The sequence below is a fragment of the Pseudomonas umsongensis genome, from assembly GCF_012647205.1.
GTDB classification, from domain to species: Bacteria; Pseudomonadota; Gammaproteobacteria; order Pseudomonadales; family Pseudomonadaceae; genus Aquipseudomonas; species Aquipseudomonas umsongensis.
This window is the reverse complement of sequence record NZ_CP051487.1, coordinates 957,843-1,015,513: the sequence shown is the minus strand read 5'-3', so window position 1 is coordinate 1,015,513 and position 57,671 is coordinate 957,843. Positions and strand designations below refer to the sequence as shown.

At 59.9% G+C, this 57,671-nt stretch carries 48 protein-coding genes (1 of these 48 only partly in view); 25 read left to right on the top strand and 23 right to left on the bottom strand.

The window, feature by feature from the left end; all coding sequences use genetic code 11:
* The 6 genes from HGP31_RS04425 to mreB form a co-directional block, all read right to left on the bottom strand.
* Positions 1-53, bottom strand: the 5' end (the start) of a protein-coding gene (locus tag HGP31_RS04425; protein ID WP_168757237.1) for a YhdP family protein. 3,751 nt of this gene lie to the left of the window's left edge; only the first 53 of its 3,804 coding nucleotides appear in the window; its start codon is at positions 51-53; its stop codon lies off the left edge, out of view.
* Between the two features lie 75 nt (positions 54-128).
* Positions 129-1,586: a ribonuclease G gene (rng, locus tag HGP31_RS04420; RefSeq protein ID WP_020796631.1), complete on the bottom strand. Its 1,458-nt coding sequence runs from the start codon at positions 1,584-1,586 to the stop codon at positions 129-131.
* A 48-nt stretch (positions 1,587-1,634) separates the two neighbouring features.
* The gene (locus HGP31_RS04415; protein WP_033040138.1) at positions 1,635-2,231 is read right to left on the bottom strand and encodes a Maf family protein; all 597 of its coding nucleotides are present in this window, start codon (positions 2,229-2,231) and stop codon (positions 1,635-1,637) included.
* A 32-nt stretch (positions 2,232-2,263) separates the two neighbouring features.
* Positions 2,264-2,755: a rod shape-determining protein MreD gene (gene mreD / locus HGP31_RS04410; protein ID WP_008054347.1), complete on the bottom strand. Its 492-nt coding sequence runs from the start codon at positions 2,753-2,755 to the stop codon at positions 2,264-2,266.
* Positions 2,755-3,888, bottom strand: coding sequence for a rod shape-determining protein MreC (gene mreC / locus HGP31_RS04405; protein WP_080725290.1), 1,134 nt, complete (start codon positions 3,886-3,888; stop codon positions 2,755-2,757). Before mreC ends, mreD begins: the two co-directional genes overlap by 1 nt.
* 141 nt (positions 3,889-4,029) lie before the next feature.
* Positions 4,030-5,067 carry a rod shape-determining protein MreB gene (gene mreB / locus HGP31_RS04400; protein WP_002555108.1) on the bottom strand — a complete coding sequence of 346 codons (1,038 nt, stop codon included), beginning with the start codon at positions 5,065-5,067 and terminating at the stop codon, positions 4,030-4,032.
* Positions 5,068-5,278: 211 nt separating this feature from the next.
* On the opposite strand from mreB, the gene gatC reads away from it, so the two are divergent.
* The 7 genes from gatC to HGP31_RS04365 all read left to right on the top strand — a co-directional run bounded on the left by gatC (position 5,279) and on the right by HGP31_RS04365 (position 12,242).
* Positions 5,279-5,566, top strand: a complete 288-nt coding sequence (gene gatC / locus HGP31_RS04395; protein ID WP_008054345.1) for an Asp-tRNA(Asn)/Glu-tRNA(Gln) amidotransferase subunit GatC — start codon at positions 5,279-5,281, stop codon at positions 5,564-5,566.
* Between the two features lie 16 nt (positions 5,567-5,582).
* Entirely contained in the window at positions 5,583-7,034 is a 1,452-nt protein-coding gene (gatA, locus tag HGP31_RS04390; protein WP_020796627.1) for an Asp-tRNA(Asn)/Glu-tRNA(Gln) amidotransferase subunit GatA, read from the top strand.
* A gap of 10 nt (positions 7,035-7,044) precedes the next feature.
* Entirely contained in the window at positions 7,045-8,490 is a 1,446-nt protein-coding gene (gatB, locus tag HGP31_RS04385; protein WP_020796626.1) for an Asp-tRNA(Asn)/Glu-tRNA(Gln) amidotransferase subunit GatB, read from the top strand.
* A gap of 165 nt (positions 8,491-8,655) precedes the next feature.
* On the top strand, positions 8,656-9,027 hold the full coding sequence (locus HGP31_RS04380) for a septal ring lytic transglycosylase RlpA family protein (RefSeq protein ID WP_020796625.1): 372 nt from the start codon (positions 8,656-8,658) through the stop codon (positions 9,025-9,027).
* Between the two features lie 50 nt (positions 9,028-9,077).
* Positions 9,078-10,139 carry a calcium/sodium antiporter gene (locus HGP31_RS04375; protein ID WP_020796624.1) on the top strand — a complete coding sequence of 354 codons (1,062 nt, stop codon included), beginning with the start codon at positions 9,078-9,080 and terminating at the stop codon, positions 10,137-10,139.
* Entirely contained in the window at positions 10,136-10,507 is a 372-nt protein-coding gene (locus HGP31_RS04370; protein WP_020796623.1) for a carboxymuconolactone decarboxylase family protein, read from the top strand. The genes HGP31_RS04375 and HGP31_RS04370 overlap by 4 nt, the downstream gene beginning before the upstream one ends.
* Before the next feature lie 247 nt (positions 10,508-10,754).
* Positions 10,755-12,242 carry a PhoPQ-activated pathogenicity-related family protein gene (locus tag HGP31_RS04365; RefSeq protein WP_240963520.1) on the top strand — a complete coding sequence of 496 codons (1,488 nt, stop codon included), beginning with the start codon at positions 10,755-10,757 and terminating at the stop codon, positions 12,240-12,242.
* Here HGP31_RS04365 and HGP31_RS04360 read toward each other — a convergent pair.
* The 5 genes from HGP31_RS04360 to kdgD all read right to left on the bottom strand — a co-directional run bounded on the left by HGP31_RS04360 (position 12,239) and on the right by kdgD (position 18,862).
* The gene (locus tag HGP31_RS04360) at positions 12,239-13,180 is read right to left on the bottom strand and encodes an AEC family transporter (RefSeq protein WP_020796621.1); all 942 of its coding nucleotides are present in this window, start codon (positions 13,178-13,180) and stop codon (positions 12,239-12,241) included. The genes HGP31_RS04365 and HGP31_RS04360 overlap by 4 nt on opposite strands.
* A 170-nt stretch (positions 13,181-13,350) precedes the next feature.
* On the bottom strand, positions 13,351-14,904 hold the full coding sequence (gene garD / locus HGP31_RS04355) for a galactarate dehydratase (RefSeq protein ID WP_168757236.1): 1,554 nt from the start codon (positions 14,902-14,904) through the stop codon (positions 13,351-13,353).
* Between the two features lie 11 nt (positions 14,905-14,915).
* A complete protein-coding gene (locus HGP31_RS04350; RefSeq protein WP_168757235.1) occupies positions 14,916-16,286 on the bottom strand; it encodes an MFS transporter in 1,371 nt (456 codons plus the stop codon).
* A 165-nt stretch (positions 16,287-16,451) separates the two neighbouring features.
* Positions 16,452-17,891 (bottom strand): aldehyde dehydrogenase family protein, encoded by a 1,440-nt coding sequence (locus HGP31_RS04345; RefSeq protein ID WP_168757234.1) that lies wholly within the window; start codon positions 17,889-17,891, stop codon positions 16,452-16,454.
* Positions 17,892-17,950: 59 nt separating this feature from the next.
* Positions 17,951-18,862, bottom strand: coding sequence for a 5-dehydro-4-deoxyglucarate dehydratase (gene kdgD, locus HGP31_RS04340; RefSeq protein ID WP_083348222.1), 912 nt, complete (start codon positions 18,860-18,862; stop codon positions 17,951-17,953).
* Positions 18,863-19,269: 407 nt separating this feature from the next.
* Here kdgD and HGP31_RS04335 point away from each other — a divergent pair, with 407 nt between their 5' ends.
* A complete protein-coding gene (locus tag HGP31_RS04335) occupies positions 19,270-19,629 on the top strand; it encodes a hypothetical protein (RefSeq protein ID WP_042955293.1) in 360 nt (119 codons plus the stop codon).
* A gap of 15 nt (positions 19,630-19,644) precedes the next feature.
* Here the strand turns inward: HGP31_RS04335 and HGP31_RS04330 are convergent, their stop codons facing one another.
* The 4 genes from HGP31_RS04330 to HGP31_RS04315 form a co-directional block, all read right to left on the bottom strand.
* The gene (locus tag HGP31_RS04330; protein ID WP_042955306.1) at positions 19,645-20,394 is read right to left on the bottom strand and encodes a FadR/GntR family transcriptional regulator; all 750 of its coding nucleotides are present in this window, start codon (positions 20,392-20,394) and stop codon (positions 19,645-19,647) included.
* 87 nt (positions 20,395-20,481) lie between these two features.
* Positions 20,482-22,209: an ABC transporter ATP-binding protein/permease gene (locus tag HGP31_RS04325; RefSeq protein WP_033040125.1), complete on the bottom strand. Its 1,728-nt coding sequence runs from the start codon at positions 22,207-22,209 to the stop codon at positions 20,482-20,484.
* Between the two features lie 97 nt (positions 22,210-22,306).
* A complete protein-coding gene (locus tag HGP31_RS04320; protein ID WP_008057484.1) occupies positions 22,307-22,867 on the bottom strand; it encodes a response regulator transcription factor in 561 nt (186 codons plus the stop codon).
* Entirely contained in the window at positions 22,860-24,122 is a 1,263-nt protein-coding gene (locus tag HGP31_RS04315; protein WP_020796613.1) for an ATP-binding protein, read from the bottom strand. The genes HGP31_RS04320 and HGP31_RS04315 overlap by 8 nt, the downstream gene beginning before the upstream one ends.
* A 300-nt stretch (positions 24,123-24,422) precedes the next feature.
* On the opposite strand from HGP31_RS04315, the gene HGP31_RS04310 reads away from it, so the two are divergent.
* The 9 genes from HGP31_RS04310 (at position 24,423) to HGP31_RS04270 (ending at position 36,497) form a co-directional block, all read left to right on the top strand.
* The gene (locus tag HGP31_RS04310; protein ID WP_020796612.1) at positions 24,423-25,139 is read left to right on the top strand and encodes an SIMPL domain-containing protein; all 717 of its coding nucleotides are present in this window, start codon (positions 24,423-24,425) and stop codon (positions 25,137-25,139) included.
* Positions 25,140-25,703: 564 nt separating this feature from the next.
* The gene (locus HGP31_RS04305) at positions 25,704-27,329 is read left to right on the top strand and encodes an ABC transporter substrate-binding protein (protein ID WP_033040118.1); all 1,626 of its coding nucleotides are present in this window, start codon (positions 25,704-25,706) and stop codon (positions 27,327-27,329) included.
* Positions 27,330-27,634: 305 nt separating this feature from the next.
* On the top strand, positions 27,635-29,236 hold the full coding sequence (locus HGP31_RS04300; RefSeq protein WP_020796610.1) for an ABC transporter substrate-binding protein: 1,602 nt from the start codon (positions 27,635-27,637) through the stop codon (positions 29,234-29,236).
* A gap of 174 nt (positions 29,237-29,410) precedes the next feature.
* Positions 29,411-30,844 (top strand): OprD family porin, encoded by a 1,434-nt coding sequence (locus tag HGP31_RS04295; protein WP_020796609.1) that lies wholly within the window; start codon positions 29,411-29,413, stop codon positions 30,842-30,844.
* Between the two features lie 77 nt (positions 30,845-30,921).
* A complete protein-coding gene (locus HGP31_RS04290) occupies positions 30,922-32,517 on the top strand; it encodes an ABC transporter substrate-binding protein (RefSeq protein WP_020796608.1) in 1,596 nt (531 codons plus the stop codon).
* Between the two features lie 72 nt (positions 32,518-32,589).
* Entirely contained in the window at positions 32,590-33,600 is a 1,011-nt protein-coding gene (locus tag HGP31_RS04285; RefSeq protein ID WP_020796606.1) for an ABC transporter permease subunit, read from the top strand.
* Positions 33,601-33,611: 11 nt separating this feature from the next.
* Positions 33,612-34,538, top strand: a complete 927-nt coding sequence (locus tag HGP31_RS04280) for an ABC transporter permease subunit (protein WP_020796605.1) — start codon at positions 33,612-33,614, stop codon at positions 34,536-34,538.
* 10 nt (positions 34,539-34,548) lie between these two features.
* Positions 34,549-35,517, top strand: coding sequence for an ABC transporter ATP-binding protein (locus HGP31_RS04275; RefSeq protein ID WP_020796604.1), 969 nt, complete (start codon positions 34,549-34,551; stop codon positions 35,515-35,517).
* Positions 35,517-36,497 carry a peptide ABC transporter ATP-binding protein gene (locus tag HGP31_RS04270; protein ID WP_168757233.1) on the top strand — a complete coding sequence of 327 codons (981 nt, stop codon included), beginning with the start codon at positions 35,517-35,519 and terminating at the stop codon, positions 36,495-36,497. The genes HGP31_RS04275 and HGP31_RS04270 overlap by 1 nt, the downstream gene beginning before the upstream one ends.
* A gap of 174 nt (positions 36,498-36,671) precedes the next feature.
* Here the strand turns inward: HGP31_RS04270 and HGP31_RS04265 are convergent, their stop codons facing one another.
* Positions 36,672-36,926 carry a hypothetical protein gene (locus HGP31_RS04265; RefSeq protein WP_033040114.1) on the bottom strand — a complete coding sequence of 85 codons (255 nt, stop codon included), beginning with the start codon at positions 36,924-36,926 and terminating at the stop codon, positions 36,672-36,674.
* 271 nt (positions 36,927-37,197) lie between these two features.
* Positions 37,198-38,781, bottom strand: a complete 1,584-nt coding sequence (locus HGP31_RS04260; protein WP_033040112.1) for a peptide chain release factor 3 — start codon at positions 38,779-38,781, stop codon at positions 37,198-37,200.
* Between the two features lie 439 nt (positions 38,782-39,220).
* Between HGP31_RS04260 and HGP31_RS04255 the strand changes: the two genes are divergently transcribed.
* The 5 genes from HGP31_RS04255 (at position 39,221) to HGP31_RS04235 (ending at position 43,267) form a co-directional block, all read left to right on the top strand.
* Positions 39,221-39,937, top strand: coding sequence for an ABC transporter permease (locus HGP31_RS04255; RefSeq protein WP_033040109.1), 717 nt, complete (start codon positions 39,221-39,223; stop codon positions 39,935-39,937).
* A 20-nt stretch (positions 39,938-39,957) separates the two neighbouring features.
* A complete protein-coding gene (locus tag HGP31_RS04250; protein WP_020796559.1) occupies positions 39,958-40,851 on the top strand; it encodes a glycine betaine ABC transporter substrate-binding protein in 894 nt (297 codons plus the stop codon).
* A 12-nt stretch (positions 40,852-40,863) separates the two neighbouring features.
* Positions 40,864-41,517 carry an ABC transporter permease gene (locus HGP31_RS04245; protein ID WP_168757232.1) on the top strand — a complete coding sequence of 218 codons (654 nt, stop codon included), beginning with the start codon at positions 40,864-40,866 and terminating at the stop codon, positions 41,515-41,517.
* Positions 41,514-42,671: an osmoprotectant ABC transporter ATP-binding protein OsmV gene (locus HGP31_RS04240; RefSeq protein ID WP_168757231.1), complete on the top strand. Its 1,158-nt coding sequence runs from the start codon at positions 41,514-41,516 to the stop codon at positions 42,669-42,671. The genes HGP31_RS04245 and HGP31_RS04240 overlap by 4 nt, the downstream gene beginning before the upstream one ends.
* Positions 42,672-42,931: 260 nt before the next feature.
* On the top strand, positions 42,932-43,267 hold the full coding sequence (locus tag HGP31_RS04235) for a hypothetical protein (RefSeq protein ID WP_168757230.1): 336 nt from the start codon (positions 42,932-42,934) through the stop codon (positions 43,265-43,267).
* Here the strand turns inward: HGP31_RS04235 and HGP31_RS04230 are convergent.
* On the bottom strand, positions 43,264-43,443 hold the full coding sequence (locus HGP31_RS04230) for a hypothetical protein (protein WP_168757229.1): 180 nt from the start codon (positions 43,441-43,443) through the stop codon (positions 43,264-43,266). The genes HGP31_RS04235 and HGP31_RS04230 overlap by 4 nt on opposite strands.
* Positions 43,444-43,755: 312 nt before the next feature.
* Between HGP31_RS04230 and HGP31_RS04225 the strand changes: the two genes are divergently transcribed.
* Positions 43,756-44,919: a type III PLP-dependent enzyme gene (locus HGP31_RS04225; protein ID WP_020796555.1), complete on the top strand. Its 1,164-nt coding sequence runs from the start codon at positions 43,756-43,758 to the stop codon at positions 44,917-44,919.
* Positions 44,920-45,036: 117 nt separating this feature from the next.
* Here HGP31_RS04225 and HGP31_RS04220 read toward each other — a convergent pair whose 3' ends face one another.
* Both HGP31_RS04220 and HGP31_RS04215 read right to left on the bottom strand, forming a co-directional pair.
* On the bottom strand, positions 45,037-45,783 hold the full coding sequence (locus HGP31_RS04220; RefSeq protein WP_020796554.1) for a tetratricopeptide repeat protein: 747 nt from the start codon (positions 45,781-45,783) through the stop codon (positions 45,037-45,039).
* Positions 45,780-46,460 (bottom strand): Fe2+-dependent dioxygenase, encoded by a 681-nt coding sequence (locus HGP31_RS04215; protein ID WP_168757228.1) that lies wholly within the window; start codon positions 46,458-46,460, stop codon positions 45,780-45,782. Before HGP31_RS04215 ends, HGP31_RS04220 begins: the two co-directional genes overlap by 4 nt.
* A gap of 207 nt (positions 46,461-46,667) precedes the next feature.
* Here HGP31_RS04215 and HGP31_RS04210 point away from each other — a divergent pair, with 207 nt between their 5' ends.
* Together HGP31_RS04210 and HGP31_RS04205 are read left to right on the top strand one after the other, a co-directional pair.
* Entirely contained in the window at positions 46,668-49,004 is a 2,337-nt protein-coding gene (locus tag HGP31_RS04210; protein WP_168757227.1) for a TonB-dependent receptor, read from the top strand.
* Between the two features lie 241 nt (positions 49,005-49,245).
* Positions 49,246-51,774 (top strand): PepSY domain-containing protein, encoded by a 2,529-nt coding sequence (locus tag HGP31_RS04205; protein WP_168757226.1) that lies wholly within the window; start codon positions 49,246-49,248, stop codon positions 51,772-51,774.
* Positions 51,775-51,942: 168 nt separating this feature from the next.
* Here the strand turns inward: HGP31_RS04205 and HGP31_RS04200 are convergent, their stop codons facing one another.
* The 3 genes from HGP31_RS04200 to ptsP are packed head-to-tail and all read right to left on the bottom strand — an operon-like array spanning position 51,943 to position 57,496.
* Positions 51,943-53,682, bottom strand: a complete 1,740-nt coding sequence (locus HGP31_RS04200; protein ID WP_020796551.1) for a PTS fructose-like transporter subunit IIB — start codon at positions 53,680-53,682, stop codon at positions 51,943-51,945.
* Positions 53,683-53,693: 11 nt separating this feature from the next.
* Positions 53,694-54,635 (bottom strand): 1-phosphofructokinase, encoded by a 942-nt coding sequence (pfkB, locus tag HGP31_RS04195; protein ID WP_020796550.1) that lies wholly within the window; start codon positions 54,633-54,635, stop codon positions 53,694-53,696.
* Positions 54,635-57,496, bottom strand: a complete 2,862-nt coding sequence (gene ptsP / locus HGP31_RS04190) for a phosphoenolpyruvate--protein phosphotransferase (RefSeq protein ID WP_020796549.1) — start codon at positions 57,494-57,496, stop codon at positions 54,635-54,637. Before ptsP ends, pfkB begins: the two co-directional genes overlap by 1 nt.
* Positions 57,497-57,671 lie beyond the last annotated feature (175 nt).

Below are 57,671 nucleotides of genomic sequence, written 5' to 3'. Positions count from 1 at the left end.
AGGCCCAGACCCCAGCGGGTCAGTGCGGCCAATATGCGTGTCAGACGCTCCATGTCAGGTGGCTCCCATGGCAAAAGTTCTGCAGAAAGCTGAGGCCAGCCATTCAGGAAAATTCAGGACGAAGCAGTTCAGAGCAGCACGACGTCGTATTGTTCCTGGGAATACATGGTTTCGACCTGGAATCGGATGGTGCGCCCGATAAATACTTCAAGTTCGGCGACGTTACCCGACTCCTCATCGAGCAGACGATCGACAACCCGCTGGTTCGCCAATACACGATAGCCTTCCGCCTGATAGGCGCGAGCCTCACGCAGGATTTCGCGGAAGATTTCATAGCAAATGGTTTCCGGGGTTTTCAGCTTGCCGCGCCCCTGGCAACTGGTGCACGGCTCGCACAGGACCTGTTCGAGGCTTTCGCGGGTGCGCTTGCGAGTCATCTGCACCAGGCCCAACTCGGTGATGCCGATGATGTTGGTCTTGGCGTGGTCGCGCTCCAGTTGCTTCTCGAGCGTGCGCAGGACCTGGCGCTGGTGTTCTTCATCCTCCATGTCGATGAAGTCGATGATGATGATCCCGCCCAGGTTGCGCAGCCTCAATTGTCGGGCAATGGCGGTCGCCGCTTCGAGGTTGGTCTTGAAGATGGTTTCTTCAAGATTGCGATGCCCGACGAACGCACCGGTGTTGACGTCGATGGTGCTCATGGCTTCCGCCGGGTCGACCACCAGATAACCGCCGGACTTCAACGGGACTTTGCGCTCAAGGGCCTTCTGGATTTCATCTTCGACACCGTACAGGTCGAAAATCGGTCGCTCGCCCGGATAGTGCTCCAGACGATCTGCGATCTCTGGCATCAATTCGGCGACGAACTGCGTGGTTTTCTGGAAAGTTTCCCGGGAGTCGATGCGAATCTTCTCGATCTTCGGGCTCACCAGGTCGCGCAGCGTGCGCAGCGCCAAGCCGAGGTCCTCATAGATCACACTCGGCGCGCTGATGGTCTTGATCTGCTCGCTGATCTGGTCCCATAGCCTGCGCAGGTAGCGGATGTCCATGAGGATTTCATCGGCACCGGCCCCTTCGGCGGCCGTGCGCAGGATGAACCCGCCCGCTTCCTTGATGCCTTCCTTGGCCACGCAATCGGTGACCACTTGCTTGAGGCGATCGCGCTCGGCCTCGTCTTCGATTTTCAGCGAAATACCGACGTGGGCGGTGCGCGGCATGTACACCAGGTAACGAGAAGGAATCGACAGCTGCGTGGTCAGGCGCGCACCTTTGGAGCCGATGGGGTCCTTGGTGACTTGCACCACCAGGCTCTGGCCTTCGTGCACCAACGCGCTGATGCTCTCGACGGCCGGACCTTCACGCAAGGAGATTTCGGATGCATGAATGAACGCGGCGCGGTCCAGGCCGATATCGACGAACGCCGCCTGCATGCCGGGCAATACCCGCACGACCTTGCCTTTGTAGATGTTGCCGACGATCCCGCGCTTTTGCGTGCGCTCGACATGAACTTCTTGCAGGACACCGTTTTCGACCACCGCCACGCGCGATTCCATCGGCGTGATGTTGATCAGGATCTCTTCACTCATGGCAGGGTCTCGTTCAGGCATGTTCACAATAATGGCCGGGTACGACGCTTAGCGTGCGTTATTGGGTTGCCAACAGGGTATGCCGAAATGGCCGAGCAGTTGCGCGGTTTCGCACAGCGGCAGTCCAACCACCGCCGAGTAACTCCCAGTGAGCCCGGCGACAAACACTGCGCCCAGCCCTTGAATGCCGTAGCCACCGGCCTTGTCCCGAGGTTCACCGCTGGCCCAGTAGGCCGCCGCTTCATCTGGGCTGATTTCACGAAAACGTACGTGACTGGTGACCACCAACGACTCGCAACGATCAAAATCGAGCAGCGCTATCGCGGTCAGGACCTGATGCTCGCGCCCGGACAACATCTTCAGCATGGCGCACGCGTCGCCTTCATCAACCGGTTTGCCAAGAATTTTTCCATCAAGCACCACGGCGGTATCTGCACCGAGCACGCAGCAGGACGCATCAGACGCGACTGCGCCGCGTCCGGCCTCGGCCTTGCCACGCGCCAGGCGCTCGACATAGGCCGACGGGGATTCATGATTCAAAGGGGTTTCATCGATATCCGCGCTGATGGCGGTGAACGGCACGCCGATCTGCGTGAGCAGTTCACGCCGACGCGGTGAGCCAGAGGCGAGGTACAACCGTTTCATCAAGACCTCTCCCTGTCTAATGCCCGAACGAATTAATTGATTTTGTAGCGTCGACGCAATCCGCGCAAACCGAAGCTGACCCAGGGCCAGAGCAACGCGCTGACCAGTGCCGGCAATACCAGGGCCAGGGTTGGCTGACGATTGCCAGTCAAGGCGCTGAGCCATAGTTGCACCAGCTGGGCGAGGCCGAAGATCACCAGGATCACCAGGCTCTGCTGCCACATCGGGAACATTCGCAGGCGTTGTTGCAGCGCCAGCACCAGGTAGGTGATGAGCGTCAGGATCAATGCATTCTGGCCCAGCAGCGTGCCGTACAGCACGTCCTCGGCCAAGCCCAGGCACCAGGCGGTGACCATCCCGACTTTCTGCGGCAGCGCCAGTGCCCAGAACGCCAGCAGCAAGGCCAGCCACAGGGGGCGCAGGATCTCCATGAATTGCGGCAGCGGCGATACGCTGAGCAACATGCCGACGGCAAATGTCAGCCAGACGATCCAGCCGTTTCGAGAAGCTGTGACACCGACCATTATTCTCGTCCCCCAGTGGTAGCCGGTGCGGAGACAGGCGGTTTGGCAGCAGGCTTGACAGCAACGGGCTTGACGACAGCGGGTTGTGTCGCCGGTGGCTTGGCGGGTGCAGTCGTGGTGGGTTTGGCGGCAGGCTTGGCCGGGGTCGTGACCGCCGGAGTAGCCGCTGGCGTCGCCGGAACAGCCGGAGCCGCGACTGCTGCCGGTACAACCGCCGGTCTCGGCACGGTCGCCGGAATGATCGGCCCCCCACCCTGCGCATCCAGGCTTTCCTGGGCCTGGGCAGCGTCGTTGGCGCGCTCCTCGGCAGTGCGAGTGTCGCTGAACACCAGCAGCAAATAACGGCTGCGGTTCAAGGCGGCGGTCGGTACGGCGCGAACAATGGCGAACGGCTGGCCGGAGTCATGGATCACTTCCTTGACCGTCGCCACCGGGTAACCTGCCGGGAAACGCTGGCCCAGGCCGGAGCTGACCAACAGGTCGCCTTCCTTGATATCGGCGGTATCGGCCACGTGGCGCAATTCGAGGCGTTCCGGGTTGCCGGTGCCGCTGGCAATGGCGCGCAGGCCGTTGCGGTTGACCTGCACCGGAATGCTGTGGGTGGAATCGGTCAGCAGCAGGACCCGGGAGGTGTAGGGCATCAACTCGACCACCTGGCCCATCAGGCCACGGGCATCGAGCACCGGCTGCCCGAGCACCACGCCGTCGCGTTCACCCTTGTTGATGATGATGCGATGGGTGAATGGGTTGGGGTCCATGCCGATCAACTCAGCCACTTCGACCTTTTCGTTCACCAGTGCCGAAGAGTTGAGCAACTCGCGCAGCCGAACGTTCTGCTCGGTAAGGGAGGCAAGCTTTTGCATGCGCCCCTGCAACAGCAGGTTTTCGCTCTTGAGCTTTTCGTTTTCGGCGATCAGTTCGGTGCGGCTGCCAAACTGGCTGGCCACACCCTGCCATAGCCGCTGCGGCAGGTCGGTGATCCAGTAAGACTGCATCAACACCAGCGACATCTGGCTACGCACTGGCTTGAGCAGTGTGAAGCGGGCATCGACCACCATCAGCGCGACCGACAGCACGACCAGCACCAACAAGCGCACGCCCAGTGAGGGACCCTTGGTGAAAAGCGGTTTAATAAGCCGCTCCTCCCAGGCAAATGTTCTCTTTATTCATACGGCATCAAACCGGCCTGGATGCAGACGACAGAAGATAAACGCGAACAGGCAGCACTGCAAAGTGCCGCCTGCGCGCTCACAGCATAGAGGCGATCCGGCGACTTATTCGCTGGAGAGCAGGTCCATGGTGTGTTTATCCATCATTTCCAATGCACGGCCACCGCCGCGAGCAACGCAGGTCAACGGGTCTTCGGCAACGATCACCGGCAGGCCGGTTTCCTGTGCCAGCAGCTTGTCGAGGTCACGCAGCAAGGCGCCACCACCGGTCAACACCAGGCCACGCTCGGCGATGTCGGAAGCCAGCTCCGGCGGCGACTGCTCCAGCGCGCTCTTCACGGCCTGAACGATGGTCGCCAGCGACTCTTGCAGCGCTTCGAGCACTTCGTTGGAGTTCAGGGTGAATGCGCGTGGAACGCCTTCGGCCAGGTTGCGGCCACGAACGTCGACTTCGCGAACTTCGCCACCCGGGTAAGCGGTACCGATTTCCTGCTTGATGCGCTCGGCAGTGGACTCACCGATCAGGCTGCCGTAGTTGCGACGCACATACGTGATGATCGCTTCGTCGAAACGGTCGCCACCTACCCGTACGGATTCGGCATAGACCACGCCATTCAGCGAGATCAGCGCGATTTCGGTGGTACCGCCACCGATATCCACGACCATCGAACCGCGGGCTTCTTCAACCGGCAAACCGGCACCGATCGCAGCAGCCATCGGCTCTTCGATCAGGAACACTTCACGGGCACCGGCACCGAGCGCCGATTCACGGATGGCGCGACGTTCAACCTGGGTGGACTTGCATGGGACGCAGATCAGCACTCGAGGGCTAGGCTGCAGGAAGCTGTTTTCATGAACCTTGTTGATAAAATACTGCAGCATCTTCTCGCAGACGCTGAAGTCGGCGATCACGCCGTCTTTCATCGGACGAATGGCAGCAATATTGCCCGGCGTACGGCCCAACATGCGCTTCGCTTCGGTGCCGACAGCAACGACACTTTTCTGGTTACCGTGTGTCCGAATGGCCACAACCGATGGCTCATTCAGGACGATACCGCGCTCACGCACGTAAATAAGGGTGTTGGCAGTGCCCAGGTCAATGGAAAGATCGCTGGAAAACATGCCACGCAGTTTCTTGAACATGGGAAAGGGACCCTAGGCAACGCGTGGGTAAAAAAGTGCGGCAAACTCTAACAACGACAGGGATTTTGGGCAAGGCGCCAATATGTTAAATTGGCCGTTTTTCTGTGCACCAAACCCCACAATCGCGGCCATATGACCGTAGAAGTGCGGTAGTGTTCCGACAATCTAACACACGGACGCCGTCCGTCTTGTTTTCCACTGGAGAATCCCAATGGCGCTTGAACGCTCCGACGTGGAAAAAATCGCTCATCTGGCCTGCCTTGGCCTCAATGATGCCGATCTTCCACACATCACTTCGGCCCTCAACAGCATTCTCGGGTTGGTCGACGAAATGCAGGCGGTGAATACCGATGGTATCGAGCCGCTCGCCCACCCACTGGAAGCCAGCCAGCGCCTGCGTGCAGACGTCGTGACCGAAAGCAACAATCGCGAGGCCTACCAGTCCATCGCACCAGCGGTCGAAAACGGCCTGTACCTGGTTCCGAAAGTCATCGACTAAAGGGAAAGAGCCTGCAATGCATCAATTGACTCTGGCCGAGATCGCCCGCGGACTCGCCGATAAAAAGTTTTCCTCCGAAGAGCTGACCAAAGTCCTGCTGGCGCGCATCGCCCAGCTCGACCCGCAGCTCAACAGCTTCATCAGCCTCACCGAAGACCTGGCGCTGACGCAGGCGAAAGCCGCTGATGCCCGCCGGGCCAATGGTGAGAGCGGCGCCCTGCTGGGTGCGCCGATCGCCCACAAGGACCTGTTCTGCACCCAGGGCATCCGCACCAGTTGCGGCTCGAAGATGCTCGACAACTTCAAGGCACCGTACGACGCCACCGTCGTCGCCAAGCTGGCCGCTGCCGGGGCCGTGACCCTGGGCAAGACCAACATGGACGAATTCGCCATGGGCTCGGCCAACGAGTCGAGCTACTACGGCGCGGTGAAAAACCCGTGGAACCTGGAATACGTGCCGGGCGGTTCCTCCGGCGGCTCCGCGGCTGCAGTGGCCGCTCGCCTGTTGCCTGCCGCCACTGGCACCGATACCGGCGGTTCGATCCGCCAGCCAGCGGCGCTGACCAACCTCACAGGCCTGAAACCGACGTACGGTCGCGTATCGCGTTGGGGCATGATCGCCTACGCGTCCAGCCTCGATCAGGGCGGTCCGTTGGCGCGCACTGCCGAAGACTGCGCAATATTGTTGCAAGGTATGGCCGGCTTCGATCCGAACGACTCGACCAGCATCGATGAACCCGTGCCGGACTACAGCGCCAGCCTCAACGGTTCGCTGCAAGGGCTGCGCATCGGCGTGCCGAAAGAGTATTTCAGCGCCGGTCTCGACCCGCGCATCGCCGACCTGGTGATGGCCAGCGTCGAAGAGCTGAAAAAGCTCGGTGCCGTGATCAAGGAAATCAGCCTGCCAAACATGCAGCACGCGATTCCTGCGTACTACGTGATCGCCCCGGCGGAAGCCTCTTCCAACCTGTCGCGTTTCGATGGCGTGCGCTTCGGCTATCGCTGCGAAGACCCGAAAAACCTGGAAGACCTGTACAAGCGCTCCCGTGGCGAAGGTTTCGGCACAGAAGTGCAGCGCCGCATCATGGTCGGCGCCTACGCCCTGTCCGCCGGCTACTACGACGCCTACTACCTGAAGGCGCAGAAGATTCGTCGCTTGATCAAGAACGACTTCATGGCGGCCTTCAACGAGGTCGACATCATTCTCGGCCCAACCACGCCAAACCCGGCCTGGAAGCTCGGCGCCAAGAACAGCGACCCGGTCGCTGCCTACCTGGAAGACGTCTACACCATCACCGCCAACCTCGCCGGCCTGCCAGGCCTGTCGATGCCGGCCGGTTTTGTCGATGGTTTGCCAGTAGGCGTGCAGCTGCTCGCTCCGTATTTCCAGGAAGGCCGCTTGCTCAACGTTGCGCACCAGTACCAGTTGAACACTGACTGGCACACCCGCACCCCAACCGGCTTCTGAGGAGACACACATGCAATGGGAAGTCGTGATCGGGCTGGAGATTCACACCCAGCTCACCACCCGGTCGAAAATCTTTTCCGGTAGTTCCACCACCTTCGGTTCCGAGCCGAACACCCAGGCCAGCCTCGTAGACCTGGGCATGCCCGGCGTACTGCCGGTGCTGAACCAGGAAGCGGTGCGCATGGCGGTGATGTTCGGCCTGGCGATTGACGCCGAGATCGGCCAGCACAACGTGTTCGCACGCAAGAACTACTTCTACCCGGACCTGCCCAAGGGCTACCAGATCAGCCAGATGGAATTGCCGATCGTCGGCAAGGGCCACCTGGACATCGCCCTGGAAGACGGTACGGTCAAACGTGTCGGCATCACCCGCGCGCACCTGGAAGAAGACGCCGGCAAGAGCCTGCACGAAGAGTTCAACGGTGCCACCGGCATCGACCTGAACCGCGCGGGCACGCCACTGCTGGAGATCGTTTCCGAGCCAGACATGCGCAGCGCCAAGGAAGCCGTGGCTTACGTCAAGGCGATCCACGCACTGGTGCGATACCTGGGCATCTGCGACGGCAACATGGCCGAAGGTTCGCTGCGTTGCGACTGCAACGTATCGATCCGTCCAAAGGGCCAGGTCGAGTTCGGTACGCGCTGCGAGATCAAGAACGTCAACTCGTTCCGCTTCATCGAGAAGGCGATCAACAGCGAAATCCAGCGTCAGATCGAGCTGATCGAAGACGGCGGCAAGGTGATCCAGCAGACCCGCCTGTACGATCCGAACAAGGACGAAACCCGTCCGATGCGCAGCAAGGAGGAAGCCAACGACTACCGTTACTTCCCCGATCCGGACCTGCTGCCTGTCGTGATCGAAAACTCGTTCCTCGACGACGTGCGCGCCACCCTGCCCGAATTGCCACCGCAGAAACGCGAGCGTTTCCAGGAGCAATTCGGTCTGTCGGTCTATGACGCCAGCGTGCTGGCCACCAGCCGCGAACAAGCCGACTACTTCGAGAAGGTCGCGAGCATCGGCGGCGACGCCAAGCTGGCGGCCAACTGGGTCATGGTTGAACTGGGCAGCCTGCTCAACAAGCAAGGCCTGGATATCGAGCAGTCGCCGGTTTCGGCCGAGCAACTGGGCGGCATGCTGCTGCGCATCAAGGACAACACCATCTCCGGCAAGATCGCCAAGGTGGTGTTCGAAGCCATGGCCAACGGCGAAGGCAGCGCAGACGAGATCATCGAAAAGCGCGGCCTCAAGCAAGTGACCGACACCGGCGCGATCTCGGCGGTGCTGGACGAAATGCTCGCGGCCAATGCCGAGCAGGTCGAGCAATACCGCGCGGCAGACGAAGCCAAGCGCGGCAAGATGTTCGGCTTCTTCGTCGGCCAAGCCATGAAGGCATCGAAAGGCAAGGCCAACCCGCAACAGGTCAACGAACTGCTGAAAAGCAAGCTCGAAGGCTGACCGGAATGGAGCCAGCTCTAAAATCTGGCTCCATTTTACTGTGGGAGCGAGCCTGCTCGCGAATGGGGTTTGGCACTCAACACAAAATTGACTGTCAGATTGGCATTCGCGAGCAGGTCGGATCGCCGCACCGTCGCTCTCACTTTTTGTTTCGGGAAAACTTCTATGAAGCGCCTACTTGGACTTTGCGCCCTGCTCTCCCTGCTCGCCGGTTGCGCCAGCACCGACACCGTCGACCCGCACGGCTATGACAAAACCGGCGTTGCCTCCTATTACGGCGCCAAACACCAAGGCAAACGCACCGCCAGTGGCGAGCGTTTCGACAAGAATTCCCTGACCGCCGCCCATCGCCAGCTACCCTTCGGTACACGGGTGAAGGTCACCAACCTGAAAAACGACAGATCCTGCGTAGTGCGCATCAATGATCGTGGCCCGCACACCCGTGGCCGCCTGATTGATTTGTCCCATGAAGCCGCCGAACGACTGGGCATGCTCAAGAGCGGCACCGCGCGGGTTCGCGTGCAAGCCCTCGACTGACCGACGGAGCCCCGACCATTTTCGGACTAGCCGATTTACCCCTGATCAGCGTGATTGAATTGCTCAGCGGGCTGGCGTTGCTGATCGCCGGCGCCGAACTGATGGTGCGCGCTGCCGTGCGCCTGGCAGCACGCCTGCATGTACGCCCACTGATCATCGGCCTGACCATCGTCGCCCTCGGCAGCAGCGCACCGCAGATGGCGGTCAGCTTGCAAGCCACCTTGGCGCACAACGCCGACATTGCCGTCGGCAGTGTGATCGGCAGCAGCATTTTCAACATCCTCGTCACCCTCGGATTGTCGGCGCTGATCATCCCGTTGCGGGTGTCACGCCAACTGGTGCGCCTGGATATTCCCCTGATGATCGGCGCCAGCCTGCTGGTATTCGTACTCGCCTGGAATGAAGAACTGACCCGTGCCGACGGCGTGATGCTGTTGATGGCACTGGCGATTTACCTGGGCTTGTTGCTGCGCCAGTCACGGCATTCGGCGCGCCCGGTTTCGAGCCATGAGCACAACGGCCAGGCGCCATGGCTGAGCAGCCTGCTGATGATTATCGCCGGGCTGGCGATGCTGGTGTACGCCGGGCACCTGCTGTTGGGGGCTGCCGTTGCGGTCGCCACCGATCTTGGGCTGTCGGAGCGGATCATCGGCCTGACCATCGTCGCTGTCAGCACATCACTGCCTGAGCTCGCCACTTCGTTGATCGCCGCGATGCGCGGCGAGCGTGATATTGCCGTGGGCAACGTGATTGGCAGCAATTTGTTCAACCTCCTGGGTGTGCTGGGCCTGACCGCGTTAGTCGCGCCAGCGCCGCTGTCGGTATCGCCAAACGCCCTGGATTTCGACCTGCCGGTAATGCTTGGCGTCGCGGTGCTATGCCTGCCGGTGTTCTATTCCGGTTACCGCGTGACCCGCGCCGAAGGCCTGCTGTTCCTGGGCTTGTACCTGGCTTACGGACTGCACGTGGTGTCGTTCACCACCGGCATGCCGCTGGCCGGCAAGCTTGAACACCTGATGCTGTTTTTCGTCCTGCCAGCGCTCGTGGCGTTCTTGTTGTTCACGTCATTGCGCGCCTGGCGTCGCCAACACCATAAGAGGGAATTGCCATGACCGAGAACAAGAAAACCGGCGTTGAAGTACGTCGCCAAGTGATGGGCGACACCTTTGTCGACCGCGCACTGGGCAACGCTACGGAGTTCACCCAGCCGCTGCAGGATTTCGTCAACGAACATGCCTGGGGCGGAGTCTGGAATCGCGAAGGCCTGCCCTTGAAAACCCGCAGCCTGATCACGCTCGCAGCGCTGACGGCGCTGAAGTGCCCGCAGGAATTGAAAGGCCACGTGCGCGGCGCGCTGAACAACGGCTGCACCGTGGAAGAGATACGCGAAGCGCTACTGCATTGCGCGGTGTATGCCGGTGTCCCAGCGGCGATTGATGCGTTTCGGGCGGCGCAGGAAGTTATCGAGCAATATCAGTAACCCTCCTCGTTTAAAACTTCGTTCGACGGGAACGTAATTGACTGCGGCGCCCCGTCGAATGTTTTCGACTGCCTGAAATCCGACGGATGCATATTTGCACCGATACTTTCCAAATATAAATATCTCGAAAAATAACACGCCCGAAAAACCTTTCCATATCGATAATACAAAGACAATCTTCTCCCATCGCAAAAAAAAAAATCGTCACAGCAATTCCTAAACAACTTGAAACAAGCGAGAAGATTCAATGCGACCCGCCTTTTTTGCCACGGTCCAGAACATACTGATAACCCTTGCACTGGCAAGCCCCGCTGCACATGCCGAAACCTTAGTAGACAGGTGCTCAGTACCAATCCAAGATTTCAGCGAAGTGCTAAATTGCTACAAAAACCAGGAAGCGTCAAAGCCATTACTCTACGCTGCAAAAGGCATTCAACTCTTTCCGGGCGTAGAAAGGCGCAGCTTTGAGCTTTCGGCTCAGCAGTGGTCACCCGAAGGGCTAGTCAGTCCGAAACAATGGAAACATAGTGTCGATATTTATATCCCGCATAATGCCAACCTTGAGCAAGCAATATTGGTAGCGAATAACGGCACCAATATTCCCGCTGGAAACAAGGTCGAAACTGAACCTACGGATTTCACTCAATCCATGGCCCTGGAAGTTGCACGTAGAACTCGGACAATCGTCATCTCTCTCAGTAATATCCCCAATCAATATCTCACTTACGCCGACGACGGGATTGCCCGTACAGAAGACTCAAGCGTCGCCCATAGCTGGAAGTTATTTCTCGAAAATCCCGAAGCGCGCCCCTACATGTCCGTTCATTTGCCGATGATGGCTTCCATGGTCAAGGCGATGGACCTTGCCCAGAAAGAACTCAAACCTTGGAAAGTCGAACGATTCATCGCCAGTGGCTTGTCGAAACGCGCTTGGGTGGCCTGGCTCACCGCTATTGCGGATGAGCGCGTCAACGCGGTCGTACCCTTTGTCATTGATATTCTCGGCTCAGACAAAGTGTTCGAACATACCTTTCAAACCTTTGGAAAAAACTGGCCGCTGGCATTCTATGACTATCACCGTGAAGAGGTGATCCAGAGGCGGCACAGCGAAAACTTCCAGAAACTGATGACCATCGAGGACCCCTTGGCTTATCTGGACAGCGCCTATGCCGAGCGGCTGTCAATTGCGAAGTACATCGTCAACGCCAGTAGTGATGACTTTTTCGTTCCAGATAACACAGACTTCTATTTCGACCGTCTGCCCGGGCCGAAAAGCCTACGGGTCGCTCCCAATTCCAGCCACGGCGGGATTCGGCAATTCGTTGAAAGCTCGCTTATTACCGTAGTCAACCGATGGCAGCAAAATCGCCCGCTACCCTCCATGACGACTAGCACAACAACCCACGGCACCGGCAAATCCGTTTCGTTGCAGTTCAGCGAGCCGCCTGCCCAGGTGACTCAGTGGACCGCCGTGAATCCGACGGCGCGAGACTTCCGGGATGCTTGCGCAATTCGCTATCAGCCCCTGCATATCACCCCTTCCACCCCGTTGCAGGCACAGGTGCATATGGAAATACCCGAGCAGGGCTGGGCTGCGACATTTCTAGAGGCGACCTTCGCCGATGGTTTTGTCGTCACCACACCGGTGCAAATCATGCCTGAGCACTACCCGACCGCTGCCCCTCCAGAGAACGGGCCCACGTGTAAAACCCTACCCGACCTGGCCAAGCGCTAAATCCAGCCCCCCCACTGCAACAAAAAGATCCCGACATTGGTGGTCACCGCCGCCATCAGCGTGGTGAGCACAATGATCGCCGCCGCCAGTTCATGATTGCCATTCGCTGCCCGGGCCATGACGAAACTGGCGGCGGCGGTCGGGCTGCCGAAGTACAGGAACAGAATCCCCAGCTCCGCACCGCGAAAGCCCCAGAGCCACGCGCCCAGGGTCGCCAGGATTGGCAGGCCGAGCATCTTCAACAGACTTGAACTGAGCGCCATCGAGCCACTTTTGCGCATCGCCGCCAGTGACAGCGTGCCGCCGATGCAAATCAACGCCAACGGCAAGGTGGTTTGCGCCAGATACTGGCCGGACGTCTCCAGCCATCCCGGCAAGCTGATCTTGAAGTAAGCAAAGGGCGCGGCCGCAATCACGCTGATGATCAGCGGGTTACTGATCACGCTTTTGCAGATGCTCCATGGATCGGACTTGATTACCGGGCTGTACACCGCCAGCACAATGGTCGAGAGGGTGTTGTAGAACAGAATCACCAGCGCCGCCAGGATCGCCCCGAGGGATATCCCGTAGTCGCCGTACATGCTCGCGGCCAGTGCCAGGCCGATCACCCCGTTGTTACCGCGAAAAGCGCCCTGGGTGTAGATCCCCCGGTCTTCACGCGGGCACCTGAAGATCGCCCAGCCCCAGGCGATGGCAAAGCACACCAGGGTCGCGAGGGAGAAGTAGATCAGCAGGGCCGGTTGCAATGCGGCGTGCAAGTCGGCGTGCAGGATGCCCAGAAACAGCAGTGCCGGCATGGTGACGTTGAACACCAGGGACGAGGCGGTGTGAATGAAGTTGTCGTTGATCCAGTCGATGCGCTTGAGCAACACCCCCAGAAACAGCATGGCGAACACCGGTGCGGTGATGTTCAGGGTTTCGAGGAAAATTGCCAGCATGCCGGGGAGGACCTTGAGGTGGGCGTCGTTAGGAGGCTAATGATAAGCCACTTTCACCCGGATCGTTCCCACGCCCTGCGTGGGAATGCCTCTTGTGACGCTCCGCGTCACGCTTTGGGACGCAGAGCGTCCCTGACTGCATTCCCACGCGGAGCATGGGAACGATCTTATTACGTAATCGGCGCCGGGTTGAACAACGTGATGTCGTTATGCAGCTTGTGCTTTTCAGCCCACGTCTGCTGCTTGCCACTGGCTACATCCAGGTAGTAGTGGAACAACTCCCAGCCAAGTTCCTCGATGGATGCGCGCCCGGTGGCAATACGCCCGGCGTCGATGTCGATCAGATCCGGCCAGCGCTGCGCCAGTTCGGTCCGGGTCGATACCTTCACCACCGGCGCCATGGCCAACCCGTAAGGCGTGCCGCGGCCCGTGGTAAACACGTGCAGGTTCATGCCCGCCGCCAACTGCAACGTGCCGCAGACAAAGTCACTGGCCGGGGTCGCGCAGAAAATCAGGCCTTTTTCCTTGAACCGTTCGCCTGGGCCGAGCACACCCGTGATGGCGCTGCTACCGGACTTGACGATCGAACCCAGGGACTTCTCGACAATGTTCGACAAACCGCCCTTCTTGTTGCCCGGCGTGGTGTTGGCGCTACGGTCCGCTTCGCCCTTGGCCAGGTAACGGTCGTACCAGTCCATTTCCCGTACCAGCTCCTGGGCAACTTCTTTGGTTTGCGCACGGGAGGTCAGCAGGTAGATCGCATCGCGCACTTCGGTGACTTCGGAAAACATCACCGTCGCACCCGCACGCAACAACAGGTCCGAGGCATAGCCCAGCGCCGGGTTGGCGGTAATCCCGGAAAACGCGTCGCTGCCGCCACACTGCATGCCCAGGATCAGCTCGGACGCGGGCACGGTTTCCCGGCGACGTTGATCGAGCTTCTTCAAACGGGTTTCAGCCAGCTCCATGATCTGCTCGATCATCTCGGTAAAACCGTGACTGGAATCCTGCAGGCGATACAACCACGGCTCGCTCAGATCCACCGAGGCATCGCCCTCGTGCATCACCTGCCCGGCCTGCAATTTTTCACAACCCAGGCTGATCACCAGCGCTTCGCCACCCAGGTTCGGGTTGCGCGCCAGGTTACGCACAGTGCGAATCGGGATGTCGGCGTCGGTGGCGGTGATCGCCACGCCACAGCCATAGCTGTGGGTCAGCGCCACCACGTCATCGACGTGCGGGTACTTGGGCAGAAGCTCTTCCTTGATGCGCTTGACCGCGTGATCCAGCACGCCGGTGACGCATTGCACCGTAGTGGTGATACCCAGAATGTTGCGCGTGCCGACGGTGCCGTCGGCGTTGCGATAACCCTCGAAGGTGAAGCCTTCAAGCGGTGCCTGCGCGGCCGGCACCTCGGTGGACAGCGGCAGGCTGTCCAGCGGCGGCGCGGTCGGCATGCGCAATTGATCTTCCTTGACCCAACTGCCACGGGGAATCGGCTGCAGGGCGTAGCCGATGACCTGCCCGTAACGAATCACCTGGCCACCCTCGGGAATGTCCTCCAGGGTGACCTTGTGGCTCTGTGGCACGAAGTCGACGGTGACCAGGCCATCGGAAAACTCGGTGCCGGCCGGCACCCCCTGGTCATTGACCACGATCACCACGTTGTCTCGCTCGTGCAGGCGGATGTAGCGCGGCGAATCGGAATGTTCAATCAACTGCATGACGCCGCTCCTCAGGAATGCGCTTGAGACAATTTACCGGATGCTTCAGGACCGTTGACCGGCGGTTCCTTGAGCACCACACGCTTGATCGGACCGACGATCACCAGGTAGCTGAACACCGCGACCAGTGCGTTGCAACCGACAAACACCAGCGCCCATTTGAACGAACCAGTGGAACTGATGATGTAGCCAATGACGATCGGCGTGGTGATGGACGCCAGGTTGCCGAAGGTGTTGAACAGGCCACCGCTAAGACCGGCGATCTGCTTCGGTGAAGTATCGGACACCACCGCCCAACCCAAGGCACCCACGCCTTTGCCGAAGAATGCCAGCGCCATGAAGCCCACGACCATCCACTCAACGTCCACGTAGTTGCACGCGACGATGCTGCTGGAGACCAGCAGGCCGGCGATGATCGGCGCCTTGCGGGCGAAGGTCAGGGAATGGCCTTTGCGCAGCAGGTAATCGGAAATCACCCCGCCGAGCACACCGCCGATGAAGCCGCAGATCGCCGGCAACGAGGCGATGAAACCGGCCTTGAGGATGGTCATGCCGCGCTCTTGAACCAGGTACACCGGGAACCAGGTCAGGAAGAAGTAAGTGATGCCGTTGATGCAGTATTGGCCGAGGTATACGCCCAACATCATGCGATTGGTCAGCAACTGGCGGATGTAGTCCCACTTCGGACCGTCGCCCTTCTTGCCCTTGCCTTTGTCCTGGTCCATGTCAACCATGCCGCCGTTGTCGGCGATGTGCTTGAACTCGGCGTCGTTGATCATCGGGTGCTGGCGCGGGCTGTGGATAACCTTCAGCCAGATGCCCGAGAAAATGATGCCGATCACGCCCATGACGATGAACACGTGCTGCCAGCCGAAGCTGTAGACGATCCAGCCCATCAGCGGTGCGAACAACACCGTGGCAAAGTATTGCGCCGAGTTGAAGATCGCTGAAGCGGTGCCACGTTCAGCGGTCGGGAACCAGGCCGCGACGATTCGTGCGTTGCCGGGGAAGGATGGCGCTTCGGCCAGACCGACGAGAAAGCGAAGCATGAACAGCGCAACCACCGCCGTGGACATGCCGAACTCGCCGACATAACCCTGTAACACGGTGAACAGCGACCAGGTGAAGATGCTCAGTGCATAGATTTTTTTCGAACCGAAACGGTCCAGCAGCCAGCCACCGGGAATTTGCCCGGCCACGTAGGCCCAACCGAATGCGGAGAAGATATAGCCGAGGGTGACTGCGTCAATGCCCAGGTCTTTTTGCAGGCTGGAGCCGGCGATGGCAATGGTGGCACGGTCGGCGTAGTTGATCGTGGTCACCAGAAACAGCATGAGCAGGATCAAATAGCGGACGTGAGTCGGCTTCTTGGTCGATTGCATGTAGATGTACTCCCACTGATTATTTTTATGCGGGTAATAACGTTACTGCCTGTAGGAACGGCCGGTCGACGCTCGATTGCTGGCGATCGCGTCGCCGCGGTGTAAATGACACCCCGCGGTGCCTGCATCGCCAGCAAGCCGGCTCCTACAAGGTATTGCGCTGTATCAGGAGCCGACGTAGGCCGTTTTTACGACCGTGTAGAACTCTTGGGCATAGCGACCTTGCTCACGTGATCCATAGGATGAACCTTTACGCCCGCCGAACGGAACGTGGTAATCCACGCCAGCGGTCGGCAGGTTGACCATCACCATCCCGGCCTGGGAGTGGCGCTTGAAGTGGTTGGCATACTTCAAGGAAGTGGTGGCGATGCCCGCCGACAGACCGAACTCGGTGTCGTTGGCCATGGCCAGTGCGGCTTCGTAATCGGCTACGCGAACGATGTTGGCCACCGGGCCGAAGATCTCTTCGCGGCTGATGCGCATCGAGGCTTGGCTGTCGGCAAACAGTGTTGGCGCGAGAAAGTAGCCTTCGGTGTCGCAGGTCACCAGGCCACCGCCACTGACCAGGCGCGCACCTTCGGACTGGCCGATGTCGATGTATTTCATGTCCTGTTCAAGCTGCGCTTGCGACACCACCGGACCGATGTCGATGCCGGATTTCAATGCGTGACCCACCTTGATCGATTTCATGCGCTCGGCCATGGCTTCGACGAACTGGTCGTGGATCCCGGCGGTGACGATGAAGCGACTCGACGCCGTGCAACGCTGGCCGGTGGAGTAGAACGCGCTCTGTACCGACAGCTCGACCGCTTGCTTGAGGTCGGCGTCGTCGAGAATGATCTGCGGGTTCTTGCCACCCATTTCCAGCTGCACCTTGGCCTGGCGCGACACGCAATTCACGGCGATCTGACGACCGACACCCACGGAACCGGTGAAGCTGATGCCGTCGACTTTCGGGCTGTTGACCAGTGCATCGCCAACCACACGACCGCTGCCCATCACCAGGTTGAAGACACCGGACGGGAAGCCTGCGCGGGAGATGATTTCCGCAAGCGCCCAGGCGCAGCCCGGCACCAGATCAGCCGGTTTCAACACCACGCAGTTGCCGTAGGCCAGGGCCGGAGCGATTTTCCAGGCGGGGATCGCTATCGGGAAATTCCACGGTGTGATCAGGCCGACCACACCCAGGGCTTCGCGGGTGACTTCAACATTGACGCCCGGACGCACCGACGGCAGGTAGTCGCCGGACAGGCGCAGGCATTCACCGGCGAAGAACTTGAATATGTTGCCGGCGCGGGTCACTTCGCCGATGGCTTCGGGCAGGGTCTTGCCCTCTTCCCTGGCCAGCAGGGTGCCGAGTTCTTCGCGGCGGGCGAGGATCTCGTTACCGACTTTATCCAGGGAATCGTGACGGGCCTGAATGCCCGAAACCGACCACGCCGGGAATGCGGCACGGGCGGCGTCGATGGCGGCGTGGACCTGAGCCAGATCAGCCTTGGCGTAATCGCCGATGGCGTCGCTCAGTTCGGACGGGTTGATGTTGACCGAGTAATCGGCACCGGCGACCCATTCACCGTTGATGTAGTTGTCGTAGCGCTTTGTCACGAGTCGTTCTCCTCACGCAAAAAGCCGCTGATCGCTCAGCGGCTTCGGTTTGATCATTGTTATTGCGCGCCCTGCTTGTCGATCAGCGCGGCGAGCATTTCGTACTCTTCGCCGGTCAGATCGGTCAGCGGCGCACGCACTGGGCCCGCGTCATAACCGGCAATCTTGGCCCCGGCCTTGACGATGCTCACCGCGTAACCGGCTTTGCGGTTACGGATGTCCAGGTACGGCAGGAAGAAGTCGTCGATGATCTTGCCGACGGTGGCGTGATCTTCAAGGGCGATGGCGTGGTAGAAATCCATCGCGGTTTTCGGGATGAAGTTGAACACCGCCGAGGAGTACACCGGTACGCCCAGCGCCTTATAGGCTGCGGCGTAGACTTCGGCGGTCGGCAGACCACCCAGGTAGCTGAAACGATCACCGAGGCGGCGACGGATCGACACCATCAACTCGATATCACCGAGGCCATCCTTGTAGCCGATCAGGTTCGGGCAACGCTCGGCCAGACGTTCCAACAGCGGCGCGTTCAGGCGGCAGACGTTACGGTTGTAGACCACCACGCCAATATTGACCGACTTGCACACGGCTTCAACGTGAGCGGCAACGCCGTCCTGGCTGGCTTCGGTCAGATAGTGCGGCAGCAGCAGCAGGCCTTTGGCCCCCAGACGCTCGGCTTCCTGGGCGTATTCGATGGCCTGGCGGGTCGAACCGCCGACACCGGCGAGGATCGGCACGCTGGTGGCGCAGGTGTCGACGGCCGTCTTGATGATTTCCGAGTATTCGCTGGCCGCCAGGGAGAAGAACTCACCGGTGCCGCCCGCGGCGAACAAAGCCGAGGCGCCGTACGGGGCCAGCCACTCCAGGCGCTTGATATAGCCAGCGCGGTTGAAATCGCCCTGGGCATTGAAATCGGTGACCGGGAAAGACAGCAGACCGGAAGAGAGGATGGACTTCAGTTCTTGTGGATTCATTATTCGAACACCCTGGGTAGCGACGTTGTGTGAAAAACCGTTCAGCCTGCGCTGAAGTTGTAGGTCATCGTACAACTTAAAATACAATCGTCAACTGCATTTCATCGCCAGTGCAAATCCTGTGGGCAAGGGAACCACTGTACGCCACTGAAAACACCTTGAATCACGGGGCTTTCAAGCGCTTTAAGAAAAAATGGATGTGGATTATTTATAAGCCGCTCGTGTGGCACGAGGTCATACGTTGTCGTAATCCCTCTCTCGACAACTGAAAGAATCGAGGAAGCTGTGGTACGGACGCCATTCGTCGTGACTGATATTTCTAACAGTTACGGTCGAAGCGGCCATGGGAGATAAAACGCTCCACGGCCATCAACCTGTGGCCAGACTCGACCAGAAAGAGGCTCGCCATGACGCATCCAGTCCCCGGTCTTAAAGATCTCGCCACCAATGTCGTACTGCTGTCGAAGCTGAAAGGCGCACTGGCAATCAGCATCCCGAATTCGGCTGATATACAACTGGAGCACAATGTCCGTGCCATTTTGGGGGATGATGCCGAGGAACCGGACTGGACCGGTCCCTACGCCCAGTTCGCACGATGGAATGAGGAGTCCGGAGAGGTGGAAAGAGCGCAGGATTTTAGTACGGACGTATCCAAGGATGCGTTAGGGAAATGGGTGAACAAGTTCGTACAGCTACGCTACCAAAGCTGCAACGAGTCAGGTGATGTGACCAGCTCCTACCCTCTCGAGCTACGCATAGAGCCGTAACTCAAGCCGCCGGTTTCAACCGCGCTGCGCCTCAGCCTCTTCATGGGCATGACGCAACCGCTCGCGGCTGTTGGTCAGGTGCAAGCGCATGGCCGCACGCGCCGCATCGGAGTCCTGGCGGGCGATCGCGTCGTAGATCTCTTCGTGCTCGCGGCTCAGGCGATTCATGTAGTGCTGCTGGTCGTCATGGGCCAGTCGCGCGGAGTTGAGGCGAGTGCGCGGGATAATGCTGGTGCCCAGGTGAGTCATGATGTCGGTGAAGTAGCGGTTGCCGGTCGCCAGGGCAATCTGCAGGTGGAACTGGAAGTCCGAGGCCACGGCATCGCTGGCGTGGGAAACACTTTCATTGAGGGCATCCAGCGCCGCGCGCATCAGCGCCAACTGCTCGGGGCTGCGACGTTGCGCGGCCAGGCCGGCGGACTCCACTTCGAGGCTGATGCGCAGTTCCAGGATGGCCAGCACATCACGCAGGGTGACGACGGTCGCCGGGTCGATGCGAAAACCACTCGGGCTCGGGGTATCAAGCACGAAGGTGCCGATGCCGTGACGGGTTTCCACCTGACCGGCCGCCTGCAAACGGGAAATCGCCTCGCGCACCACCGTGCGGCTGACGCCATGGGCATCCATGATCGCCGACTCTGTGGGCAACTTGTCGCCACGCTTGAGGTGACCATCGCGGATCTGCTCGGACAGCACCGTCACCAGTTCCTGAGCGAGGCTGCGGCGCTTGCGAGGGAGGCGTGGTGAGGCGTTCGGGTTTTCCATGGTGAACATCTGTCTCGACAAATTCGGCTGCTGAAACCGCATCATAGCGCAACGCGGTTGTACGATCACCTACAGGGGGCGCGGTGCTTATGCGGTCACGGTCTGATCCACCAGATGGCCGTTCTCGATACGAACATGCCGTGGGTGGAACCGCTTGAGGCTGCTGCGATGCCCGACGCTGACGATACTAAGCCCTGGCAACTCATCGATCAGAGCCTGATACAGCGACGCTTCGTCTTCTTCATCCATCGCTGAAGTCGCTTCGTCCATGTACAGCCATTGCGGGGCGTAAAGCAGCGCACGGGCAAAGGCCAGGCGTTGCTGTTCACCCGGCGACAACATGCGCTGCCAGTGATTGGCTTCGTCGAGGCGCGCCACCAGGTGCGGCAGGCGGCAGGTTTCCAGGACGTGCACGTAGCGCTCATTCGGATAGGTATCGCCGGCCTGTGGATAACTCAGCGCCTCACGCAGTGTGCCGATCGGCAAGTAAGGTTTTTGCGGCAGGAACAGATAGCGCGCCGCTGGCAGGCGAATACTGCCGTGCCCCGCAGGCCACAGGTGCCCCATCGCCCGCAGCAAGGTCGACTTGCCGCTGCCTGAACGACCGCTGAGCATTACGCGCTCACCCTCTTGCACGGTCATGTCGCCATTGGTCAACAGGTGGCGACCGTCAGCCAGGTCGAGGCCGAGGTTGTGCACCTTCAAGGCTGATCCCGAGTTCTGCACGTCGATGGCCGGGGCGCGTTGCTCGTTGTCCGTCATCGCCTGACGGAAGCTGAGCAGACGATCGCAGGTGGCGCGCCATGAGGCGAGGCTCTGGTAGGCGGTAATAAACCAGCTGAAGCTGTCCTGGACATTGCCGAACGCCGAACTGATCTGCATCAGCTCGCCCAGTTCGATCTTGCCCGACAAGTAACGCGGCGCGGCAACCATGAAGGGAAAGATGATGGCCGCCTGCTCGTAACCGGACGTGAAGAAGGTCAGGCGCTTGGACACCTTCATGATGTCCCAGAAATTGTGCCAGACCATCGAGAAGCGATGGGTCAAGCGGCGGTTCTCGTTGGGCTCGCCGTTGTACAACGCGATGCTTTCAGCGTTCTCGCGAACCCGTACCATGGAAAAACGCAGGTCGGCTTCGAAGCGTTGCTGGCGGTTATTCAGGCCGATCAACCGGCGACCGATCAAATGCGTCAGCCAGCTACCTACCACCGCGTAGACCAGTACGCACCAGAACATATAGCCGGGAATGGTCACACCGAACACTTCGATGCTCCCCGAAACACCCCAGAGGATGATCGAGAACGACACCAGGCTGACGATATTGCGCAGCAGCCCAACGCCCAGGCTCAAGGTGTCGGAGGTAAAATTGTTGAGGTCTTCGGAAATGCGCTGGTCCGGGTTATCGGTGTAACCGCCCTGCTCCAGTTGGTAATAGTTCTTGTTGCTCAGCCAACGAGCGAAATGTTTTTCGGTGAGCCACGCCCGCCAGCGAATCGTCAGCATCTGTGTCAGGTAGAGCCGGTACACCGCACCGATAATCGCCACCGCGGCAATCGCGCAGAAATACAGGATCAGCCGCCAGAATGCCGCCTCGTCCTTTTGCTGCAAGGCATTGTAGAAATCCTTGTACCAGGTGTTGAACCACACCGAGATCCCCACCCCCATCAACGACAGCGCAATCACTGCGATCAGCAACGTCCAGGCCTTGACCTTTTCTTCACTGCGCCAGTAAGGCGTGATCATCGCCCAGACTTTTCGGAAAAACTGCCCGCGCACAACATCATTGACCGCGGAGTACTCAGCGTTCTGATTCATGGATAAGGCTCGATAAGAAAAAGTACATGCACGAACCGATCATAGATGATCGGTTCGGTTTGTCGCGAGGAGCGGCCCGCATTCGTTCAGCGCTGGTTCAGCGACGAACCGGGCGCTTCTGCAGTTTGCGCTGCAGCGTGCGGCGGTGCATGCCCAGGGCGCGGGCGGTGGCGGAGATGTTGCCTTCGTGCTCGGTCAACACGCGTTGGATGTGTTCCCACTGCAGGCGGTCCACGGACATCGGGTTTTCCGGCACCAGGCTGTCGAGGTCGGCGTGTTCGGACAACAGCGCGGCCAGCACGTCGTCGGCGTCGGCCGGTTTGCACAGGTAGTTGCAGGCGCCACGCTTGATCGCCTCCACGGCGGTGGCGATGCTCGAATAACCGGTGAGGATCACCACGCGCATTTCCGGGTCCATTTCCAGCAGCTTGGGCAGCAATACCAAACCGGAATCGCCATCCATTTTCAGGTCCAGGGCGGCATAGTCCGGCAGGTCGGCCTGGGCGATGGTCAGCCCCTCTTCAGCGGAACCGGCAGTGCTGACGCGGAAGCCACGGCGGGCCATGGCGCGGGCCATCACCCGGGTAAAGGTCGCGTCGTCGTCGACCAGCAGCAAATGCGGCAGTTCTTCGCCTTCGACTTGGATTTCGTCACTCATGTTGGTCTCCTCGGGCGCCGTGGGGCAGGCGCAGCTCGGTGAGCGTGCCGCCTTCCTCATGACTGTAGAGTTTCACTGAGCCGCCGGCGCGTGTCACGCTGGCCTTGCTCAAAAACAGGCCCAGGCCGAAACCTTTGCCCTTGGTGGTAAAAAATGGCTTGCCGATCTGCTCGGCGATGGCCAGCGGCACACCGGCACCGTGGTCGCGGATGCTGATGGTCAAATCCTCTGCATTCCAGTCCAGGGTAACTTGCAGCCCCTCGGGACAGGCATCCGCCGCGTTGTTGAGCAAATTGAGCAACGCCTGGGTCAGGTCCGGCGGCGGCGCCATGCGCGGCACCGTGCCCTGGCCAAGGCGCTGGAAGCGATAACTGGCTTCCGGGCGCATCAGGTGCCAGCGATTGAGCGCTTCGTCGAGCCAGTCGGTGACGTCCTGCATCTCCACCGCCAGCCGGCGATTGGCTTCCGCCGCTCGAACAAGCTGCTGCAAGGTCTCTTTGCACAACTTGACCTGGTCCTGCAGCACCTTCAGGTCATCCTGCAGCATCGGGTCAGGATGGTCCTGTTGCATCTCCTTGAGCAACACGCTCATGGTTGCCAGCGGTGTACCCAGCTCATGGGCAGCGCCCGCCGCCTGGGTGGCGACTGCCAGCAGTTGCTGGTCGCGCAGGCCTTCTTCCCGGCGGATGGCCCGCAACTCTTCCTGGCGACGCAGCTCTTCGGCCATGCGCGCGGCGAAGAACGTGATGACTGCCGCCGCCAGGGCGAAGCTCAACCACATCCCGTACACCTGCAGGTTTTCCCGGGCGATCGGGAAGGTTTGCAGCGGATAGAAGCGTGCGAGCAGCAAGGTATACAGGGTCAAGGCGATGCCCGACAGAATCACCGAGTAACGCCATGGCAAGGTCACTGCCGCGATGGTCAGCGGCACCAGGTAATAAGAGACGAAGGGGTTGGTCGACCCCCCCGAGAAATACAGTAATGCGCTGTGGATAAACAGATCGCAGGCCAGTTGCACCGCGTATTCGAGCTCGGTGACCGGCCAAGTGGTGCGCAGCCGAATGGCCGTGAAAGCACACAGCAGCATCGAACAGCCGAGCGTCGCGGCCAGTTGGAACCAGGGCAGTGGCAGCAGTTCGAGCCAGTAGGCCAGGCCTACGGAACCGGCTTGAGCGGCCAGGACCAAGGTGCGGATAAACGTCAACCGCCAGAGATTCTGGCGCGTGGCGGAAGTAATTTGGACGGGGGCGAGCATGAGCTCTCCTGATGAGCGCTCCAGGCGGATCGACGGGAGTATAACCAAGCGCGGGGGCTGACAGGCGAAAGTGCGGCAAACGGCCACATGCAGGAGCGAGCACGCTCGCGATGATCGTCAACGATAACGCTGGGAATCTGGCACCCCGCGGTGCTCTCGGGTTCATCGCGAGCATGTTCGCTCCTACAGGGGGTGATGTACACCTGTATAGAAGTTGTAACTGTGCGAACCAGATCATCAACGCTAGAGTCTGATGGGTTCACGCAGGGACACAACCTGCGCACCCACTTAGGAGCCTTCATGCACACATTCCGCCGTAGCGCCGCCCTCCTCGCCCTGAGTGCCGGCACTCTCGCCGCCCTTCCGGCCCTGGCCGCCGACGAGCTTCATTACAACCAGATTTCCCTGCGCGCCGAAGTCAGCCAGGAAGTGGCTCGCGACCTGATGATCGTGACCCTCTACACCGAAGAGCAGAATACCGACCCGGCCAAACTTGCCGCGGACGTCAGCACCACCATGAACAAGGCCCTGGCTCAGGCCAAGCAGGTCAAGGACATCACCCTGCGTCAGGGCAGCCGCAACAGCTACCCGATCTACGACACCAAGGGTCAGAAGATCACTGGCTGGCGCGAACGCGCTGAACTGCGCCTGGAAAGCTCGGACTTCGCCGCACTGTCGAAGCTGACCGGCGAACTCCTCACCGACCTGAAAATGGGCGGCATGGACTTCGCCATCGCCACGCCAACCCGCAAAGCCAGCGAAGACGCCCTGCTCAAGGACGCCGTTAGCGCCTTCAAGGCCCGTGCCCAATTGGCCACCGACGCCCTGGGTGGCAAGGGCTACAAAATCGTCAACCTGAACCTCAACAGCAACGGTTATCCACAACCGTATATGCGCGGGCCGATGATGATGAAAGCCGCCAGCATGGATGCCGCTCCAGTGACGCCGGAAGTGGAAGCCGGCACCAGCCAGGTCAGCATGACGGCCGATGGCTCGATTGAAGTGCTGATGCCTTGATTCGATGACATGAATTACAAAAACGGCGATCACTCAACTGATCGCCGTTTTTTTTGCGCCCCCTGCAGGAACTGACGCAGTCTCGGGCGCGTTCGGGCGATCTTTTGATCTTGTTCTATGCTCTCAAGGACATTTCAGTGGCGACCGAAAGATCGCAGCCTGCGGCATCTCCTACAGAGATGTCGTACAAGCCGAAATGAAAAGTTGCACCTTGTACAACTCGCACCTTGCGATCAGTACCCGTGCAACGATAACCACTTCGATTAACCGCCACACACCCCTCAAGGACGGGGTATAAATAGGTAACACCTTGCCCCACCCACGGGCACCCCAAGGCTTCAACGCACCAAAAAAGTGCGCCAGTTGCACTACAAAAAGGCCGCGCAAACGATCAAATGCGTCGAGTTTTATACAATTGCGACATTAAGGTACGTTCGTGCCACTGTTTAAGGCTTGTAGTCGCTCTGGATCTTGCATTGGGTATGGCCCCTGCATAAGTATCCGCAGGCACGACTCACGAGGTCGTCCTCAAAATCAAAAATGACAACAAATCATGAGGCCACCATGCTTAAACACGCGGTCATTCCGTTTTTAGTCGGCGCCAGCCTTTTGGCTAGTGCGCCGTTCGCTCAAGCTGCGACTAACCTGGTGTTCTGCTCCGAAGGGAGCCCGGCCGGTTTCGATCCAGGTCAATACACCACCGGAACCGACTTCGACGCCTCTGCCGAAACCATGTTCAACCGCCTGACCCAGTTCGAGCGCGGCGGCACCGCCGTAATTCCTGGCCTGGCGACCAGCTGGGACGTCTCCGATGACGGCCTGACGTACACCTTCCACCTGCGTGACGGTGTCAAGTTCCACACCACCCCGTATTTCAAGCCGACCCGCGAATTCAACGCCGACGACGTGCTGTTCACCTTTAATCGCATGATTAGCAAGGATGACCCGTTCCGCAAAGCGTACCCCACCGAATTCCCGTACTTCACCGACATGGGGATGGACACCAACATCACCAAGATCGATAAAGTCGACGACAAGACAGTCAAGTTCACCCTCAAGGACGTCGATGCCGCGTTCATCCAGAACATGGCCATGAGCTTCGCCTCGATCCAGTCCGCCGAATACGCCGCCCAGCTACTGAAAGATGGCAAGGCCGCCGACATCAACCAGAAGCCGGTCGGCACTGGTCCGTTCGTGTTCAAGAGCTACCAGAAAGATTCCAACATCCGCTACACCGGGAACAAGGACTACTGGAAGCCGGACGACGTCAAGATCGACAACCTGATCTTCGCCATCACCACCGACCCGTCGGTACGTATCCAGAAACTGAAGAAAAACGAATGCCAGGTCACCCTGTTCCCTCGTCCAGCCGACCTGAAAGCGCTGCGCGAAGACAAGACCCTGAAGCTGCCTGACCAGGCTGGTTTCAACCTGGGCTACATCGCCTACAACGTGATGGACAAGGTCAAGGGCAGCAATGAGCCAAACCCGTTGGCCCAATTGAAAGTGCGCCAGGCACTGGACATGGCAGTCAACAAGCAACAGATCATCGACTCGGTGTACCAGGGCGCTGGCCAACTGGCCGTCAACGCCATGCCTCCGACCCAGTGGTCCTACGACACCACCATCAAGGATGCGCCGTACAATCCTGAGAAAGCCAAAGAGCTGCTCAAGGAAGCCGGCGTCAAGGACGGCACCGAAATCGTTCTCTGGGCCATGCCGGTACAGCGTCCGTATAACCCGAACGCCAAGCTGATGGCAGAAATGCTGCAGTCCGACTGGGCGAAGATCGGCCTCAAGGTCAAGATCCAGAGCTACGAATGGGGCGAGTACATCAAGCGCTCCAAAGGCGGCGAGAACCAGGCGATGCTGATTGGCTGGAGCGGTGACAATGGTGATCCGGACAACTGGCTGAACGTGCTGTTCGGTTGCGACTCGCTGGAAGGCAACAACTTCTCGAAATGGTGCTACAAGCCGTTTGACGACATCGTCAAGCAAGCCAAGCGCACTTCGGATCAAGGCAAGCGCACCGAACTGTACAAGCAGGCGCAACACATCCTTAAAGACCAGACGCCGATGACACCTATCGCTCACTCGACGGTGTTCCAACCCATGCGCGCCAATGTGCAGGACTTCAAGATCAGCCCGTTTGGCTTGAACTCCTTCTACGGCGTCAGCGTCAGCAAATAAGGTTTGGTAACGGCGACGTCCATGACGTCGCCGTTACTTTGCCGACCGAGAAAGCAGGAAATTACCTACATCCAAATCGCCCACTGACTACAGGCGGGTGCTAGGACGCGTCGTCTTTTCCCACAAGTCTTTCGGACTTTTCGTATTTACTGCCGGACCCACGGTGCCTACCGTCGGGATCTGACCAGCGAATGCGTGGGCCCTCGGTTTTCTTGCTGCACGCCATGACTGGAACCAGTGACCCTCCCCGTCTGCGCACGGGACGAAGGCTCATTGACACAACACTGAACAAGAGAGAGAGCGTCATGCGTCATACCTTGGTTTTATCCGCATTGCTGGGCACTGGCCTGTTGGCCGCCACGTCCATGAGTCAGGCTGCCTCCAACAGCCTGGTGTTCTGTTCCGAAGGCAGTCCCGCCGGTTTCGACACTGCGCAGTACACCACCGCGACCGACAACGACGCCGCCGAACCGCTGTACAACCGCCTGGCAGAGTTTGAAAAAGGCTCAACCAACGTCGTACCCGGCCTGGCCACCAGTTGGGATATTTCCGAAGACGGTCTCACGTACACCTTTCACCTGCGCCCAGAGGTGAAGTTTCATACAACCAAGTACTTCACACCGACCCGCGACTTCAACGCCGATGACGTGCTGTTCACGTTCAATCGCATGCTCGACCCGCAGCAACCTTTCCGTAAGGCTTACCCGACCGAATTCCCCTATTTCAACGGGATGAGCCTGAACAAAAACATCGCCAAGGTCGAAAAGACCGGGCCGCTGACCGTGGTCATGACGCTCAACAGCGTGGACGCCGCGTTCATCCAGAACATCGCCATGAGCTTCGCCGCGATCCTCTCCGCCGAGTACGCCGACAAGCTGCTCGCCGAAGGCAAGCCGAGCGACATCAACCAGAAGCCGATCGGCACCGGGCCGTTCGTGTTCAAGAGTTACCAGAAAGACTCGAACATCCGCTACACCGGTAACAAGCATTACTGGGACCCGAGCCGGGTCAAGCTCGATAACCTGATTTTCGCCATCAACACCGACGCTTCGGTGCGCGTGCAGAAACTCAAGGCCAATGAGTGCCAGATTACCCTGCACCCACGCCCTGCCGACGTCACCGCGCTGAAAAACGACCCCAAGCTGCAATTGATCGAAAAGCCCGGTTTCAACCTCGGCTACATCGCCTACAACGTCCGTCACAAGCCATTCGACCAGCTCGAAGTGCGCCAGGCGCTGGACATGGCGGTGAACAAGCAAGGCATTCTCAATGCCGTTTACCAAGGTGCAGGGCAACTGGCGGTCAACGCCATGCCGCCGACCCAATGGTCCTACGATGAGACGATCAAGGACGCTGCCTATAACCCGGAAAAAGCCAAGGAACTGCTCAAAGCTGCCGGCGTGAAGGAAGGTACCGAAATCACCCTGTGGGCCATGCCCGTACAGCGCCCCTACAACCCCAACGCCAAGCTGATGGCCGAAATGCTCCAGGCTGACTGGGCGAAGATCGGCCTCAAGGTCAAGATTGTCAGCTACGAATGGGGCGAGTACATCAAGCGCACCAAGAATGGCGAGCACGACATCAGCCTGATCGGCTGGACCGGTGACAACGGTGACCCGGACAATTGGCTCGGCACGCTGTACAGCTGCGATGCCATCGGCGGCAACAACTACTCCATGTGGTGTGATCCGGCTTACGACAAGCTGATCAAGCAGGCCAAGGTCGTGACTGACCGCGACCAACGCACCCTGCTCTACAAACAGGCGCAGCAGTACCTCAAGCAGCAGGTACCGATCACGCCGGTCGCCCACTCGACGGTCAATCAGCCGTTGAGCGCCAAAATCGAAGGGTTCAAGGTCAGCCCTTTCGGTCGCAACGTTTTCTCGGGTGTCAGCATCGAAAAATAAAACCGTGTAGCTGAAAACGCTTGGGGGCGCATTGCGCCCTCCCGCAAGCGTATTGCCGTAATTCGCCAATTTGGCACCAGGCAAACGTTTGCAACGCGTCAATGAGTTCAAAAGCAAATAGCCGAACCACCAAAAAAGGCCGGCATTAATAATAGAAACCAAGGAGCTTCACCCATGAAACTGAGCAGCACCGCGCTACTGGCCCTGGCCATCAGCAGCATTACCGCCACGGCATACGCTGAAACCCAGAGCCAGGCGTACACCCCGGTGACCGTGAATGAGAAAAGTGCCCAGAGCGAAGCCACCGGCTTTCTCGAAGGCCAGTCGATCACCGGCACCACTCGCAACTGGTACGCCAACGAACAACTGAAGCGGGGCGCCAATTTCGCTTACAAGAAAAATGGTGTTTCAACGCCAACTGACCGCCGTATCAACTGGGTCCAGGGCACGATCCTCAAGTACAACTCGGGCTTCACCGAAGGCACCGTTGGCGTCAGCACTGAAGTGGCGGCCTACAACGCCATCGCCCTGGACCAGGACCGCAAGGACCTGGCGTCCAACAACGGCGGCGCACCGGGCACTCGCCCAGGCGCAGGCAACAACCGTACCCTGACCGAAGAAGGCGGCGACGCCGTTGGCCAGTGGAGCAAGTTGGGCCTGGCGAACGTCAAGGCACGTATTTCCAACACCACCCTGACCGCCGGTCGTCAGAACTTCAGCAGCCCGATGGTCGACGTCATCGGCAACCGTGCGCTGCCTTCGAGCTTCCAGGGTGTGGCGATCCACAGCGAAGAGCTGAACAACCTGGCGTTCGACCTGGCCACCTTCGATCGCAATTCACCGCGTACCGAACAAAGCCAGCGCAAATTCCGCACCGAATACGCCAATGGCATCGTTGAAACCGACCACGTCTACACCGGCGGTATCACCTACACCCCGTTCGCCAGCCTGACCACCAGCCTCTGGGCCACCCAGGCCGAAGACATCTGGAACCAGTACTATTTCGGCGCCACCCACGTACTGGGCGACAGCCAGGTACTGAGCCTGACCACCGGCCTGAACTACTACAAGACCCAGGAAGAAGGTAAGGCGCTGATCGGCGACATCGACAACGACACCTATTCCCTGTCGTTCGGCCTGACCCACCAGGCTCACAGCCTGACCTTCTCGTACCAGGAAGTGAACGGTAACGAGTACTTCGACTACCTGCACGAAACGAACGGCATCTACCTGGCCAACTCCCTGCTGTCGGACTTCAACGGCCCGAACGAGAAGTCGTTCCAGGTTGCCTACGGCTTGAACATGGCCGAATACGGCGTACCAGGCCTGAAGTTCAACATCTACCAGGCGCGCGGCTGGGGCATCGACGGCACCCACTACACCGGCAACAAAGGTGTGGCCGACAAAGGCTACGACGGCATCCAGTCGCAAGACGGCGAACACCATTACGAATACGGCATCGGTGCCACCTACGCTGTACAGAGCGGCCCGTTCAAGGCCACCACTATTCGTGGTACCTACACCGCGCACCGCGCCAGTGAAAACCAGGCTGATGGCAGCATCAACGAGTTCCGTCTGGTGACCACGGTTCCGTTCAACATTCTGTAAATACGCCAACCCGACGGCCGGCTCGTGACCAGTCGGCCGCCAGGTTTTCCAAACCAACCGATTGCAGAGGGTTCTTGATGAAAATGCTTCCCCTACGAGCGGCCATCGCGGCCGCGTTACTGAGTGTCGCTGTTGGCGTATCGGCCAAACCCCTGGTGGTTTGTACCGAAAACAGCCCCGAAGGCTTCGACATGGTCCAGTACACGACTGCAGTCACAGCCGATGCGGTGGCCGAGACCATCTTCAATCGCCTGGCGGACTTCAAGCCTGGCACCACTGATGTGATTCCGGCACTGGCCGAATCCTGGGACATCAGCGAAGACGGCCTGACCTACACCTTCCACCTGCGCCAAGGCGTCAAGTTTCACACCACCGAATACTTCAAGCCCACCCGCGACATGAATGCCGACGACGTGGTCTGGAGCTTCCAGCGTCAGCTGGACCCGAACCACCCGTGGCACAAACTGTCGAGCGTAGGCTTCCCGTACTTTGAAAGCATGGGCTTCAAGGAACTGCTGAAAAACGTCGAGAAGGTCGACGACAACACGGTCAAATTCACCCTGACCCGCCGCGAAGCACCGTTCCTGGCCGACATCGCCATGGCGTTCTCCTCGATCTACTCCGCCGAGTATGCCGACCAACTGCTCAAGGCCGGCAAGACCGGTGAACTGAACAACAAGCCGATCGGCACCGGCCCGTTCGTCTTCCAGCGCTACAACAAGGACGCCCAGGTTCGCTTCAAGGCCAACCCGGACTACTTCCGTGGCAAGGCGCCGGCCGACTCGTTGATCTTCGCCATCGCCACCGACAACAACGTGCGCCTGCAAAAGCTCAAGGCCAACGAATGCCAGGTTGCGCTGTATCCAAAGCCGGATGACATTCCGAGCATCAAGAAAGACGCCAAGCTGAAGGTTGACGAACTGAATGCGATGACCGTCGCGTACATCGCCATCAACACCCAGCACAAATACCTGAGTGACGTGCGCGTACGTAAAGCCATCGACATCGCCTTCGACAAGGAAGCGGCCGTCAACGCGCTGTTCGGCAAAGGCAATGCGACCGCGGCAGTCAACCCGTTTCCGGACACCCTGCTGGGCTACAACCACGACATGAAGAACCCTGTCCGTGACCTGGACAAGGCCCGCGCCCTGCTCAAGGAAGCCGGCGTACCGGAAGGCACCACCTTCACCCTGTTCACCCGCAACGGCGGTGGTGCGACCAACCCCAACCCCATGCTCGGCGCGCAGATGATGCAAGCTGACCTGGCCAAGATCGGGATCAAGATCGACATCCGCGTCATGGAGTGGGGCGAAATGCTCAAGCGCGCGAAAAACGGCGAGCACGATATGGTTTCCGCCGGATGGGCGGGCGATAACGGCGACCCGGATAACTTCCTGACGCCTATGCTCAGTTGCGAGGCGGCGAAGAACGGCGAAAACTACGCACGCTGGTGCAATGAAAAATTCCAGGCCCTGATCGACCAGGCCCGTGAAAAAACCGACCCGGCCGAACGTGCAGCACTGTACGAACAGGCTCAGGTTATCTTTAACCAGGACCAGCCATGGATCAGCCTGGCGCACACTAGAATGTTTACCGCAATGCGCAACAACGTAGAGGGCTACCACATTAGCCCCCTCACCACGAATAACTTCGCCACCACCCAGGTGAAGTAGATAAGAAACTCCCGGCATTCCTGACCCAGGCATGCCGGGCACGCCTAACCGGCTGATGAGGTACACCTTACGATGTTTAGTTTTATTGCCCGCCGACTGGGGTTACTGATCCCCACGTTCTTCGGCATCACCCTGCTGACTTTCGCGTTGATTCGCATGATCCCTGGCGACCCTGTGGAAGTCATGATGGGCGAACGCAGAGTCGACCCGGAAATGCACGCTCAGGCAATGGAACGCCTAGGTCTGAACAAACCCCTGTATGCCCAGTACCTGGATTACATCGGCAAACTGGCCCACGGCGATCTCGGGGAATCCCTGCGTACCCGTGAAAGCGTCTGGAACGAGTTCACCTCCCTATTCCCCGCGACCCTGGAACTGTCCATGGCCGCCCTGTTGTTCGCCGGTATCCTGGGCCTGCTGGCCGGGGTGATCGCGGCACTCAAGCGAGGGTCCCTGTTCGACCATGGGGTGATGGGTGTCTCCCTGGCGGGATACTCGATGCCGATCTTCTGGTGGGGCCTGATCCTGATCATGTTCTTCTCGGTCTCCCTGGGCTGGACCCCGGTGTCCGGGCGGATCGACCTGCTCTATGACATCGAGCCGCGAACCGGCTTCATGCTGATCGACACGCTGCTGGCCGATGACGTCGGCGCGTTCTTCGATGCCCTGCACCACCTGATCCTGCCGGCCATCGTGCTCGGCACCATCCCGCTGGCTGTCATCGCGCGGATGACCCGTTCGTCGATGCTCGAAGTGCTGCGTGAAGACTACATCCGTACCGCCAAGGCCAAGGGCCTGTCGCCGTCGCGCGTGGTGTTCGTGCACGGCCTGCGTAACGCGCTGATCCCGGTGCTGACCGTGGTCGGCCTGCAAGTCGGCACCCTGCTGGCCGGTGCGGTCCTGACCGAAACCATCTTCTCCTGGCCGGGCATCGGCAAGTGGCTGATCGAAGCCATTGGCGCCCGGGACTACCCGGTCGTGCAAAACGGCATCCTGTTAATCGCCTGCCTGGTGATTCTGGTCAACTTCGTAGTGGACATCCTCTACGGCTTTGCCAACCCACGCATCCGTCATCAGCGCTGAGGTCAAACCCCATGAGCACTCCAACATCCTCAGTAGCCACCACCACGTCCGCCGTGGATCAAAGCCTGCTGTATCCGTCGCCGTACAAAGAATTCTGGCAAGCGTTTTCCAAGAACAAAGGTGCCGTCGCCGGCCTGATGTTCATGCTGCTGGTGATTTTCTGCGCCATCTTCGCCCCGTGGGTTGCACCCCATGACCCGAGCGAGCAGTACCGCGACTTCCTGCTCACCCCGCCAGCCTGGCTGGAAGGTGGGCAGATCCAGTTCTTGCTGGGTACCGATGAACTGGGCCGCGACCTGCTGTCGCGCCTGATCCAGGGTTCGCGCCTGTCGCTGCTGATCGGTTTGTCGTCAGTGGTGATGTCGCTGATCCCGGGGATCCTGCTGGGCCTGTTTGCCGGCTTTTTCCCCAAAGCGGTCGGCCCGACCATCATGCGCCTGATGGACATCATGCTGGCCCTGCCGTCCCTGCTGCTGGCCGTGGCGATCGTCGCCATCCTCGGCCCTGGCCTGATCAACACCGTGATCGCCATCGCCGTGGTGTCCCTGCCGTCCTATGTTCGCCTGACCCGCGCCGCGGTCATGGGCGAGTTGAACCGCGACTACGTGACCGCCGCGCGCCTGGCCGGTGCCGGCCTGCCGCGCCTGATGTTCGTCACCGTGCTGCCCAACTGCATGGCGCCGCTGATCGTTCAGGCGACCTTGAGTTTTTCGTCTGCGATTCTCGATGCCGCCGCCCTGGGCTTCCTCGGCCTTGGCGTACAACCGCCAACCCCTGAGTGGGGCACCATGCTGGCCTCGGCCCGCGACTACATCGAACGCGCCTGGTGGGTCGTCAGCCTGCCTGGCTTGACCATTTTGCTCAGCGTGCTGGCAATCAACTTGATGGGTGACGGCCTGCGCGATGCGCTGGACCCGAAACTCAAGAACGCCGCCTGAGGAGATTCCAATGTCACTGCTAGAAATCAAGAATCTCAACGTTCGCTTCGGCGACAAGAACGCTACGCCCGTGGTCGATGGCCTCGACTTGAAAGTCGACAAGGGCGAAGTGCTGGCCATTGTTGGCGAGTCGGGTTCGGGCAAGTCCGTGACCATGATGGCGCTGATGGGCCTGATCGAGCATCCAGGTATCGTCACCGCTGACTCGCTGAGCTTTGACGGCAAAGACATGCTCAAGCTCAACAATCGCCAGCGTCGGCAGATCGTCGGTAAAGACCTGTCCATGGTCTTCCAGGACCCGATGACCGCGCTGAACCCGAGCTACACCGTCGGTTTCCAGATCGAAGAAGTGCTGCGCCTGCACCTGAAAATGTCCGGCAAGCAAGCGCGCAAACGCGCCATCGAACTGCTGGAAAAAGTCGAAATCCCGGGCGCCGCCAGCCGTATGGACGCCTACCCGCATCAACTGTCGGGTGGCATGAGCCAGCGCGTTGCGATCGCCATGGCGATTGCCGGCGAACCGAAACTGCTGATCGCCGACGAACCGACCACCGCACTGGACGTGACAATCCAGGCGCAGATCATGGACCTGCTGCTGGCGTTGCAGAAAGAGCAGAACATGGGCCTGGTGCTGATCACCCACGACCTCGCGGTCGTGGCTGAAACCGCCCAGCGCGTGTGCGTGATGTACGCCGGCCAAGCGGTCGAAGTCGGCCAGGTGCCGCAACTGTTCGACATCCCGGCCCACCCGTACAGCGAAGCGCTGCTCAAGGCGATCCCAGAACACAGTCTGGGCGCCTCGCGCCTGTCGACCCTGCCGGGCATCGTCCCGGGTCGCTACGACCGTCCGCAAGGCTGCCTGCTCTCGCCGCGCTGCCCGTACGTGCAGGACAACTGCCGCGTGCAGCGTCCAGCCCTTGACCCGAAAAGCAACAGCCTCGCCCGCTGCTTCTACCCGCTGAACCAGGAGGTGGCGTAATGGCCGTCGTTCTTACCGCCCGCGACCTGACCCGTCACTACGAAGTGTCCCGTGGCCTGTTCAAGGGTCACGCCACCGTACGCGCCCTCAACGGTGTGTCGTTCGAGCTGGAAGCCGGCAAGACCCTCGCCGTCGTGGGTGAGTCGGGCTGCGGCAAATCCACCCTGGCCCGGGCCCTGACCCTGATCGAGGAACCGTCCTCCGGGTCCCTGAAAATCGCCGGCCAGGAAGTCGCCGGCGCCGACAAGGCCCAGCGCAAGCAACTGCGCAAAGACGTGCAGATGGTGTTCCAGAGCCCCTACGCGTCGCTGAACCCTCGGCAGAAAATCGGTGATCAACTGGCCGAGCCTTTGCTGATCAACACCAACCTGTCGGCCACCGAACGTCGCGAGAAAGTCCAGGCGATGATGAAACAGGTGGGCTTGCGCCCTGAGCATTACCAGCGTTATCCGCACATGTTCTCCGGCGGTCAGCGCCAGCGGATCGCCCTGGCTCGCGCCATGATGCTGCAACCGAAAGTGCTGGTGGCGGACGAACCGACCTCGGCGCTGGACGTGTCGATCCAGGCGCAGGTGCTGAACCTGTTCATGGATTTGCAGCAAGAGTTCAACACTGCCTACGTGTTCATCTCCCACAACCTGGCGGTGGTGCAACACGTCGCCGATGACGTGATGGTGATGTACCTCGGTCGCCCGGTAGAAATCGGTCCGAAAAACGACATCTACGCGCGTCCCCTGCACCCGTACACCCAGGCGTTGCTGTCGGCCACCCCAACCATTCACCCGGACCCCAGCAAGCCTAAGATCAAGATCGTCGGCGAGTTGCCCAACCCGTTGAACCCGCCGCCCGGCTGCGCCTTCCACAAGCGCTGCCCGTATGCGACTGAGCGTTGCAAAACCGAAGAGCCAGCCCTGCGCCCTCTCGATAATCGTCAGGTGGCTTGCCACTACGCCGAGCAGTTCGTGCACGGCGCGGCATAAAAATGTGGGAGCGGGCTTGCTCGCGAAAGCGGTCTATCAGTCGACAAAGATAGCGACTGACACGCTGCCTTCGCGAGCAAGCCCGCTCCCACAGGGATTTTGCTCGTTCATCCAACCCCTTCTATTTCGATTGCGCATTAATCGGGAGAGACGGGGTTTTCTTTTGTCTGCGATTTACGTCTGGCTGTCACCTTCTTCATCATCGGAGTCCGGCTCATCGGTGGTCGAGTCATCATCGTTGTCGGCACCACCCTGCCCCTTATCGCCCGGTTCCGATTCGGACTTGGCGATCATCAGATCACCATGGGTTCCCTGCCCGCTCGACGCCTGGGTTTCGTGATCCTCGCATTCGGCCCAGACCGCAGAGCTGCCGAGTGCCAGCATCAGCAAAACCTTCAACAGCAACACAATGCGTAGCAACCTGTTCATAGTCGAATCCATCCTTTTGCAGGTGAAATTTCTGTGCCTGGCTGGCGCTCTGTGAAATCTAGTTCCGATCACCCGGGTTCTCCAGATAGGACGCTAACGGCTGGGCGGAAATGCCGTGGACAGGGAGAATGGTTGGCAATAAGCGTTATGCCGAAAAGATCAAACGATCGCAGCCTTCGGCAGCTCTCACGCAGAGCGTGGGAACGATCGGGCCCCCAACAAAAAACCCCGCAGCTTTCGCAACGGGGTTTTCGGTGTTTCAAGTCAACGCTTAGTGGTGCTCACGCGTCGCACGGAATTTCACGTCCGGCCAGCGTTCTTCCATCAGTGCCAGGTTGACCCGGGTCGGCGCGAGGTAGGTCAGGTGACCACCGCCGTCCAGTGCCAGGTTTTCCACGGCCTTGTTGGAGAATTCCTCAAGCTTCTTCTTGTCGCTGCATTCGATCCAGCGCGCGGAGTACACGGTGATCGGCTCATAGGAGCACTCGACCTTGTATTCCTCCTTCAAGCGGCTGGCGACCACGTCGAACTGCAGCACACCGACGGCGCCGAGGATGATGTCGTTGCTGCGCTCCGGGAAGAAAACCTGGGTCGCACCTTCTTCGGCCAATTGTTGCAGGCCCTGGCGCAGTTGCTTGGATTTCAGCGGGTCCTTGAGGCGTACGCGGCGGAACAGTTCCGGGGCGAAGTGCGGGATGCCGGTAAAGCCCAGGACTTCGCCTTCGGTGAAGGTATCGCCGATCTGGATAGTGCCGTGGTTGTGCAAACCGATGATGTCGCCGGCAAACGCTTCTTCCAGTTGCTCACGCTCGGAGGAGAAGAACGTCAGCGCATCGCCGATCCGCACGTCCTTGCCGGTGCGCACGTGGCGCATCTTCATGCCTTTTTCGTACTTGCCGGAGCAGATACGCATGAAGGCGATACGGTCGCGGTGTTTCGGGTCCATGTTCGCCTGGATCTTGAAGATGAAGCCCGAGAACTTCTCTTCCACCGGCTCCACGGTACGCTCGTTGGCCACTCGTGCCAGCGGGCGCGGCGCCCAATCAACGACGGCGTCGAGAACGTGATCGACACCGAAGTTACCCAATGCTGTACCGAAGAACACCGGGGTCAGTTGACCGTCGAGGAATTCCTGCTGGTTGAACTCGTGGCAGGCGCCCTGCACCAGTTCCAGTTGCTCGATGAAGCGCTCGTACTCGTCACCCAGGTGGGCGCGGGCTTCATCTGAATCGAGCTTCTCGATGATCTTGGTTTCGGTGCGTTCGTGACCGTGACCGGCGGTGTAGACAATGATGTAGTCGTCGGCGAGATGGTACACGCCCTTGAAGTCACGGTAGCAGCCGATCGGCCAGGTGATCGGCGCCGCCTTGATCTTGAGGACCGCTTCGATTTCGTCGAGCAGTTCAATCGGGTCGCGAATGTCACGGTCGAGTTTGTTGATGAAGCTGACGATCGGCGTGTCACGCAGACGGCAGACGTCCATCAGGGCGATGGTCCGTGGCTCAACGCCCTTGCCGCCGTCGAGGACCATCAAGGCCGAGTCCACTGCCGTCAGGGTGCGGTAGGTGTCTTCGGAGAAGTCTTCGTGGCCCGGGGTGTCGAGCAGGTTGATCATGTGCTCGCGATACGGGAACTGCATGACCGACGTGGTAATGGAAATACCACGTTGCTTTTCCATTTCCATCCAGTCGGAGGTGGCATGGCGGTCGGACTTACGAGATTTCACCGTACCGGCTACCGCAATCGCCTTGCCCATCAGCAAGAGCTTCTCGGTGATGGTGGTCTTACCGGCATCGGGGTGGGAAATAATGGCGAAAGTGCGGCGTTTCGCGACTTCGGCGGCCTGTTTGGTCATGGGAAATCGCCTGGCAGGTGATTCAAAAAAGGGCGCAGATTATAGCCCAACTTGATTCAATAACCGAACCGTTGAGCACATTAGGGGTGGCCAAATGATTCTTCAGATGGGAACCTTTTAATACACGGAGACGTCCACTCCCCCGTAACGACCACTCGTCGGGGGCCTGAAATACCTGCAAAGCGGCCTGACGAGGCTGTGCTCATGGCTCAATAGCCGTACGCCTCCCCCTGTAGGAGCGAGCAAGCTCGCGATGGACGTTAACGACAACGCTGGGTACTTGAATGTGCGCGTTGTCTGAAGGTTTTTCGCGAGCATGCTCGCTCCTACAGGGGACCGCGCCCGGCATGAGCTGCTTCTCGCGATCATTTTTTCGGCAGCCAGGAATGGCGTTGCCACACGAGAAAGTGTTCGCCGACTGAAAAAAAGGAGTCCGCCTGTGGCTATTCGCTATGGCAAAGGGCTGATAGGAGGCGCGCTGGTAATCGCCCTTCTGGCCCTGCTGGTCCACTGGATCGGCATCAACACGATCGAACACTACCGCGACGATTTGTTGTTTTACCTGCAAGCTCATCTGATTCTCGTCCTCGCTTCCATGCTGGCCGCCCTCATTGTGGGCATTCCTGCCGGCATCTTCCTCAGCCGCCCGACCATGGTTGGACGCGCCGAACGCTTCATGCAGGTCTTCAACATCGGCAACACCGTGCCACCTCTCGCCGTACTGGCCATTGCCCTGGGCGTCCTTGGCATCGGCAGCGGCCCCGCGATCTTCGCCCTGTTCCTCGCTTCATTGTTGCCGATCGTGCGCAACACCTACGAAGGCCTGAAAAACGTCCAGGGTTCGCTCAAGGAAGCGGCCGTCGGCATCGGCATGACCCCGTCTCAGGTGCTGTGGCGGGTCGAACTGCCCAATGCCGTGCCGATCATCATCGGCGGCGTGCGCGTCGCCTTGGCGATCAACGTCGGGACGGCGCCGCTGGCGTTCCTGATCGGTGCCAACAGCCTGGGCAGCCTGATCTTCCCAGGCATCGCCCTGAACAACCAGCCGCAACTGCTGCTGGGTGCGGCCTGCACCGCCCTGCTGGCGTTGCTGCTCGACGGCCTGGTGACACTCGCCAGCCGTCTCTGGCTCGAACGCGGTTTGCGCCCGTCTTAAGCCCCGGCAAAGGAATCATCATGAAAACATCAAGCTTTTTACTAGGCTGCATGCTGCTGTTCGCAGGATTTGCCCAAGCCGCGGATAAACCCGTTATCCGCATCGGCGCCCGGGTATTCACCGAGCAAACCCTGCTCGCGGAAATCACCTCTCAATACCTGCGCGCCAAGGGTTATGACACCCGGGTGACCGGTGGATTGGGCAGTAACCTGGCCCGCAGCGCCCAGGAAAGTGGCCAACTGGATCTGATGTGGGAATACACCGGCGTGTCGCTGGTGGCCTACAACCATGTCACCGAAAAACTCGACAGCGCACAGTCCTACACCAAGGTGAAAGAACTCGACGCGAAAAAAGGCCTGATTTGGCTCACTCCGTCGAAGTTCAGCAACACATACGCATTGGCGCTGCCGGAAAAAACCGCAAAGGCCTACCCGCAGATCAACTCCATCAGCGAACTGAACACCGTGATGCAGGCTGAGGCGAAAACCAATCACCTTGTCGCGCTGGACACTGAGTTCGCCAACCGTTCCGACGGTCTGGACGGCATGGTCGACCTCTACGGCATGAACCTGACCCGCAAAAACATCCGCCAGATGGATGCCGGGCTGGTCTACACCGCCCTGCGCAATGGCCAGGTGTTCGCAGGCCTGGTCTACACCACCGACGGTCGCCTGAACGCCTTCAAGCTCAAGTTGCTTGAAGACGACAAGCATTACTTCCCGGACTACACCGCTGCGCCGGTGGTGCGTCAGGATTACCTCGATGCCCATCCGCAACTGGCGCAAGAGATCAAGCCGCTGGCCGAACTGTTCGATGACGAAACCATGCGCCAGCTCAACGCGCGGGTCGATGTCGATCACGAAAGCCCTTCGTCCGTTGCCGCAGATTTCCTGCGCCAGCATCCAATCAAATAAGGAGGAAAAGCCATGGAATTTATCAACGCCTTTTCCCACCTCGACTGGACACAGGTACTGCACCTGACCGGGCAACACATCACCCTGGTCGGCATCGCCGTGACCTTGGCGATCGTGGTTGGCGTGCCGCTGGGCGTCCTGATGACGCGCTTTCCGACGCTCGCCGGGCCGCTGCAGGCCAGCGCCACCGTACTGCTGACCGTACCATCGATTGCCCTGTTCGGCCTGCTGCTGCCGTTCTACTCGAAATTCGGCCAGGGCCTGGGCCCGATGCCGGCCATCACCGCGGTGTTCCTGTACTCGCTGCTGCCCATCATGCGCAACACCTACCTGGCCCTGACCAACGTCGAACCGGGCATCCGCGAAGCCGCGCGCGGTATCGGCATGACCTTTGGCCAGCGCCTGCGCATGGTCGAACTGCCGATTGCCGTGCCGGTAATCCTTGCCGGCGTGCGCACCGCCGTGGTCATGAACATCGGCGTGATGACCATTGCCGCGACCATCGGTGCCGGCGGCCTCGGCGTGCTCATCCTCGCTTCCATCAGCCGCAGCGACATGTCGATGCTGATTGTCGGCGCCGTGCTGGTCAGCCTGCTGGCCATCTTCGCCGACCTGCTCCTGCAATGGCTGCAACGCTCGCTGACTCCTAAAGGACTGCTCAAATGATCGAACTTCAAAACCTCAGCAAGACCTTCCAAAGCAACGGCAAAGACGTGAAAGCCGTGGACTCGGTGAGCCTGACCGTCAATGAAGGCGAAATTTGCGTGTTCCTCGGGCCTTCGGGTTGCGGCAAAAGCACCACGCTGAAGATGATCAACCGCCTGATCACACCGACCTCGGGCAAGATCCTGATCAATGGTGAAGACACCACCGGTCTCGACGCAGTGACCCTGCGCCGTAACATCGGCTATGTGATCCAGCAGATCGGTCTGTTCCCGAACATGACCATCGAGGAGAACATCGTGGTGGTGCCGAAACTGCTCGGCTGGGACAAACAGAAGTGCCACGACCGCGCCCGCGAGTTGATGAGCATGATCAAGCTCGAACCCAAGCAGTACCTGCATCGCTACCCTCGGGAATTGTCCGGTGGCCAGCAACAGAGGATCGGCGTGATTCGCGCGCTGGCCGCTGATGCACCGCTGTTGCTGATGGACGAACCGTTCGGCGCGGTCGACCCGATCAACCGCGAGATGATCCAGAACGAATTCTTCGAGATGCAGCGGGCGCTGAACAAGACCGTGATCATGGTCAGCCATGACATCGACGAAGCCATCAAGCTCGGCGACAAGATCGCGATCTTCCGTGCCGGCAAATTGCTGCAGATTGACCACCCAGACACCCTGCTGGCCCACCCGGCTGACGACTTTGTCAGCAACTTCGTCGGCCAGGACAGCACTCTCAAGCGCTTGTTGCTGGTCAAGGCTGAAGACGCGGCGGATAACGCCCCGTCCGTCAGCCCGGAGACCTTGGTGGCCGAGGCGCTGGAACTGATGGACGAGCATGACCGGCGTTATGTCGTGGTCACCGACGGTGAGAACAAGGCGCTGGGTTATGTACGACGCCGCGACCTGCACCGTCAGACCGGTGCCTGCGCGCAGTACTTGCGGGAGTTCAACGCTACGGCGGCCTACGACGAGCATTTGCGTATCCTGCTGTCGCGCATGTATGAGTTCAATCGAGCGTGGCTACCGGTGATGGATGCCGAACGAGTGTTTCTGGGCGAGGTGACGCAGGAATCGATTGCCGAGTATCTGAGCTCCGGCAAGTCACGTGGCGGCAAGACCCGAATTGTTTCGCCGGCCGAAACTGTGTCGGCCTGATAGCCTGCTTCAACCGACCGCGTTCAACCGATGGAGGGGGGTAATAGGCTGCTTTATATTTTAGGAGCTGCCCCCTATCAGAAATAGAAAACTCTCACAAAAACACAATTTCCATTCTTTTTAACTCTTAAAACTAACACTTCAGATAGTTTCAACACCTTTCGACTCGTGACACCATCAGTCCGGATTCAAACAAAATATCTGAATCACAACAGCTTGCTCGAGTGACCAATAACTTTTTCGAATCAAGGAATAGATTAATGAAAACTGAAACAACTGAAAGTGTGAAAAACGTGCCGAATGAAATCAGAATTAGCGGCACCCCTACACAGAATATAAAAACCGGAAACCCCCTCAATGCTAACACCGGCGTGAGCGTGCACGGCCCAAACGGAAGTACATTCCCCAATGAGTTTATCAACTGGGAAGTATCATCGCAGCCGGCTTCCAATATGACTGCCATTAAAACTGGCACTCAATTCGCAAGAATCCATTTGCCTAGTGTACAGAGAAGCTACAACGTAACAGTAACTGCAACAGTGCATAACTATCCAAACCTGAAAGCAACCTCGACATTTGCTGTCAATGCAGTTTAATCAAATCTAGTTTTAAAAATCACCAAACCAGCAAACCAGCAAACCAGCAAACCAACACATGTAGTCACTTTACTGCTGACTTTTCCACCGAAACAAAGTTTTTGTGGTGAAGGAGCTTGCTCACTCGCCACAAAAACCGTTCGAATTCCTTTCAAATCGCCCTCTTGGGGGAACATCAATCCGTCATCCCTGTCGGTTACACAGGTAGCTGTAGGCTGCCTTACGACGGATGCGTGCAAAAACGCGACATTTTTTGTTGATCTCAAGCCCCTCACGCCCTAAAGTTCGCGCCGAACGTCCATGCTGGAAACGATCCATCCGGCTCAAGTACTGACGACGAGACAGCAAGGCCAAGGGAAAGCAGCGCTACCCATGGCCTTTTTGCTTTCGGCGACATGCCTTGGGAAGTAGGCGAACCAAAGTGGGGATACGGAGGACGTTCATTTGCACCCATTGATAATTTCAGTTTGCCAGTAGGAGTTCCCAGCATGTCGATCCAGGTCGAAGACTATTTCGCGCGTGAAACCTTCCAGAAAATGAAGGCGTTCGCCGACAAGCAAGAAACCCCGTTCGTGGTGATCGACACCGCGATGATCAGCCAGGCCTACGATGACCTGCGCGCCGGTTTCGAATTCGCCAAGGTCTACTACGCGGTCAAGGCCAACCCGGCGGTGGAAATCATCGACTTGCTCAAAGAGAAAGGCTCGAGCTTCGACATCGCCTCGATCTACGAGCTGGACAAGGTGCTGAGCCGCGGCGTCAGCGCCGACCAGATCAGCTACGGCAACACCATCAAGAAATCCAAGGACATCCGCTACTTCTTCGAGAAGGGCGTGCGCCTGTATGCCACCGACTCCGAAGCCGACTTGCGCAACATCGCCAAGGCCGCACCGGGCTCGAAAGTCTACGTACGCATCCTGACCGAAGGCTCGACCACCGCCGACTGGCCTCTGTCGCGCAAATTCGGCTGCCAGACCGACATGGCCATGGACTTGCTGATCCTCGCCCGTGACCTGGGCCTGGTGCCGTACGGCATCTCCTTCCACGTAGGCTCGCAGCAGCGCGATATCAGCGTCTGGGACGCCGCGATCGCCAAGGTCAAGGTGATCTTCGAACGCCTGAAGGAAGAAGACGGCATCGTACTGAAGCTGATCAACATGGGCGGTGGCTTCCCGGCCAACTACATCACCCGCACCAACAGCCTGGAAACCTACGCCGAAGAAATCATTCGCTTCCTCAAGGAAGACTTCGGTGACGACCTCCCGGAAATCATCCTGGAACCAGGCCGCTCGCTGATCGCCAACGCCGGCATCCTGGTCAGCGAAGTGGTGTTGGTCGCCCGTAAATCCCGCACCGCCGTCGAGCGTTGGGTGTACACGGACGTGGGCAAGTTCTCCGGCCTGATCGAAACCATGGACGAAGCCATCAAGTTCCCGATCTGGACCGAAAAGAAAGGCGAGATGGAAGAAGTCGTCATCGCCGGCCCAACCTGTGACAGCGCCGACATCATGTACGAAAACTACAAGTACGGCCTGCCGCTGAACCTGGCGATCGGTGATCGCCTGTACTGGCTGTCGACCGGCGCCTACACCACCAGCTACAGCGCGGTTGAATTCAATGGCTTCCCGCCGTTGAAGTCGTTCTACGTGTAAGCGCTACACGCCGAAATCAAAAAGCCCATGACGAGTCATAGGCTTTTTTGTGCCTGAAATTTTTTGTACCTGATCGTTCCCACGCTCTGCGTGGGAACGATCTGTCTTCAGGTGTGCCTACAGTTCGGCGCAACGTTTGGCGTAGTCGTCGGCCATTGCGTGAATCCGGGGCTCGGTTGCGCCCATGAGCGCCTGGCTTGCCACCCGAAGAAAGTTCAGATTGCCATTGGCCAATGCCTTGCGTAGCCAGACCAATGCAGTATCGATACTCCCCTCTGCGGCCAACACCGCCGCAAAACTGAACTGCCCACGAAAATCCCCTCCCTCTGCCGAGCGCCGATACCAGTCCCGAGCCGCTTGGGGATCTGCCGGGCAAACACGCCCCTCTTCCAGATAGCGTCCCAGCAGGTTCATCGATTTCGCGTGGCCAAGCTCGGCAGCGCGGCGATACAGGTTCAGCGCCGACGATTGATCCTCAGCCACCCCACGCCCGGTCGCCAGCAGATTGGCGTAGTTGTACATCGCCCAATCCAGCCCCGCTTCTGCGGCGATTCGATAATGCCGGGCAGCCGCCGCTGCATCGGCCACACACCCCCAGCCGTGTTCGTGACATCGCCCCAGCATGTTGCGGGCCATCAGGTGCCCTTGTCGGGCGGCGATGTCGAACCAGCGCAACGCCAGCGGTTGATCCTGGGCGATTCCATTTCCGTCCAGCAGGATCTGCCCAAGCAGCGCCTGGGCATCGACAAGCCCCTCGCGGGCTGCTGCTACGATCGCCTGGGCCGCACGGGCCGGGCTTTCGTCGAGCATGGCTTTGAGACGGTCTCCATCGAGTACCTCTTGGCGGCGCAATTGAAAACTCATACCTCGACCCAACGGCGCAACAGGTTGTGATACGTGCCCGTCAGGCTGATCAATGACGGGTGATCTGGCACGTCCTGGGTCAACTGCCGGATCGCCCCGTCCATCTCGAACAGCAGCGCACGCTGGCTGTCTTCGCGCACCAGGCTCTGGGTCCAGAAAAACGAGGCGTAGCGCGTACCACGGGTGACGGCGTTGACCTTGTGCAGGCTGGTGCCGGGGTACAGCACCATGTCACCCGCCGGCAACTTCACCCGCTGGGTGCCGTAGGTGTCCTGGATTTCCAGCTCCCCGCCGTCGTAATCCTGAGGCTCGCTGAAGAACAAAGTGGCCGAGAGGTCGGTGCGCACCCGTTCGATACTGCCCTTGGGCTGACGCACCGCGTTGTCGATGTGGAAATCGAAACTGCCGCCAGCCATGTAACAGTTCAGTAACGGAGGAAACACCTTGTGCGGTAACGCTGCTGACATGAACTGCGGGTTTTTCCACAGCCGCTCCAGCATGGCCGCGCCGATTTCCTTGGCCAGCGGGTGGCCTTCCGGTAATTGCAGATTGTGCTTGGCCTTGGCCGACTGGTACCCGGCCGTGATCTTGCCATCAGCCCAATCGGCCTGTTGCAGAGCCTCGCGAATGCGCTGCACTTCTTCTTTTTCGAACAAGCCGGGAATGTGCAGCAGCATGGGGCAAGCACCAGAAAGCAAAGGGATGCCAATGGTATTGATTCTTATTGCCCTTGTAAAACCCGCGAGACGAATGAAACAGTAAAAACCGTAAGGCTAAATTGTAAAGATTGTAAATTCAGTGCGAATAGTAATTTTTCGCAATTGATACAAATACGTGTTTACACTATATTCCGCGGCCTCAAATCCTTGGGGAGGGGAATAAAAATGTCACGCCAACAACCACAACTACCGGTCAGTTCACCGCGTTTACTCGCTTCTGCAATTGGCGTGGCGATCACTGCCGGCTCTGCGGGCCAAATGGTTTTCGCGGCGGAAAAAACCAGCGAGCAGGCACCGAGCAACACGATTTCCCTCGGCGCAACCGCGATCACCGGCGAAGCCCAGGATGAGACCTCCTACAACGTCGAAAAAGCCTCCTCGCCCAAGTACACCGCGCCCCTGGTCGACACTCCGCGCTCGATCACTGTCATCCCGCAACAAGTCCTCAAGGACACCGGCGCCCTGAACATGCAGGACGCACTGCGTACCGTCCCGGGCATCACCTTCGGTGCCGGTGAAGGCGGTAACCCTCAGGGCGACCGTCCGTTCATCCGCGGTTTCGATGCCCAGGGCGATACCTACCTGGACGGCGTGCGCGATACCGGTTCGCAGAGCCGTGAGATCTTTGCCGTTGAATCGATCGAAGTCAGCAAGGGCCCTAACTCCGCCATTGGCGGTCGCGGCGCTGCCGGTGGCAGCATCAACCTGGTGAGCAAGAAAGCGCATCTGGGCGACTCGTTCGACGGTGGCTTTACCTGGGGTTCGGACCAGACCCAGCGTTACACCATGGACGGCAACTACCAGTTCTCCGACACCGTTGCCGGTCGCCTGAACCTGATGAGCCACGAAAGCAATGTCGCCGGTCGCGAAAGCGTCGACTACGATCGCTGGGGCGTCGCGCCTTCTCTGGCCTTCGGCCTGGGCACCGACACCCGTGTCAACCTTGACTACTACCATCTGGAAAGCAACGACACGCCAGATTCGGGTATTCCCTACACCATCCCGGCCGGTGGCTCGGCTGCCCGCACCAAGTCCAATCCGGACAAGCCCTATGCCGGCGGCGATAGCAGCAACTTCTACGGCCTGACCGATCGTGACTTCCGCAAGGGTCGTACCGACACCGCGACCATCGCCATCGAGCACGACCTGAACGACGCGTTGACCGTCAAGAACACCCTGCGCCACGGCAGCAGCATGCAGGACTACATCCTGACCCAGCCGGACGACAGCAAGGGCAACGTCAACAACGGTACCGTGTGGCGTCGGGCCAACACCCGCGTCAGCAACACCGATACGACGACCAACCAGACCGACCTGTTTGGTGACGTCTACATCGCAGGCTTCAAGAACAGCTTCGCGACCGGTATCGAGTTGAGCCGCGAGGAAAGCAAGAAGTCCTCGTATACCGTCAACACCGACACCACGCCAGGGACTCCAGTTACACCAAGGGATCCAGGCACCCAATGCACTCCGGGGATGATCGGAGCTCCGAGCGGATACAACTGCACCTCGCTGTCGAACCCGAACCCGAACGATCCATGGAACGGTTCGATCACCCGCAACTACGCCGGCACCGACACCACGGGTAAAACCTATGCGCTTTACGTGTTCGACACTCTGACATTGTCCGAACAGTGGCTGGTGAACATGGGCCTGCGCTACGACCATTTCGACACCGACTACAAGACCTACAACGCCGCAGGCACCACGACCTTCAAGGGCGATGACGTCAGCGAATTCGTAACCGGTCAGTTCGGTGTGGTCTACAAACCAGCGGAGAACGGCAGCATCTATGCGTCCTACGCAACGTCCGCGATACCTCCGGGCTCCACGCTTGGCGAAGGTCAGGACGGCAATCCGCTGGGCGGCACCCCGGATCGCAACGGCAACCTGCTGAAAAGCGACCTGGAGCCGGAGACCACCAAGAACTACGAAATCGGTACCAAGTGGGACCTGCTCAACGATCGCTTGTCGCTGACTGCCGATATCTTCCGCACCGAAAAAGACAACGCCCGCGTCCAGGTCGATACCACCACGTACGAAAACGCTGGCAAGACCCGCGTCCAGGGTGTCGAGCTTTCGGCCACTGGCAAGATCACCGACAAATGGCAAGTCTTCGCCGGTTACGCCTACATGGACAGCGAGCAAGTCGACGGTGGTGACCTGCCGGCAAACAAAGCCAACGACGGCAACGAACTGCCTAACACGCCGAAAAACAGCGCCAGCCTTTGGACGACCTACCAGGTCACGCCAAGGCTGACCATCGGTGGCGGTGCGTTCTATGTCGACGACGTGTTCGGTAACGTGGCCAACACCACCATGGTCAATGACTATGTGCGCTACGACGCGATGGCCGCGTACAAGTTGACCAAGAACATTGACCTGCAGCTGAACGTGCAGAACCTGACCGACGTTACCTACTACGACAAGGCGTTCTCCAACCACTTCGCCAACCAGGCGGCGGGCCGGACTGCCTTGTTGAGCACCAACTTCCACTTCTGATAACAGAAGCATGGACACAAACCTGTAGGAGCTGCCGCAGGCTGCGATCTTTTGATCTTCGGCGATTGCACCACCGCCCAAAATCAAGATCAAAAGATCGCAGCCTGCGGCAGCTCCTACAGGGGTCAGGCCCCGTTCATCCAAGTGAACGGGGCTTTTGTGTGTAAAGGGAATGTTCCTCGATAACCCACGGCATAATGCGCGCCGTGATGACTATTTTTAAACGAGCAAGGCGAGCGACGTGTTGAAGAAAACCCTGTTCCAGTTGCACTGGTTTTTTGGCATCAGCGCAGGTCTCGTCCTGGCCCTGATGGGCATTACCGGGGCGACGGTCTCGTTCCAGGATGAAATCCTGTACGCGCTGAACCCTTCCGTGTTGCAGGTCCAGAAACAAGTCGCCGGCGTGCTGCCACCGGCTGACCTGGTGGAGAAGATCGAGGCGGCGACACAGATGAAAGTGGCGATGCTCTCGGTCGGCATCGACAGCGACGTTGCCGCAAAAGTGTTCTTCACCCCGCCAGCGGGCGAGCGTCGCGGCCCCATGCGTTACGTCGACCCTTACACCGGCGAACTCCTGGGCGACGCCACCGGCCAAGGCTTCTTCGGCCTGATGTTGCAACTGCACCGCTTCCTCGCCATGGGCGACACCGGCCGGCAAATCACGGGCGCCTGCACCCTGATCCTGGTGTTCTTCTGCCTGTCCGGCCTGTACCTGCGCTGGCCTCGCCAGTGGAAAAGCTGGCGCGCATGGCTGACCCTCGACTGGAAGAAAAAAGGCCGCAGCTTCAATTGGGACTTGCACTCGGTTGCCGGCACCTGGTGCCTGGTGTTTTATCTCCTGGCCGCGCTGACCGGGTTGTCCTGGTCTTACGAGTGGTACAACAAGGGCCTGACACGCCTGCTCTCCGATTCGCCACAGAATGAACGTGTTCGCGGTGGACGCGGCCCTGGGCCAAGCGGTCCGGCACCGGTGGTCGACTACTCGGCGATGTGGAGCAGCATCTACAGCGCTGCCGGTCCCGACCTGAGTTTCTATAACACCCGCATGCCGGCCGTAGCCGGGCAACCGGCAAGCGTTTTCTACCTGTTGAAGAACTCGCCCCACGACCGCGCGCTGAACCAGATCACCCTGGACCCGGTGACCGGCGCGATCAAACGGCATGACCGCTACAGCGACAAGAGTTTCAAGGCGCAGCTGTTGACCAGCATCTACGCGCTGCACGTGGGCAGCTATTTCGGCATCGTCGGGCGCATCATCCTGACGCTCACGGCCCTGAGCATGCCGCTGTTCTTCGTCACCGGATGGCTGCTGTACCTGGATCGTCGACGCAAGAAACGCCAGATCAAGGACGCCCGCAAAGGCCTGGCACAACCCGACAGTAACACCCCGGCCTGGCTCATCGGTTTCGCCAGCCAGAGTGGCTTTGCCGAGCAATTGGCCTGGCAGACCGCCGGCCAGTTGCAGGCGGCGGGCCTGCCGGTGAAGGTGCAGCCACTGGCGGATGTCAGCGAGCAGGACCTGCATGCTTCGAACAACGCGCTGTTTGTGGTCAGCACCTTCGGTGACGGCGAAGCGCCGGACAGCGCCCGGGGTTTCGAGCGCAAGGTGCTGGGTCGGTCGTTAAGCCTCGACAGCCTGAACTATGCCGTGCTGGGACTCGGCGACCGGCAGTATCAACACTTCTGCGGGTTTGCCCAGCGCCTGCACAAGTGGCTGGGCGAGCACGGCGGCAAGACCTTGTTCGCGCCGGTGGAAGTCGACAGCGGCGATCCCTATGCCTTGCGTCACTGGCAGCAGCAACTGGGCCTGTTGACCGGTCAGGCGCCTGTGGGCACCTGGCAAGCACCGAGCTACGAAAACTGGACGCTGGTCCGCAGGGAATTGCTCAACCCCGACAGCAGCGGCTCATCGGTGTACTTGCTGGGCCTGAAGGCGCCAGGTACCAACAGCTGGCTGGCCGGTGACCTGGTGGAGGTGCTGCCGCGCAATTGCCCTTGGGCCATCGAGCACTTCCTCGAAGGATTGGGGATCGACGGTCGCGCGACGATTACCCACGAGGGTTTGTCGCAACCGCTGGAACAAGCCCTCGCCAGCCGGCAGCTGCCCGAGAACCGCAGCCATTTGGTCGGCCTGCATGCGCAGTCCCTGGTGGATGCCCTCGTGCCGTTGGCCATGCGCGAATACTCCATCGCCTCGATAGCCGCCGACGGCATCCTGGAATTGATCGTGCGCCAGGAGCTGCACCCTGATGGCACCCTTGGCGTCGGCTCCGGCTGGCTGACCGAACACGCCGCCGTGGGCGGCAGCATCAGCCTGCGCGTGCGGCGCAACAGCGGTTTCCACCTGCCCAATGAACCGGTGCCGATGATCCTGCTGGGCAACGGCACGGGACTCGCTGGCTTGCGTAGCCTGCTCAAGGCGCGCATCGCCGATGGCCAGCAACGCCAGTGGTTGTTGTTCGGTGAGCGCAATCGCGAACACGATTACCTGTGCCGCGACGAGCTGGAGGAGTGGTTGATTTCCGGCGACTTGCAGCGCCTGGACCTGGCATTCTCGCGTGATCAAGCCGAGAAGATCTACGTGCAGGATCGCTTGCGCGATTCGGCCGAAGAGCTGAAGAAATGGCTGGCGGAGGGTGCGGTGATCTACATCTGCGGCAGTCTTCAGGGGATGGCCGCAGGCGTCGATCAGGTGCTGAACGATGTGTTGGGCACCGCCGAAGTCGAGCGCTTGATCGAACAAGGCCGCTACCGCCGCGACGTTTACTGACCCTACAGTGATCATTCCCACGCTTTGTGTGGGAATGCCTCAACGGACGCTCCGCGTTCGGCTCCGGAAGGGACGCGGAGCGTCCCGGGCTGCGTTCCCACGCAGAGCGTGGGAACGATCAATCTGATTTAACGCCCGGAGCCTGATAGCGCCTACAGGGGGCCAGTGTCAGGCGTTGACGGGTTCCACCGCCATCTCCACCACTTCCGGCCGCTTGACCAGCGCATACACCACCGCCGTCAACAAACTCCCCGCCACAATCGCCAGCAAGTACAGCAATGCATGGTTGATCGCATTCGGAATCGCCAACACAAACAACCCCCCATGGGGCGCCATCAACTTGCAGCCGAAGTACATCGACAACGCACCGGTCAGCGCACCGCCGGCAATGCTCGCCGGGATCACCCGCAGCGGGTCTTTGGCGGCAAATGGAATCGCGCCTTCGGAGATAAAGCACAGCCCCAGTACCAAGGCCGCTTTACCCGCCTCGCGTTCGGTCTGGGCGAACTTGCGCCTGGCAATGAACGTGGCGATGCCCAGGCCGATCGGCGGCACCATGCCGGCGGCCATGGTCGCCGCCATCGGTGCATAACTCTGCGACGCCAGCAGCCCGACCGAAAACGCATACGCGGCCTTGTTGATCGGCCCGCCAAGGTCGACACACATCATGCCGCCCAGCAGCACGCCGAGCAGAATCGCGTTGGTCGTGCCCATGCTGTCGAGGAAATGCGTGAGCCCGGCGAGCATGCCCGCCACCGGCTTGCCGACCACGTAGATCATCACCAGGCCAGTGAACAGGCTTGCCAGCAAGGGGATGATCAGGATCGGTTTCAGCGCCTCGAGACTCTGCGGCAACCGCGCATAACGATTGATCGCCTGCGCCGCGTACCCGGCGAGGAAACCGGCAATGATCCCGCCGATAAAACCGGCACCCAGGGTGCTGGCCAGCAGGCCGCCGATCATCCCCGGCGCCAGGCCCGGACGGTCGGCAATCGAATAAGCGATGTAGCCTGCCAGCAGCGGCACCATGAGCTTGAACGCGGTGTCGCCGCCGATCTGCATCAGCGCCGCCGCCAGCGTCCCCTCTTCCTTGAAGGCGGTGATGCCGAATACGAACGACAAGGCAATCATCAAGCCGCCTGCCACCACCATCGGCAACATGTACGACACGCCGGTCAACAGGTGTTTGTAGACCCCGGTCTTCTCTTGTTTGACCGGCCCCTTGGCACCGGTCGAAGCGCTTTCCTGCTTGCCTTCGGCCAATGCTTTATTGAGTGTCGCTTCAGCCTGCTTGAGGGCAATGCCGGTGCCGCAACGGTAGATTTTCTTGCCAGCGAATCGCTCGGTGGCCACTTCGATGTCCGCCGCCAGCAGCACCACATCGGCGTCGGCAATCGCTTGGGCGCTCAGCGGATTGCGTGCGCCGACCGAACCCTGGGTTTCCACCTGCAAGTCATAGCCCAAGCGCTTGGCCGCTTGCTGCAAGGCTTCGGCGGCCATGAAAGTGTGGGCGACACCGGTTGGACAGGCCGTCACGGCAACGAGTCGCGGCGCGTTTTTAACGACGGCCACCGGCTCAACCACGGCTTGCGGTGCGACATACACCTGAGCCTCTTCAGCACCACGGCGCAATACCGCTTCGACGTCTTGCAGCGCTTGGGCAGGGGTACTCTGGAACAAACGCTTACCGACAAAACGCGACATATCCACAGGCGCGCTGGTCACCAGCAACACCCACTCGGCCGCCTCGATCGTGGCGGCCGACAGTTGCCGTTCGGGATGTGCCGAATCGCTGATCTCCACGCTGGTGCTCCAGCCCTGACGCTGGGCCGCGGCATCGAGCAACCGGGCGCACAGCACACTGGTGACCATGCCGTTCGGGCAGGCAGTAACAATGGCTAACTTCATGACCAACCCTCTTATTGTTCTGTCAGGGGGCGCACGCGCACGCCCTGTTCGAGCTGCGCCAGTTGCGCTGCATCGCTGATACCGAAGCCGATCTGGGTGACCGCCATCGCGGCAATCGCCGTGGCGGTGCGCAAGGTTTGTTCAGGCGTATCGGCACTGAGCAACCCGTGGAGCATGCCGGCCAACAACGAATCGCCCGCGCCTACCGTACTGGCGACGCTGACTTTCGGCGGCGTGGCATGCAGCGCCGAACCGACGCTGAACCAGTTCACACCCTCGGCACCGTGGGAAATCACCACATGCTCGATGCCTTGGGCGTGCAGGCGACTCGCGGCTTGCGCCTGGGCCAGGACCGACACCGTCTCGCCGCCGAGCACTTCAGCCAACTCCTCGGCATTGGGCTTGATCAACCATGGAGCAGCCTTGAGCGCCGCCCGCAATGCTTGCCCACTGGTGTCCAGGGCGACCTTCAAGCCCAGATCATTCAATCGCCCGATCAATGCCTGCAACCACTGCGGGCTGATGCCTTGGGGCAGACTGCCGGCAACCACTACCGCATCATGCCCCGGCGCTATCTGGTCGAGACGCTCGAGCAATGCCTGCTGCGCCGCGGCGCTGACCAGCGGCCCTGGCCCATTGAGGTCGGTGATACGTCCATCGCTTTCCGCCAGCTTTATGTTGCTGCGCGTCTCACCGGGAACACGAATGAACGCATCGACAAAACCGCGTTTGGCGAACAGGTTTTCGAAAGCTTGCTGATTGTCTTCACCGAGAAAACCGCTGACGGTCAATTGATGCCCGAGGTCCGCCAACACCTGCGCCACGTTCACCCCTTTGCCCGCAGCATGGGTGTGCATGGTGTCGCTGCGGTTGACCTGACCGGGTTCCAGGCGCGCAAGCTGGACGGTGAGGTCCAGCGCCGGGTTGAGGGTCAGGGTTAAAATCCTGGCCATTACAAAGCCTCCACTAATGCGCGCACTTCATTCGCGCTGCCCACGGCAAGTGCCTGTTGGGCAAGGGTTTGAGCCTGGGTCAGGCTGAGTTCGCGAACCCGCGCCTTGACCTCGGCAATGCTGCGTGCGCCGACACTGAGTTCATCCACGCCCAAGCCAACCAACACCGGTACCGCCAACGGATCGGCCGCCAACTCGCCGCACACACCGACCCATTTGCCATGGGCATGGGCCGCGCGCACGGTGATGTCGATCAGCTGCAGCACCGCCGGATGCAAGCCATCGGCCTGGGCCGACAAGGTTGGATGGCCACGGTCGATGGCCAGGGTGTATTGCGTCAGGTCATTGGTGCCAACGCTGAAAAAGTCGACTTCCCTGGCCAGCACCGGCGCCAGCAAGGCCGCCGACGGCACTTCGATCATGATGCCCAATTGCAGGTCCGCCACTGGAATTTCCAGGCGCAGGCGTTCGGTCATGTCCCGCGCCTGGCGCCACTCGTCGACGCTGCCGACCATCGGAAACATGATCCGCAGCGGGCGGTTGTCGGCGGCGCGCAACAAGGCGCGCAACTGGGCTTCCATGATCTGCGGCCGTTGCAGGGTCAAGCGAATGCCGCGCACCCCGAGGAACGGATTTTCTTCCTTGGCGATCGGCCAATACGGCAGCGGTTTATCGCCACCGACATCAAGGGTGCGCACCACCAGCGGACGACCGGCCAGGCCATCGAGAACACGGCGGTATTCGGTTTCCTGGGTCGCCTCGTCCGGCGCTTGCGGGTGGGCCATGAAAATCAATTCGGTGCGCAACAGACCAATGCCTTCGGCGCCCTGCTCTACCGCACTGGTGACGCCGGCACTTTCACCGATATTGGCGAACACTTCGACGGCATGGCCATCGGTGGTCAACGCCGGTTGATGGCGTTGTTCGGCGGCGGCCTTCAGGCGTTGCTCGCGGGTATCACGCTCCTGGGTGGCGCGCTGCAAGGTCGCCGCGTCGGCGTCCACATGCAAACGCCCGCGTTGGCCATCGATCAACAGCGGCGTGCCCGGCGCCAGCAGCAACACCGCGGCACCGGCACCGACCAGGGCTGGAATTCCCAAGGCCCGCGCAACAATCGCGCTGTGAGCGGTGGCGCCACCGCGGGCGGTGAGAATACCGGCGACACGGGCCGGATCAAGGCGCGCCACATCGGACGGACCGACTTCGTCCATCACCAGAATGTAGGGCTGCTCAGGTTCATGCGGTGTTTCGACACCACTGAGCTGCGCCAGCACTCGACGGCCGATATCGCGCAGATCGGCGGCGCGCTCGGCGAGCAAGGCGTCCTGCAAGGACTCCTGTTGCCTGGCAGCGGCTTCGATCACCGACATCCACGCCGCTTCCGCGCTTTCGCCCTGCTTGAGACGGGTGTCGACCTCATCGGTCAACTCCGGGTCGTCGAGCATTTCCTGGTGGGTGATGAAAATCTCGCGGATAGCCTTGGCCTTGCTGCGTTCGATCAAGCCGCCGATGTCCTGGCGCACGTGCGCCAGCGCTTGCTTGAGGCGCTCACGCTCGATGGCGGCGGACTCTCCCCGTAGCGGGTAATCGATGGTTTGCAGTACCTGGATATGCGCCGGGCCGATGGCGATTCCCGGAGCGGCGGCGATGGCCTGCACCAGACTGCCCGGCGCCGGGGCGAGCAGTACTTGGGCCACCTCGACGATTTCTTCACGAGGCTGGCTCACCGCTGGCAACGGCTCGACTTCTTCACCGAGGCCCTCTTCAATCGCGGTCAACAGAGCGGGCAAGGCATCGGCGGCGATGCTCGGCTCGGCGATGATTTCCAGCACCTGCCCACGACGGGCGCCCAGGCTGAGCAGTTTGCTCAAGCTTTTCACCGACACCGCACTGTCCTGGCCGTCGACGATGCGGATGCGAATCTCGCCTTCAAAACTTTTCGCCAGTTGCGCGAGGATCTTCGCCGGACGGGCATGCAGACCGTGGGCGTTGGCCAGCGCAATGCGTGCGCTCGGCCAGTCTGCCGGCAACTCGCCGCCGAGCACTTCAAGCACCGCGCGGCAACTGGTGGCACGGCCCAACTCATGGCCGCGACCTTCAATCAGCAACGCACACAGGCGTTCGAGCAACGCTTGGTGGGCCTCGCCCAGGCTGGCCAGGCAAAACAGGCCGCTCAGCGGTTGACCGAGGTAGCGCAGCGGTTTGTCCGGGGTGACGAACGCCAGGCCTGGACGCTTGACCGTTTGTTCACTGTGCAGCCACCACAGCCCATCGCCCAGCGGCAGCGCTTCGACTTGCTGCAACACGGCGGAGAAACCATTGCTGACGCAGTCGGCCTGACGCAGTAACCGCGCGCCACGCCAGACCAGCTCTTCGAAATCTTCGGCAGCGACGCCCAAGCCGATCATCTGCGCATCCAGCGCCAGCTCTTGCGGCGCGCCTTGCAGCAGTTTCAGCAAGGCCTCGGCGCTGCTGGCGCGACGCAAGGCTTGGCCAAGGTCGGTCTCGCCGAGCGCGCGGGTCAGCAGTTGCAGCAGGCGCAGGTGTTCGTCGGATTTGGCGGCAATCCCGATCGCCAGGTAGACGATCTGTCCGTCACCCCAGTCCACGCCGTCGGGGAACTGCATCAGGCGCACGCCCGTGGAAAACACTTGGTCGCGGGTTTCTGGCGTACCGTGGGGGATGGCAATACCTTGACCAAGAAAAGTCGAGCCCTGGGCTTCGCGTGCCTGCAAGCCGGCGAGGTAGCCTTCGTCAACCAGACCATCGTCGACCAGGTGCCTGGCCAGCAGTTGCAGCGCGGCGGATTTATCCACAGCCGACTGGCCCATGGATATCTGCTCTATGGTGAGCTCGAGCATGCTGTCTCCTGTTGGCGCCCTTGGGGCGCCAGGTATTGTTTTTGAATGATTCAGCTTAGGCCTTTGTCTTAAAACAATCTTCGGCGGTTTCACGGCAGAACCGGCCAAAGCAGCCATTAATGTAGAAAATACGCTTGCTGAATCGTTTAATCTAGAGTGATTGGCACGTTACTCG

Bases quoted from the DNA above. Each gene is read 5' to 3' on its own strand.
- HGP31_RS04235 (WP_168757230.1), top strand. From the start codon at position 42,932: ATGAAAACTGAAACAACTGAAAGTGTGAAAAACGTGCCGAATGAAATC.
- HGP31_RS04225 (WP_020796555.1), top strand. From the start codon at position 43,756: ATGTCGATCCAGGTCGAAGACTATTTCGCGCGTGAAACCTTCCAGAAA.
- HGP31_RS04335 (WP_042955293.1), top strand. From the start codon at position 19,270: ATGACGCATCCAGTCCCCGGTCTTAAAGATCTCGCCACCAATGTCGTA.
- HGP31_RS04275 (WP_020796604.1), top strand. From the start codon at position 34,549: ATGTCACTGCTAGAAATCAAGAATCTCAACGTTCGCTTCGGCGACAAG.
- HGP31_RS04320 (WP_008057484.1), bottom strand. From the start codon at position 22,867: ATGAGTGACGAAATCCAAGTCGAAGGCGAAGAACTGCCGCATTTGCTG.
- HGP31_RS04350 (WP_168757235.1), bottom strand. From the start codon at position 16,286: ATGCAATCGACCAAGAAGCCGACTCACGTCCGCTATTTGATCCTGCTC.
- garD (WP_168757236.1), bottom strand. From the start codon at position 14,904: ATGCAGTTGATTGAACATTCCGATTCGCCGCGCTACATCCGCCTGCAC.
- rng (WP_020796631.1), bottom strand. From the start codon at position 1,586: ATGAGTGAAGAGATCCTGATCAACATCACGCCGATGGAATCGCGCGTG.
- HGP31_RS04325 (WP_033040125.1), bottom strand. From the start codon at position 22,209: ATGAATCAGAACGCTGAGTACTCCGCGGTCAATGATGTTGTGCGCGGG.
- HGP31_RS04260 (WP_033040112.1), bottom strand. From the start codon at position 38,781: ATGACCAAACAGGCCGCCGAAGTCGCGAAACGCCGCACTTTCGCCATT.
- HGP31_RS04360 (WP_020796621.1), bottom strand. From the start codon at position 13,180: ATGCTGGCAATTTTCCTCGAAACCCTGAACATCACCGCACCGGTGTTC.
- HGP31_RS04215 (WP_168757228.1), bottom strand. From the start codon at position 46,460: ATGCTGCTGCACATTCCCGGCTTGTTCGAAAAAGAAGAAGTGCAGCGC.
- HGP31_RS04220 (WP_020796554.1), bottom strand. From the start codon at position 45,783: ATGAGTTTTCAATTGCGCCGCCAAGAGGTACTCGATGGAGACCGTCTC.
- HGP31_RS04370 (WP_020796623.1), top strand. From the start codon at position 10,136: ATGACCGAGAACAAGAAAACCGGCGTTGAAGTACGTCGCCAAGTGATG.
- mreD (WP_008054347.1), bottom strand. From the start codon at position 2,755: ATGGTCGGTGTCACAGCTTCTCGAAACGGCTGGATCGTCTGGCTGACA.
- HGP31_RS04280 (WP_020796605.1), top strand. From the start codon at position 33,612: ATGAGCACTCCAACATCCTCAGTAGCCACCACCACGTCCGCCGTGGAT.
- HGP31_RS04240 (WP_168757231.1), top strand. From the start codon at position 41,514: ATGATCGAACTTCAAAACCTCAGCAAGACCTTCCAAAGCAACGGCAAA.
- HGP31_RS04210 (WP_168757227.1), top strand. From the start codon at position 46,668: ATGTCACGCCAACAACCACAACTACCGGTCAGTTCACCGCGTTTACTC.
- mreB (WP_002555108.1), bottom strand. From the start codon at position 5,067: ATGTTCAAGAAACTGCGTGGCATGTTTTCCAGCGATCTTTCCATTGAC.
- HGP31_RS04245 (WP_168757232.1), top strand. From the start codon at position 40,864: ATGGAATTTATCAACGCCTTTTCCCACCTCGACTGGACACAGGTACTG.
- gatC (WP_008054345.1), top strand. From the start codon at position 5,279: ATGGCGCTTGAACGCTCCGACGTGGAAAAAATCGCTCATCTGGCCTGC.
- HGP31_RS04300 (WP_020796610.1), top strand. From the start codon at position 27,635: ATGCGTCATACCTTGGTTTTATCCGCATTGCTGGGCACTGGCCTGTTG.
- gatB (WP_020796626.1), top strand. From the start codon at position 7,045: ATGCAATGGGAAGTCGTGATCGGGCTGGAGATTCACACCCAGCTCACC.
- HGP31_RS04415 (WP_033040138.1), bottom strand. From the start codon at position 2,231: ATGAAACGGTTGTACCTCGCCTCTGGCTCACCGCGTCGGCGTGAACTG.
- HGP31_RS04200 (WP_020796551.1), bottom strand. From the start codon at position 53,682: ATGAAGTTAGCCATTGTTACTGCCTGCCCGAACGGCATGGTCACCAGT.
- HGP31_RS04290 (WP_020796608.1), top strand. From the start codon at position 30,922: ATGAAAATGCTTCCCCTACGAGCGGCCATCGCGGCCGCGTTACTGAGT.
- gatA (WP_020796627.1), top strand. From the start codon at position 5,583: ATGCATCAATTGACTCTGGCCGAGATCGCCCGCGGACTCGCCGATAAA.
- HGP31_RS04250 (WP_020796559.1), top strand. From the start codon at position 39,958: ATGAAAACATCAAGCTTTTTACTAGGCTGCATGCTGCTGTTCGCAGGA.
- HGP31_RS04295 (WP_020796609.1), top strand. From the start codon at position 29,411: ATGAAACTGAGCAGCACCGCGCTACTGGCCCTGGCCATCAGCAGCATT.
- HGP31_RS04315 (WP_020796613.1), bottom strand. From the start codon at position 24,122: ATGCTCGCCCCCGTCCAAATTACTTCCGCCACGCGCCAGAATCTCTGG.
- HGP31_RS04265 (WP_033040114.1), bottom strand. From the start codon at position 36,926: ATGAACAGGTTGCTACGCATTGTGTTGCTGTTGAAGGTTTTGCTGATG.
- HGP31_RS04305 (WP_033040118.1), top strand. From the start codon at position 25,704: ATGCTTAAACACGCGGTCATTCCGTTTTTAGTCGGCGCCAGCCTTTTG.
- pfkB (WP_020796550.1), bottom strand. From the start codon at position 54,635: ATGGCCAGGATTTTAACCCTGACCCTCAACCCGGCGCTGGACCTCACC.
- HGP31_RS04365 (WP_240963520.1), top strand. From the start codon at position 10,755: ATGCGACCCGCCTTTTTTGCCACGGTCCAGAACATACTGATAACCCTT.
- kdgD (WP_083348222.1), bottom strand. From the start codon at position 18,862: ATGAATCCACAAGAACTGAAGTCCATCCTCTCTTCCGGTCTGCTGTCT.
- HGP31_RS04310 (WP_020796612.1), top strand. From the start codon at position 24,423: ATGCACACATTCCGCCGTAGCGCCGCCCTCCTCGCCCTGAGTGCCGGC.
- HGP31_RS04270 (WP_168757233.1), top strand. From the start codon at position 35,517: ATGGCCGTCGTTCTTACCGCCCGCGACCTGACCCGTCACTACGAAGTG.
- ptsP (WP_020796549.1), bottom strand. From the start codon at position 57,496: ATGCTCGAGCTCACCATAGAGCAGATATCCATGGGCCAGTCGGCTGTG.
- HGP31_RS04230 (WP_168757229.1), bottom strand. From the start codon at position 43,443: ATGTTCCCCCAAGAGGGCGATTTGAAAGGAATTCGAACGGTTTTTGTG.
- HGP31_RS04285 (WP_020796606.1), top strand. From the start codon at position 32,590: ATGTTTAGTTTTATTGCCCGCCGACTGGGGTTACTGATCCCCACGTTC.
- HGP31_RS04330 (WP_042955306.1), bottom strand. From the start codon at position 20,394: ATGGAAAACCCGAACGCCTCACCACGCCTCCCTCGCAAGCGCCGCAGC.
- HGP31_RS04380 (WP_020796625.1), top strand. From the start codon at position 8,656: ATGAAGCGCCTACTTGGACTTTGCGCCCTGCTCTCCCTGCTCGCCGGT.